This window comes from Mesorhizobium hawassense (assembly GCF_003289945.1).
GTDB lineage: Bacteria > Pseudomonadota > Alphaproteobacteria > Rhizobiales > Rhizobiaceae > Mesorhizobium > Mesorhizobium hawassense.
The window spans coordinates 1-57,671 of record NZ_QMBP01000014.1 but is presented as its reverse complement, the minus strand read 5'-3'; the positions used below and the strand labels follow the sequence as shown (position 1 = coordinate 57,671).

51 protein-coding genes (1 of these 51 running past the window's edge) are annotated in these 57,671 nt (G+C 64.3%); 28 read left to right on the top strand and 23 right to left on the bottom strand.

Features of this window, described 5'->3' with window-relative positions; translation table 11 throughout:
- The 5 genes from DPM33_RS25085 to DPM33_RS25065 form a co-directional block, all read right to left on the bottom strand.
- A protein-coding gene (locus DPM33_RS25085) for a 3-hydroxyacyl-CoA dehydrogenase NAD-binding domain-containing protein (protein ID WP_112100089.1) crosses the window boundary here: on the bottom strand, positions 1-1,565 show its 5' portion. It extends 655 nt beyond the left edge of the window; 1,565 of the gene's 2,220 nt are visible here — the first part of the coding sequence; the start codon lies at positions 1,563-1,565; the stop codon falls past the left edge of the window.
- 14 nt (positions 1,566-1,579) lie between these two features.
- The gene (locus DPM33_RS25080; RefSeq protein WP_112100088.1) at positions 1,580-2,788 is read right to left on the bottom strand and encodes an acetyl-CoA C-acetyltransferase; all 1,209 of its coding nucleotides are present in this window, start codon (positions 2,786-2,788) and stop codon (positions 1,580-1,582) included.
- Between the two features lie 33 nt (positions 2,789-2,821).
- Positions 2,822-3,994, bottom strand: coding sequence for an acyl-CoA dehydrogenase family protein (locus DPM33_RS25075; RefSeq protein ID WP_112100087.1), 1,173 nt, complete (start codon positions 3,992-3,994; stop codon positions 2,822-2,824).
- A gap of 52 nt (positions 3,995-4,046) precedes the next feature.
- Complete coding sequence (locus DPM33_RS25070; RefSeq protein ID WP_112100086.1) at positions 4,047-5,843, bottom strand: acyl-CoA dehydrogenase; 1,797 nt, start codon at positions 5,841-5,843, stop codon at positions 4,047-4,049.
- 230 nt (positions 5,844-6,073) lie between these two features.
- Complete coding sequence (locus tag DPM33_RS25065; RefSeq protein ID WP_112100085.1) at positions 6,074-6,538, bottom strand: MerR family transcriptional regulator; 465 nt, start codon at positions 6,536-6,538, stop codon at positions 6,074-6,076.
- A gap of 455 nt (positions 6,539-6,993) precedes the next feature.
- Here DPM33_RS25065 and DPM33_RS25060 point away from each other — a divergent pair, with 455 nt between their 5' ends.
- From DPM33_RS25060 to DPM33_RS25040, 4 genes are all read left to right on the top strand, one after another.
- Complete coding sequence (locus tag DPM33_RS25060; RefSeq protein WP_112100084.1) at positions 6,994-11,127, top strand: peptidoglycan-binding protein; 4,134 nt, start codon at positions 6,994-6,996, stop codon at positions 11,125-11,127.
- A gap of 192 nt (positions 11,128-11,319) precedes the next feature.
- Positions 11,320-12,243, top strand: a complete 924-nt coding sequence (locus tag DPM33_RS25055; RefSeq protein ID WP_112100083.1) for a sulfite exporter TauE/SafE family protein — start codon at positions 11,320-11,322, stop codon at positions 12,241-12,243.
- Positions 12,243-13,034 (top strand): TIGR02186 family protein, encoded by a 792-nt coding sequence (locus DPM33_RS25050; protein ID WP_112100082.1) that lies wholly within the window; start codon positions 12,243-12,245, stop codon positions 13,032-13,034. Before DPM33_RS25055 ends, DPM33_RS25050 begins: the two co-directional genes overlap by 1 nt.
- 258 nt (positions 13,035-13,292) lie before the next feature.
- Positions 13,293-14,549, top strand: coding sequence for an Hsp70 family protein (locus DPM33_RS25040; RefSeq protein WP_112100081.1), 1,257 nt, complete (start codon positions 13,293-13,295; stop codon positions 14,547-14,549).
- Positions 14,550-14,558: 9 nt separating this feature from the next.
- Here the strand turns inward: DPM33_RS25040 and DPM33_RS25035 are convergent, their stop codons facing one another.
- A complete protein-coding gene (locus DPM33_RS25035; protein WP_112100080.1) occupies positions 14,559-15,467 on the bottom strand; it encodes a LysR family transcriptional regulator in 909 nt (302 codons plus the stop codon).
- A 124-nt stretch (positions 15,468-15,591) separates the two neighbouring features.
- Between DPM33_RS25035 and DPM33_RS36375 the strand changes: the two genes are divergently transcribed.
- The 4 genes from DPM33_RS36375 to DPM33_RS25020 are packed head-to-tail and all read left to right on the top strand — an operon-like array spanning position 15,592 to position 20,353.
- Positions 15,592-15,750: a hypothetical protein gene (locus DPM33_RS36375; protein ID WP_167449204.1), complete on the top strand. Its 159-nt coding sequence runs from the start codon at positions 15,592-15,594 to the stop codon at positions 15,748-15,750.
- Positions 15,747-18,677 (top strand): molybdopterin oxidoreductase family protein, encoded by a 2,931-nt coding sequence (locus tag DPM33_RS25030; RefSeq protein WP_112100079.1) that lies wholly within the window; start codon positions 15,747-15,749, stop codon positions 18,675-18,677. Before DPM33_RS36375 ends, DPM33_RS25030 begins: the two co-directional genes overlap by 4 nt.
- Entirely contained in the window at positions 18,674-19,408 is a 735-nt protein-coding gene (locus DPM33_RS25025) for a 4Fe-4S dicluster domain-containing protein (RefSeq protein ID WP_112100078.1), read from the top strand. The genes DPM33_RS25030 and DPM33_RS25025 overlap by 4 nt, the downstream gene beginning before the upstream one ends.
- A gap of 6 nt (positions 19,409-19,414) precedes the next feature.
- Complete coding sequence (locus tag DPM33_RS25020) at positions 19,415-20,353, top strand: dimethyl sulfoxide reductase anchor subunit family protein (protein WP_112100077.1); 939 nt, start codon at positions 19,415-19,417, stop codon at positions 20,351-20,353.
- 4 nt (positions 20,354-20,357) lie between these two features.
- Here the strand turns inward: DPM33_RS25020 and pdeM are convergent, their stop codons facing one another.
- The 5 genes from pdeM to DPM33_RS24995 form a co-directional block, all read right to left on the bottom strand.
- A complete protein-coding gene (gene pdeM / locus DPM33_RS25015; protein ID WP_112100076.1) occupies positions 20,358-21,074 on the bottom strand; it encodes a ligase-associated DNA damage response endonuclease PdeM in 717 nt (238 codons plus the stop codon).
- A 19-nt stretch (positions 21,075-21,093) separates the two neighbouring features.
- The gene (locus DPM33_RS25010) at positions 21,094-23,616 is read right to left on the bottom strand and encodes a ligase-associated DNA damage response DEXH box helicase (protein ID WP_112100075.1); all 2,523 of its coding nucleotides are present in this window, start codon (positions 23,614-23,616) and stop codon (positions 21,094-21,096) included.
- 227 nt (positions 23,617-23,843) lie between these two features.
- A complete protein-coding gene (locus tag DPM33_RS25005) occupies positions 23,844-24,704 on the bottom strand; it encodes a C40 family peptidase (protein WP_167449203.1) in 861 nt (286 codons plus the stop codon).
- A gap of 48 nt (positions 24,705-24,752) precedes the next feature.
- Entirely contained in the window at positions 24,753-25,103 is a 351-nt protein-coding gene (locus DPM33_RS25000) for a MarR family winged helix-turn-helix transcriptional regulator (RefSeq protein WP_112100073.1), read from the bottom strand.
- Between the two features lie 62 nt (positions 25,104-25,165).
- Positions 25,166-26,530: a leucyl aminopeptidase family protein gene (locus DPM33_RS24995; protein WP_112100072.1), complete on the bottom strand. Its 1,365-nt coding sequence runs from the start codon at positions 26,528-26,530 to the stop codon at positions 25,166-25,168.
- 125 nt (positions 26,531-26,655) lie between these two features.
- Between DPM33_RS24995 and DPM33_RS24990 the strand changes: the two genes are divergently transcribed.
- A complete protein-coding gene (locus tag DPM33_RS24990) occupies positions 26,656-27,489 on the top strand; it encodes a tetratricopeptide repeat protein (protein ID WP_112100071.1) in 834 nt (277 codons plus the stop codon).
- A gap of 90 nt (positions 27,490-27,579) precedes the next feature.
- Here the strand turns inward: DPM33_RS24990 and DPM33_RS24985 are convergent, their stop codons facing one another.
- The 9 genes from DPM33_RS24985 to DPM33_RS24945 form a co-directional block, all read right to left on the bottom strand.
- The gene (locus tag DPM33_RS24985) at positions 27,580-28,596 is read right to left on the bottom strand and encodes a type II secretion system F family protein (protein WP_112100070.1); all 1,017 of its coding nucleotides are present in this window, start codon (positions 28,594-28,596) and stop codon (positions 27,580-27,582) included.
- Positions 28,597-28,607: 11 nt separating this feature from the next.
- Positions 28,608-29,621 carry a type II secretion system F family protein gene (locus DPM33_RS24980; protein WP_112100069.1) on the bottom strand — a complete coding sequence of 338 codons (1,014 nt, stop codon included), beginning with the start codon at positions 29,619-29,621 and terminating at the stop codon, positions 28,608-28,610.
- 131 nt (positions 29,622-29,752) lie between these two features.
- A complete protein-coding gene (locus tag DPM33_RS24975; RefSeq protein ID WP_112100068.1) occupies positions 29,753-31,252 on the bottom strand; it encodes a TadA family conjugal transfer-associated ATPase in 1,500 nt (499 codons plus the stop codon).
- 30 nt (positions 31,253-31,282) lie between these two features.
- Positions 31,283-32,566: a CpaE/TadZ family protein gene (locus tag DPM33_RS24970; RefSeq protein WP_208648450.1), complete on the bottom strand. Its 1,284-nt coding sequence runs from the start codon at positions 32,564-32,566 to the stop codon at positions 31,283-31,285.
- A gap of 45 nt (positions 32,567-32,611) precedes the next feature.
- A complete protein-coding gene (locus DPM33_RS24965; protein WP_112100066.1) occupies positions 32,612-33,343 on the bottom strand; it encodes a CpaD family pilus assembly protein in 732 nt (243 codons plus the stop codon).
- 14 nt (positions 33,344-33,357) lie between these two features.
- On the bottom strand, positions 33,358-34,908 hold the full coding sequence (locus DPM33_RS24960; RefSeq protein ID WP_112100065.1) for a type II and III secretion system protein family protein: 1,551 nt from the start codon (positions 34,906-34,908) through the stop codon (positions 33,358-33,360).
- On the bottom strand, positions 34,905-35,717 hold the full coding sequence (gene cpaB, locus DPM33_RS24955; protein ID WP_112100064.1) for a Flp pilus assembly protein CpaB: 813 nt from the start codon (positions 35,715-35,717) through the stop codon (positions 34,905-34,907). Before cpaB ends, DPM33_RS24960 begins: the two co-directional genes overlap by 4 nt.
- A 228-nt stretch (positions 35,718-35,945) precedes the next feature.
- The gene (locus DPM33_RS24950; RefSeq protein WP_112100063.1) at positions 35,946-36,464 is read right to left on the bottom strand and encodes an A24 family peptidase; all 519 of its coding nucleotides are present in this window, start codon (positions 36,462-36,464) and stop codon (positions 35,946-35,948) included.
- Positions 36,465-36,625: 161 nt separating this feature from the next.
- Positions 36,626-36,805, bottom strand: coding sequence for a Flp family type IVb pilin (locus DPM33_RS24945; RefSeq protein ID WP_095765933.1), 180 nt, complete (start codon positions 36,803-36,805; stop codon positions 36,626-36,628).
- Between the two features lie 360 nt (positions 36,806-37,165).
- Here DPM33_RS24945 and DPM33_RS24940 point away from each other — a divergent pair, with 360 nt between their 5' ends.
- The 3 genes from DPM33_RS24940 to DPM33_RS24930 all read left to right on the top strand — a co-directional run bounded on the left by DPM33_RS24940 (position 37,166) and on the right by DPM33_RS24930 (position 38,974).
- On the top strand, positions 37,166-37,588 hold the full coding sequence (locus DPM33_RS24940; protein WP_112100062.1) for a pilus assembly protein N-terminal domain-containing protein: 423 nt from the start codon (positions 37,166-37,168) through the stop codon (positions 37,586-37,588).
- 142 nt (positions 37,589-37,730) lie between these two features.
- Positions 37,731-38,324: a TadE/TadG family type IV pilus assembly protein gene (locus DPM33_RS24935; RefSeq protein WP_112100061.1), complete on the top strand. Its 594-nt coding sequence runs from the start codon at positions 37,731-37,733 to the stop codon at positions 38,322-38,324.
- 38 nt (positions 38,325-38,362) lie between these two features.
- A complete protein-coding gene (locus tag DPM33_RS24930) occupies positions 38,363-38,974 on the top strand; it encodes a TadE/TadG family type IV pilus assembly protein (RefSeq protein ID WP_112100212.1) in 612 nt (203 codons plus the stop codon).
- Between the two features lie 4 nt (positions 38,975-38,978).
- On the opposite strand, the gene DPM33_RS24925 is transcribed toward DPM33_RS24930, so the two are convergent.
- Positions 38,979-39,890 (bottom strand): phosphate/phosphite/phosphonate ABC transporter substrate-binding protein, encoded by a 912-nt coding sequence (locus tag DPM33_RS24925; RefSeq protein ID WP_245442361.1) that lies wholly within the window; start codon positions 39,888-39,890, stop codon positions 38,979-38,981.
- Between the two features lie 160 nt (positions 39,891-40,050).
- Here DPM33_RS24925 and DPM33_RS24920 point away from each other — a divergent pair, with 160 nt between their 5' ends.
- From DPM33_RS24920 to DPM33_RS24870, 11 genes are all read left to right on the top strand, one after another.
- On the top strand, positions 40,051-41,298 hold the full coding sequence (locus tag DPM33_RS24920) for a phosphopentomutase (RefSeq protein ID WP_112100059.1): 1,248 nt from the start codon (positions 40,051-40,053) through the stop codon (positions 41,296-41,298).
- A complete protein-coding gene (gene mutM / locus DPM33_RS24915) occupies positions 41,282-42,172 on the top strand; it encodes a bifunctional DNA-formamidopyrimidine glycosylase/DNA-(apurinic or apyrimidinic site) lyase (RefSeq protein WP_112100058.1) in 891 nt (296 codons plus the stop codon). The genes DPM33_RS24920 and mutM overlap by 17 nt, the downstream gene beginning before the upstream one ends.
- A gap of 44 nt (positions 42,173-42,216) precedes the next feature.
- Positions 42,217-42,990, top strand: a complete 774-nt coding sequence (locus DPM33_RS24910) for an enoyl-CoA hydratase (protein WP_112100211.1) — start codon at positions 42,217-42,219, stop codon at positions 42,988-42,990.
- Between the two features lie 225 nt (positions 42,991-43,215).
- On the top strand, positions 43,216-43,482 hold the full coding sequence (gene rpsT, locus DPM33_RS24905) for a 30S ribosomal protein S20 (protein ID WP_040985913.1): 267 nt from the start codon (positions 43,216-43,218) through the stop codon (positions 43,480-43,482).
- Between the two features lie 836 nt (positions 43,483-44,318).
- The gene (gene dnaA / locus DPM33_RS24900) at positions 44,319-45,869 is read left to right on the top strand and encodes a chromosomal replication initiator protein DnaA (protein ID WP_112100210.1); all 1,551 of its coding nucleotides are present in this window, start codon (positions 44,319-44,321) and stop codon (positions 45,867-45,869) included.
- Between the two features lie 200 nt (positions 45,870-46,069).
- The gene (gene dnaN / locus DPM33_RS24895; protein ID WP_040994017.1) at positions 46,070-47,188 is read left to right on the top strand and encodes a DNA polymerase III subunit beta; all 1,119 of its coding nucleotides are present in this window, start codon (positions 46,070-46,072) and stop codon (positions 47,186-47,188) included.
- Positions 47,189-47,326: 138 nt separating this feature from the next.
- Positions 47,327-48,487 (top strand): DNA replication/repair protein RecF, encoded by a 1,161-nt coding sequence (recF, locus tag DPM33_RS24890; RefSeq protein WP_112100057.1) that lies wholly within the window; start codon positions 47,327-47,329, stop codon positions 48,485-48,487.
- Positions 48,488-48,634: 147 nt separating this feature from the next.
- Positions 48,635-49,390, top strand: a complete 756-nt coding sequence (locus DPM33_RS24885) for a molybdopterin-synthase adenylyltransferase MoeB (RefSeq protein ID WP_112100209.1) — start codon at positions 48,635-48,637, stop codon at positions 49,388-49,390.
- A 4-nt stretch (positions 49,391-49,394) separates the two neighbouring features.
- A complete protein-coding gene (locus DPM33_RS24880; protein ID WP_112100056.1) occupies positions 49,395-49,883 on the top strand; it encodes a GNAT family N-acetyltransferase in 489 nt (162 codons plus the stop codon).
- Positions 49,880-51,133: an aconitase X gene (locus tag DPM33_RS24875; protein ID WP_112100055.1), complete on the top strand. Its 1,254-nt coding sequence runs from the start codon at positions 49,880-49,882 to the stop codon at positions 51,131-51,133. Before DPM33_RS24880 ends, DPM33_RS24875 begins: the two co-directional genes overlap by 4 nt.
- Positions 51,130-51,543, top strand: coding sequence for an aconitase X swivel domain-containing protein (locus DPM33_RS24870; protein WP_112100054.1), 414 nt, complete (start codon positions 51,130-51,132; stop codon positions 51,541-51,543). Before DPM33_RS24875 ends, DPM33_RS24870 begins: the two co-directional genes overlap by 4 nt.
- A gap of 15 nt (positions 51,544-51,558) precedes the next feature.
- On the opposite strand, the gene DPM33_RS24865 is transcribed toward DPM33_RS24870, so the two are convergent.
- A complete protein-coding gene (locus DPM33_RS24865; RefSeq protein ID WP_112100053.1) occupies positions 51,559-52,560 on the bottom strand; it encodes a 2-hydroxyacid dehydrogenase in 1,002 nt (333 codons plus the stop codon).
- A gap of 270 nt (positions 52,561-52,830) precedes the next feature.
- Between DPM33_RS24865 and DPM33_RS24860 the strand changes: the two genes are divergently transcribed.
- Positions 52,831-53,388 (top strand): SH3 domain-containing protein, encoded by a 558-nt coding sequence (locus DPM33_RS24860; protein WP_112100052.1) that lies wholly within the window; start codon positions 52,831-52,833, stop codon positions 53,386-53,388.
- Between the two features lie 115 nt (positions 53,389-53,503).
- Here the strand turns inward: DPM33_RS24860 and DPM33_RS24855 are convergent, their stop codons facing one another.
- A complete protein-coding gene (locus DPM33_RS24855; RefSeq protein WP_112100051.1) occupies positions 53,504-54,190 on the bottom strand; it encodes a TetR/AcrR family transcriptional regulator in 687 nt (228 codons plus the stop codon).
- Between the two features lie 131 nt (positions 54,191-54,321).
- On the opposite strand from DPM33_RS24855, the gene DPM33_RS24850 reads away from it, so the two are divergent.
- The 4 genes from DPM33_RS24850 to DPM33_RS24835 form a co-directional block, all read left to right on the top strand.
- Positions 54,322-55,215, top strand: a complete 894-nt coding sequence (locus tag DPM33_RS24850) for an NAD(P)/FAD-dependent oxidoreductase (protein ID WP_112100050.1) — start codon at positions 54,322-54,324, stop codon at positions 55,213-55,215.
- Positions 55,216-55,289: 74 nt separating this feature from the next.
- On the top strand, positions 55,290-56,105 hold the full coding sequence (locus DPM33_RS24845; protein WP_112100049.1) for an oxidoreductase: 816 nt from the start codon (positions 55,290-55,292) through the stop codon (positions 56,103-56,105).
- A gap of 76 nt (positions 56,106-56,181) precedes the next feature.
- Positions 56,182-57,045, top strand: coding sequence for a class I SAM-dependent methyltransferase (locus DPM33_RS24840; protein WP_112100048.1), 864 nt, complete (start codon positions 56,182-56,184; stop codon positions 57,043-57,045).
- Between the two features lie 419 nt (positions 57,046-57,464).
- Positions 57,465-57,671: leucine zipper domain-containing protein (locus tag DPM33_RS24835; RefSeq protein WP_146770280.1), on the top strand; the 207-nt coding region annotated here is incomplete at its 3' end.

Genomic DNA, 57,671 nt, shown 5'->3' with positions numbered 1-57,671 from the left:
TCCGACATGTAGCGCAGCACGCAGCGGTTGACGTAGAAGCCGCGCGTGTCGTTGACGACGATCGGCGTCTTCTTGATGGCGCGCACGAAGTCGAACGCGACGGCCAGGGCCTTGTCGCCCGTCTTCTTGCCGAGGATGATCTCGACCAGCATCATCTTATCGACCGGCGAGAAGAAGTGGATGCCGATGAAGTTCTTCGCCCGCGCCGAGTTCTTGGCCAGTGCGGTGATCGGGATCGTCGAGGTGTTGGAGGCAAAGATCGCCGACGATTTCAGCACGGCTTCGGCCTTCTCGGTGGCGTCCTTCTTGACGGCCGAATCCTCGAAGACCGCCTCGACGACCAGATCGCAGCCGGCAAGGTCGGCATAGTCGGCCGTCGGCGTGATCAGCGACAGAAGCTTGTCCTTGTCCTCGGGCTTGGCGCGGCCCTTCTTGACCTGGTCGGTCATCAGGCTGTCGGAATGCGCCTTGCCCTTCTCGGCCGACGGCAGATCGCGGTCGAGCAGCACCACCGGAATGCCGGCACGCGCGGTGACATAGGCGATGCCGGCACCCATGAAGCCGGCGCCGAGGATGCCGATCTTCTTGAACTTGGTGTCAGGCACGCCGGCCGGGCGGCGCGCGCCCTTGTTCAGTTCCTGCAGTGAGACGAACAGCGAGCGGATCATCGCCACGGCTTCCTTCGACTGCATGATCTCGGTGAAATAGCGCTGCTCGATCTTCAACGCCGTGTCGAACGGCACCAGCAGGCCTTCATAGACGCATTTGAGGATCGCGGCCGCGGCCGGATAATTGCCGTAGGTTTCGCGACGCAGGATGGCGATGGCCGGCGGCCACAGATTGGCGCCGGCGGCCGAATAGATCGGGCCGCCGGGCAGCTTGAAACCCTTCTCGTCCCAGGGCGCGACCGGTTTCAAGCCGTTCTTGATCATCGCCTTGGCGGTCTCGACGAGTTTCGACGGCTCGGCGATTTCGTGAATCAGGCCCATCTGCTTCGCCTTCTGCGGCGACAGGTTCTGGCCGGTGGTCAGCATCTGCAGCGCCTGCTGCTGGTCGGTCAGTCGCGGCACGCGTTGTGTGCCGCCGGCGCCGGGGAAGATGCCGATTTTCACTTCGGGCAGCGCCATCTTCACCTTGTCGGAATCGGCTGCGACACGGCCATGGCAGGCGAGCGACATCTCGAAGGCGCCGCCCATGCAGGTGCCGTTGATCGCCGACACCCAGGGCTTGCCACAGGTCTCGATCTTGCGGAACAGGCCGGTCATGATGCCGGCATTGTCGAACAGCGCCTTGGTCGCCTTCTCGGGGTCGTGCTCCTTTTCGACGGCGAAGGTGGCGAGCATCTTCTGCAGCAAAGTGATGTCGGCGCCGCCGGAGAAAGAGTCCTTGCCGGAGGTGATCACCGCGCCCTTGATGGCGGCGTCGGCCACCACCTGATCGACGATGGCGTTCAACTCGCGCATCGCCTCCTCGGTGAAGACGTTCATCGAGCGGTCCCGCATGTTCCAGGTGACCAGCGCGATGCCGTCGGTGTCGGCGTCGAGGGTGAAATTGGTGTAGCTCATCTCTTCTCTCCCCGTCAGACGCGTTCGATGATGGTTGCGGTGCCCATGCCGGCGCCGATGCAGAGCGTGACCAGCGCTGTGTTCAGGTCGCGGCGCTCCAGCTCGTCCAGCACCGTGCCCAGGATCATCGCGCCGGTGGCGCCGAGCGGATGGCCCATGGCGATGGCGCCGCCATTGACGTTGATCTTGTCGTGCGGGATCTCGAAGGCCTGCATGTAGCGCAACACCACCGAGGCGAAAGCCTCGTTGAGCTCGAACAAATCGATGTCCGACAGCTTCATCCTGGCGCGCTTGAGCAATTTCTCGGTGACGTCGACCGGACCGGTCAGCATCAGCACCGGCTCGGAGCCGATATTGGCGAAGGAGCGGATGCGCGCGCGCGGCTTGAGGCCCATGGTTTTCCCAGCCTTCTTGGAGCCGAGCAGCACGGCGGCGGCGCCGTCGACGATGCCGGACGAATTGCCGGCGTGATGGACGTGGTTGACCTCCTCGACCTCCGGATGCTTCTGCACGGCAACCGCGTCGAAGCCGCCCATCTCGCCCGGCATGACGAAGGACGGGTTGAGCGAGGCCAGCGACTGCATGTCGGTCGAGGGCCGCATGTGCTCGTCATGGTCGAGGATCAAGAGGCCGTTCTGGTCCTTGATCGGGATGACGGAGTTCTTGAAGCGTCCATCCGCCCAGGATTTTGCGGCGCGTTTCTGGCTCTCGACGGCATAGGCGTCGACGTCGTCGCGCGAAAACCCGTATTTGGTGGCGATCAGGTCGGCCGAAATGCCCTGCGGCACGAACCAGCCTGGCAGGCCGACGGACGGGTCCATGAACCACGCGCCGCCGGACATGCCCATGCCGACGCGCGACATCGATTCCACACCGCCGGCGATGACGATCTCGTCCGCGCCCTGCGCGATCTTGGCGGCGCCGAAGTTGATGGCGTCGAGGCCGGAGGCGCAGAAGCGCGAGATCTGCATGCCGGGCGCCTTGGTGTCGTAACCGGCCTCGAAGGCGGCGGCGCGCGGAATGACGGAGCCAGCCTCGCCGACCGGGTCGACGCAGCCGAAGATGATGTCGTCGACATTGCCGGTGTCGAGCCCGTTGCGGTCGCGCAGGGCTTCCAGCGTCTTCGCGGCCAGACGCACCGCCGGCACCTCGTGCAGCGAGCCATCCTTCTTGCCTCTGCCGCGCGGCGTGCGCACGGCGTCATAGACGTAAGCTTCGGCCATTTTCGTGCTCCTTGGCTTTGCCGGCCGTGTCGCTCAGAGAGAGCGCCCGATCAGCAATTTCATGATCTCGTTGGTGCCGCCATAGATGCGCTGGACGCGAGCGTCGCGGTACATGCGGGCGATCGGATATTCATTCATGTAGCCATAGCCGCCATGCAGTTGAAGGCATTCGTCGACGACTTTGCCCTGCAGGTCGGACAGCCAATATTTGGCCATCGAGGCGGTGACCGGGTCGAGGCCGCCATCGATGTGGCGGGCAACGCAATCATTGTAGAAAACGCGGCCGATCGTGGCCTCCGTCTTCAATTCGGCGAGCTTGAACTGGGTATTCTGGAAATCGATGACCGCCTTGCCGAAGGCCTTGCGCTCCTTGACATAGTCGATGGTGATGGCCAGCGCCCGTTCGATCATGGCGATGGCGCCGGTGCCGATCTGCAGCCGCTCCTGCGGCAATTGCTGCATCAGCTGTACGAAGCCCTTGCCTTCCTCATGGCCGAGCAGGTTGGAGGTCGGCACGCGCACGTCGTTGAAGAACAGCTCGGAGGTATCGTTCGACTTCAGCCCGATCTTGTCGAGGTTGCGGCCGCGCTCGAAACCCTCGACCTCATCGGTCTCGACGACGATCAGCGAGGTGCCCTTGGCGCCCTTGTCCGGATCGGTCTTGGTGACGACGATGATCAGATTGGCGAGCTGGCCGTTGGTGATGAAGGTTTTCGAGCCGCTGATCTTGTAGTGGTTGCCGTCCTTCTCGGCGCGGGTCTTGACGCCCTGCAGGTCGGAACCGGCGCCGGGCTCGGTCATGGCGATGGCGCCGATCAGCTCGCCGGTCGCGAGCTTGGGCAGCCACTTCTGTTTCTGCTCTTCCGAACCGTAATGCAGGATGTAAGGCGCGACGATCGAATTGTGCAGGCCGATGCCGAAGCCGTCGACGCCGACATGGCCGATCGCCTCGATGATGGCGCTCTCATGCGCGAAGGAGCCGCCCGCGCCGCCATACTTTTCCGGCATCGAGGCGCAGAGCAGGCCTGCGGCGCCCGCCTTCAGCCAGCTCTCGCGGTCGAACATCTCGTTCTTCTCGAACTCGTCGTAGCGCGGCGCGATCTCTTCGGCCATGAAGCGCGACGCCATGTCGTAGAGCATGCCGACCTCGTCCGCCGCCCAGGCGGGCTTCGGAAGACCAAGAATTTCGGCTGGATTTGTCGCCACGATTTCCTCCGCGTTCCGACAATTGTGGGCCGGCGGTGCCGGCCCGACAAACCTAGAACGCTTCCGCCGGCAGCGCCATTAGCGTGTCCGCGCCACTGGAAATGCGGGCAAGCCGCGTCGCCGTTTCCGGCATGATGCGCTCCATGAAGAAGCGCGCCGTCACCAGCTTGGTGTCATAGAATACGGTGGCGCCATTGGCGCCTTCCGCCAGCTTCGCCTGGGCGGACCTGGCCATCTGGGCCCACATATAGCCCAGCGCCACAAGACCGAAGAGATGCATGTAGTCGGTCGAGGCGGCGCCCGCATTGTCGGGCTTGGCCATGCCGTTCTGCACCAGCCACATCGTCGCCGCCTGCAGGTCGTTGAGGCCCTTCTTCAAAGCCTTGGTGAAGGGCGCCATCTTCTCGTCGGCGCGGTTCTCCTCGCAGAACTCGCCGACCTCCTTGAAGAAGGCCTGCACGGCGCGGCCGCCATTCTGCGCCAGCTTGCGGCCGACCAGGTCCAGCGCCTGGATGCCGTTGGCGCCTTCATAGATCATGGCGATGCGGGCATCGCGCACGAACTGGCTCATGCCGTGCTCTTCGACATAGCCGTGGCCGCCGAACACCTGCTGCGCCATCACCGCGTGGTCGAAACCCTTGTCGGTGAGCACGCCCTTGACCACCGGCGTCATCAGGCCGGTGTAGTCGTCGGCCGCCTGGCGGTCCTTGTCGTCGCCGGCGCGGTGGGCGACGTCCGACTTGATCGCCGTCCACAGCGCCAGCGCGCGGCCGGCCTCGTTGAAGGCCTTCATGGTCATCAGCGAGCGGCGGATGTCGGGATGGACGATGATCGGGTCGGCCTTCTTGTCCGGCGCCTTGGCGCCCGACAGCGAGCGGCCCTGCAGCCGGTCCTTGGCGTAGGAAACGGCGTTCTGATAAGCGATCTCGGAGACCGAAAGCCCCTGCAGGCCGACACCGAGGCGGGCCTCGTTCATCATCGTGAACATGGCCTTCAGGCCGCCGTTCAATTCGCCGAGCAGCATGCCCTCGGCCTCGTCGTAGTTCATGACGCAGGTCGAGTTGCCGTGGATGCCCATCTTCTCCTCGATCGAGCCGCAGGAGAGCGTGTTGCGCTCACCGGGATTGCCCGAGGCATCGAGCTTGAACTTCGGCACGATGAACAGCGAGATGCCCTTGACGCCTTCCGGCGCACCCTCGGCGCGGGCCAGAACCAGATGCACGATGTTGTCCGACATGTCGTGCTCGCCGGCGGAGATGAAGATCTTCTGGCCGGAAATCCTGTAGCTGCCGTCGCCGTTGGGCACGGCCTTGGTGCGCAGCAGGCCGAGGTCGGTGCCGCAATGCGGCTCGGTGAGGTTCATGGTGCCGGTCCAGCCGCCCTCGATGAGCTTCGGCAGCCAGGTCGCCTTCTGCTCATCGCTGCCATGGGTGACGATGGCCGCGATCGCGCCTTGCGTCAGGCCGGGATACATCATCAGCGCCATGTTGGCGGAGATCATATATTCGGAGACGGCGGTATGGACCGCGTAGGGCAGGCCCTGGCCGCCGAACTCGGCGGGCGCGGCAAGCCCCATCCAGCCGCCTTCGCGATATTGGTCGTAGGCGTCCTTGAAGCCCTTGGGTGTCGTCACCGAGCCATCGTCGTGGCGCACGCAGCCTTCCATGTCGCCGACGCGGTTCAAGGGGTGCATGACGTTTTCGGCAAGCTTGGCGCCTTCGGCGAGGATCGCCTCGAGCACATCCGGCGTCGCGTCCGAGAAGCCAGGAAGATTGGAGTAGCGCTGATAGCCCAGCACATCGTTGAGCACGAACAGCGTGTCCTGAATCGGCGCCTTGTAGGTCGTCATGGCTTCCTCCACCCTCAGTCCGCCCGGCCAGCAAATTGTCCACGTCCTGGACGGGAGGCCGGGCCCAATATCGATGCCCGATAGCAAATATTGACGTTTGCGTAAACGTCAACTTGGTCGCAGTCAAAATTTTTGTGAGCGCCCAGGCATTGTGGCGACAAAAAAGCCGCGCGGCTATAGCCACGCGGCTTTCCATTTCCGAGGATTGTCGCAGTCGACGGCGGACGTGATCAGCCGGCGGCGCTGGCCTGCGGCGCCGCCGTGCGCTCGCTGAGCATCTGACGCACGGCCGTCATCGAGTTGCTCAACTCGCCGATGGCGTCGTCGATCAGCGCCCGCTGCTTCTGCAGGCGGGCGAGCTGCTTCTCCGACTTGTCGAGCGCCAGCCGCAACTGCTTGGTGTTGGTGCCGGTCGGATCATAGAGATCCATCATCTGCTTGACGTCGCGCAGCGAGAACCCGACCTTGCGGCCGAGCAGGATCAACTTCAGCCGGGCTTTGTCACGGCGCGTATAGAGACGCGTCGAGCCGTCGCGATGCGGATTGAGCAGGCCCTTGTCTTCATAGAAGCGCAGCGTGCGCAAGGTCACGCCGTATTTCTTGGCCATCTCGCCGATACGGACGAATTCCTCGCCTGCTTCAGATGGAATGTCATTGGTATTGGCCGCGGCCTCGCCGGGCGAAACAAGTTTCATGGTCACTGGCTTTCCCCTGATGGCGTCGCGGTCGCGGACCAAGCGTCGCCTGAATGGAAGCGGGGGCGTGCTTCCAAACGTGGTTTCAACAACAAATCAATCGCAAGAGGCACGGCTTCGCACCTTTTACGTTTACGTCAATCCTATATCGACAGCCGCAGGGTGACGCAAGGGCGTTGTCGAAGCGGACCTTTATGCCGCACCCGACAGGCGGCTCACGATTTATGCGCGGCTTCTTAAGCTTGGTTAACGCCTTGTTTACCACGTTGGGCGAAATGTGCGCATGTCGGTCACCCGTGTTTATCCTGTAGCGAATTTCTCACGGTTTTTCGAAGCGCGGGTGAAAACCCGGGAAGTCCGTCTTCCTCCGCAGCAAAACCGCTCGGCCCGCTTCGTTCCCGGCAGGACTCTGGGAAACCGGCCTCCAGCCGGCCATTCTGAACACGGGCGCATCGATGAACAGCAAGCGGTCCTATCTCGATACACTCAACGCCGGCAGGCAGCGCCGGCCGCATGCCTCGCTCGAAGAACTGAACCGCTCGCTGGAAACGCTGGAGCAGCGGCTGGATCGCACGCGCGCCGACATGCCCGATCGCCCCGACCTGCGGCGGCCAGCCGCCGAACCGCGCTATCCGAGCACGCAGCCATACGGCCAGCCACGCTGGTATGAGGATCCCTATTCCGCGCAGAGACCTCAGGACCGCGCGCCGCAAAATCCGGCGCCGCAAAATCGCGCCCCGCAGAACCCGACCCCCGCCGCGCCTGCGTTCGGCCAGAGCTATCAGGCGATCGCGCGCGACATCGATCGCGTGCGCGGCCAGGAAGACAGCGTCGCCATGGTCGGCAAGATCGCCGTCGAGCTGCGCGGGTTGCGCGAGGAACTGCGCCACCAGATGACCGCCGGCCTGCAGCGCGAATTCGAAGCGTTCCGCCAGGACATCGATCGTGCCATGCAGGCCAACAGCCAGCGCGGCGCGGACGGCATGCCGGACAAGAGCAGCGCCGAGCTCGGCCTCGAATTCGAACGGCTATCGGGCGCCATCCAGACGCTCGCCGAAAAGAGCGACGACCGCAGCGTCAACCTGCTGCGGCTCGAACTGGAGCAGGTGAAGGGTGCGCTGGACACGCTGGCGCGCGAGGAAAGCGTTCAGAAGGTCGACAGCCGCTGGGACGATTTCGATCGCCGCTGGAGCGCCTTCGAGGATCGCGTCGACGCCGATCAGCGCAAGCGCGCCGAAGGCCCGAGCCTCTCGGTTCTGACCGACCGGCTCGAACAGATCAGCAGCGCCGTCAATAGCCTGCCGGAATCGCTTTCGCTGCGCTCGCTGGAAGAAAAGGTGCGCACGCTTGCCGGCGCCGTCGACCGCTTCGCCGGACAGCAGACCGCGCGCGGCGGCGAAACGCTCGCCATGATCGACGAGCGGCTGGACGAGATTTCGCGCGCCATCGTCGCCTCGACCGTGGCGGCGCAGGCCAATGCCTTCGATCCCGAGAGCTTCGGCCGGATCGAGAAGCGCATGGCCTCCCTGGCGGTGCAGATCGAAGAGGTCGCGCAGTCGCGACCGGGAGCCGAAGTGCTCGATCGCCTCAGCCTCCTCAGCAGCCGTGTGGACCAGCTGGCCGGCCGGGCCGACCTGCCCGAGCAGGCCATGGAGCGGCTCGGCAAGCAGATCGCCTTGATCACCGACAAGATGGACCGCGCGCCGGCGATGCCCGACGCCGACCAGATCTTCCATGGCCTGGAGCAGCGCTTCGACGCGCTGTCGATGCTGCTCGAGCGCCGCCAGGGCGACGCGATCGAACAGGGCAATGTCCTGTTTCGCGATCTCGAGCGGCGGTTGGACGAGGTCGCCGACAGGCTCGACCAGCGCATGCGCCAGGACGACAGCGCCGGCATAATGGAAGCGATCGACGCCCGCTTCACCGCGCTTGCGCAGCGCATCGAGACACGGCAGCCGGATCCCGCCAACGAAAAGGCTATCCGTGGCCTGGAAACCCGGCTCGAGGATATTTCCAGCCGGCTCGAGTCGTCCGCCGCTCAACGCGCCGCCGAACCGGCCAACGATGCGGCGATCCGGGGGCTGGAACGCCGCCTCGAAGACATTTCCAGCCGGCTGGAATCGTCCGCGCAGCAGGTCGCGGGCATCGATCCGGCGCTGATCCGCAGCCTCGAGGCGCAAGTCGCCGGCCTGTCGGCGCATCTCTCCAAGCCCGGCACGCCGCTGCCTGAATTCGAAGACATCAGCCCGCGCCTCAACGACATCGAGAAGTCGCTGGCCGGCACGCGCGATTCCATCCTGAGCGTGGCGCGCGAGGCGGCCGAGAGCGCCGTAAAATCGCTCGCCGACTCGACGTCAAGCACGGCCCAGACCAACGCGACCGCGGTTGCCGGCCTCGCCCAGGACCTGAAGACGCTCGAAGCACTCACCCGCCGCTCCGACGAACGCAACTCGCGGACATTCGAGGCGATCCACGACACGCTGCTCAAGATCGTCGACCGGCTGGGCTCGCTGGAATCGAGCGAGACCAGCGAAGCGGTCAGCGAACTGGTCGATCCGCAACCGGCCGGCAAGCGCGGTGGCCGCGGCGGCAAGATCGCGGTGCAGGACGCGCCCTCGATGGACATCGACCAGCCGCTGCCGCTTACCGGCGACATGGCAGATCTGGAAGGCCGCGCCGCGGCCATCATGCGCAGCGAGCCGGCCTCGGCACGGACGCCCGCCGAAGCGGCGGCCGCGGCCGCCATGGCGGCACTCGGGCCGGACGTGGTCGGCGACAAGGGCGCAACGGCCGGACGCAAGAAATCGATGTTCAGCGGCCTGACGCGCGCCTTCAAAGGCAAGAAGGATGCGGACACGCCGCAGCTTGCGGGCTCGGAGCCCGTGGCCGACGTGCCAAGCGTCGACATCGACGAGCCGCTCGACCCCAAGGCCGCCAACCGGCCCTTGGAACCCGGTTCCGGCGCGCCGGACCTCAACGCCATCATGAAGCGCGTGCGCGACGAACGCGGCGGCCAGCCGGTCAAGCGCGCGGAGAGCGATGCCGCGAAGTCCGATTTCATCGCCGCGGCCCGCCGCGCGGCCCAGGCAGCCGCGGCGGAAGCCGACACGTTGAAGCGGCAATCGACCATGACCGGCCCGGTGAAGGCGCTGAGGATCGGCGACCTGCTCAAGGCGCGGCGCAAGCCGATTCTGATGGCGGCAGCGGCGATCATGCTGGCGCTGGCCGGCCTGCAGTTGGGCAAGGCGTTCTTGTCCGATCCGGTCGAAGTGGCGAACAACCAGCCCGCCCCGCTCGTTTCGACGCAGACGGTCGACACGGCCTCGCTCAATACAGCCGCGGCGCCGCAAGCCAGCACGCCGAAGATTGATGCCGGGGCAGCACAGGCCGAAAACGCGCCTGCCCGTCCCGTCAGGCAGGCGGAGCCCGTCCAGGAGACGGCACCGGCCGCATCTGTCCCCGCAAGCCCCGAAAGTGCAGCTGTCATGCCGGCCGAACCGGCACCCGAGCCAGTGGCGCTTGCGACGGCTGCAGCACCGGCGCCGACACCGATGGCTTCCGCGACGCCATCCGAACCCGCAACCGCGACGGACACGCACGGCGATACGCAGCCGGCGGCCAAGGAACCGGTGGCGACCAAGCCGGCTGCCGAAGCCGCCGCGGCCAACGCACCCACCTCAGCCGACACGACCGGCGCGGTGCCGCCGGCGAGCAGCCAGGCGGCGGCAGCCAAATTCGACATTCCGTCCGAAATCGGTCCGGTGGCGCTGCACGATGCAGCCGCCGGCGGCGACGCCAAGGCGCTGTTCGAGATCGGCTCGCGCTATGCCGAATCGCGCGGCGTGAAGGAAGACATGAAGGCAGCCGCCAAATGGTATGAGCAGTCTGCCGAGCTCGGCTTCGCGCCGGCCGAATATCGTATCGGCAATTTCTACGAAAAAGGCATCGGCGTCGCGCGCGACGTCAAGAAGGCCAAGACCTACTACCAGCTCGCCGCCGAACAGGGCAACGCCAGCGCCATGCACAATCTGGCGGTGCTGTTCGCCATGGCGGCGGACGGCGTGACCGACAATGAATCGGCGACGCACTGGTTCCAGGAGGCCGCCGACCTCGGCGTCAAGGACAGCCAGTTCAACCTCGGCATCATGGCCGCCAAGGGTGTCGGCATGAAGCAGAACCTGGAAGAATCCTATAAGTGGTTCGCGCTGGTGGCCAAGACCGGCGACAAGGACGCGGCCGGCAAGCGCGACGAGATCGCCAATGCGCTGCGTCCCGAGCAGCTCGAGCGGGCGCGCGCCGCCACGGAACTGTGGAAGGCCAAGCCACTCAACGCGGCCACCAACTCGGCCGACGTTCCGGAATCCTGGCAGGACAGCGCGCCGCAGACCACCGCCGGCATCGACATGAAGAAGGCGGTGAAGAACATCCAGCTGATCCTCAACAAGAACGGCTATGATGCGGGCAGCGCCGACGGCGTGATGGGCGGCAAGACCAAGACCGCCATCATGGCCTTCCAGACCGACAACAAGATGAAGCCCACCGGCGAGGTCGACGCGCCGCTCGTCAAGGCGCTGCTGGCGCACAAATAACGGCAGACGCGTCGCATACGCGACGCCCTGCCATACATTTGCCTGTTAACTGATTGAGATGGTTTTTGTTTCGGCGCGGCGGCGGGGTTTGGATCCGCCGCCGCGCCGGCGCAATAAAAAATTGGCTTTTCGGTGCTTTATTGTCCGGGGACGGCATTATGCGCCGACAGGCAAACTGATCGAGACAGACGGGTGGGCATCTATCTCCCGATCGCGGAAATTTCCGTCAATGTCTTCGTGCTGCTGGCGATGGGCGCGGCGGTGGGCTTCCTGTCGGGCATGTTCGGGGTCGGCGGCGGCTTCCTGATCACGCCGCTTTTGATCTTCTACAACATCCCGCCGGCGATTGCGGTGGCCACCGGCGCCAACCAGGTCATCGCCTCGTCCTTCTCCGGCGCGCTCTCCCACTTCAAGCGCGGCACGCTCGACTTCAAGCTGGGCGGCGTGCTTCTGGCCGGGGGCATCGTCGGCTCGACGGCCGGCATCTACGTTTTTGCACTGTTGCGCCGGGTCGGCCAGCTCGATCTCTTCATCTCGCTGCTGTACGTGGTGCTGCTCGGCACTGTGGGCGGGCTGATGCTGGTCGAAAGCGTCAACGCGCTGCGCGCCAGCCGCAGCGGCGCCGCGCCGGTGCTCAAGAAATCCGGCCAGCACAACTGGATCCACCGGCTGCCGTTCAAGATGCGCTTCCGCGCCTCCAAGCTGTTCGTCAGCGTTATCCCGGTGCTTGGGCTCGGCGCGGGCATCGGCTTCCTGTCGTCGATCATGGGCGTCGGCGGCGGCTTCATCATGGTGCCGGCGCTGATCTACCTGCTCAAGGTGCCGACCAATGTCGTTATCGGCACCTCGCTGTTCCAGATCATCTTCACCTCGGCCTATACGACGCTGGTACACGCCACGACTAACCAGACGGTCGACGTGATCCTGGCGTTCCTCCTGATGGCCGGCGGCGTCGCCGGCGCGCAATACGGCGCCAAGGCCGGCCAGAAGCTGCGCGGCGAACAGTTGCGGGCGCTGCTGGCGATGCTGGTGCTGGCCGTCGCCATCCGCCTTGCCGTCGATCTCTTCGTGACGCCGCCCAATCTCTATTCGCTTACCGCCGCGGGCCTCAACTGATGGCGGCACGACGAGCATTTGCAGCCGCCGTCTCGTTATCGATGCTCTTTGCCCTTTCACCGGCAACGGCGCAGACGCCGCCTGCCGAAAGCATCCAGATCGGCCTGTCGACCGACGCCATTTCCATCACGGCGGGTTTCTCCGGCGCAGACCTGACGATCTTCGGATCGTTGGAAAATCCCGATCCGCTGGTCGCGCGTCAGGGGCGCTATGACGTGATCGTGGTGCTCGAGGGCCCGCCGCGGCCGGTGGTGGTCCGGCGCAAGGACCGGGTGCTCGGCGTCTGGATCAACCTGGACTCAGAGACGTTCGAGAACGTGCCGGTCTCCTATTCCGTCGCGACCACGCGGCCGCTGCAGGACATCGCCGAGCCCGCCAAATACAAGCAGCTCTCGCTCGGCGCCCAGAACCTCTACATGAAACCGGCTGACGAGACCGACAGCCCGGCAACCATCGAGGAATTCACCGCCGCGCTTCGCGACCGCAAGGCGGCGACCGGCCTCTACAGCGAGAATGTCGGCGGCGTGCAGTTCCTGTCGCAGAACCTGTTTCGCGCCACGGTGCGGCTGGCGCCCAACGTGCCGGTCGGCACGCACAAGGCACGCGCGTTCCTGTTCAAGAGCGGCATGTTCGTCAAGGAAAGCTCGGCCCAGCTCGAAATCCGCAAGTCCGGTTTCGAGCAGTCGATCTTCCGCGTCGCGCATGACTATTCCTTCCTCTATGGCGTGTTCGCCGTGTCGCTCGCCATGCTGACCGGCTGGCTGGGCCGCCTCATCTTCCGCAAGGATTGATGTTTCTCGGGAAAGCAGGGGCTTCCCCTTTTCCCGCTTTTGCGATAAATCGCCGCCTCCCCAACCAAAGCGCGTTTCGGCGCGCTTTGGGCTCTTTGTTTTGGTGCATGTCGTCCTCCCAAAACCGCTGCGCACTTTTGGGCGACATGCACTAGGGACAAGCGCACACATCTCAACTTCGGCAGAGCGGTCCGGCCATCCGGATGACGGCGCGCCATGCGTTGCCCTGCCGCCACGAAGCAATCATAGGAGGCTGCGATGCAATCAGCATTCGGCGGCATCGATTTCGGCACGTCCAATTCCACGGTGGGCGTAATCCGAAACGGCCGTGCCCGGCTGGTGGCGCTGGAGGGCGAACAGCCCACTTTGCCGAGCGCCGTGTTCTTCAATTTCGAGGACGGCTACACCTATTTCGGCCGTCGCGCGATCAGCGACTACACCGACAGCATCGAAGGGCGGCTTATGCGCTCGCTGAAGAGCGTGCTGGGCAGCACGCTGGCCAACGAAAAGACACGCATCAAGGCGCGCCAGATCGGCTTCATCGACATCGTCGGCATGTTCGTCGGCCATTTGAAGAAGCGGCTCGAAGAAGACGCGGGCGGCGCGGTCGAGAACGTGGTGCTCGGCAGACCCGTCCAGTTCGTCGACGACGATGCGGCCGCGGACGCAAAGGCGCAGGGCGAATTGGAAAAGGCGGCGCGCGCGCAAGGCTTCAGGCACATCGCCTTCCAGTTCGAGCCGATCGCGGCGGCGCTCGATTACGAGCAGAACGTCACCCGCGAGGAGCTGGCGCTGATCGTCGACATGGGCGGCGGCACGTCCGACTTTTCGATCGTGCGGGTCTCGCCCGAGCGTGCCCGCTCAAATGATCGCAAGGCCGATATCCTGGCCAACCGCGGCGTCCATATCGGCGGCACCGATTTCGACCGGCTGCTCAGCATCGCCCATGTCATGCCCGAGCTCGGCTATCTGACGCGGACCAAGGACCACAAGCGTAACCTGCCGGCGGCCTATTTTGTCGACCTGGCGACCTGGCAGCGCATCAACCTCGTCTACACCGCAAAGGCGATGACGGATCTGAGGCAGATCCGCTACGAGGCAGAGCGCGCCGACCTCGTCGACCGCTTCATCCATGTCGTCGAGCATCGCTACGGCCATGCGATGGCCGGCCTGGTCGAGAGAGCCAAGATCGCGCTGACCGAGCAGTCTTCGGCCGAAGTGAAGGTGTCGCTGCCAGGCGCGCGCTTCGCGGCCGAGATCACGCGGGCCGGCCTGGAGGAGACGATCAGCGGCGACATCGAACGCGTGACCGCGACGGTCAAACAGACGATCGCTGACGCCGGCATTACCGCCTCCGCCATCACCGCCGTGTTCCTCACCGGCGGCTCGACCGCTATCCCGCTGGCGAAGCGGCAGATCCTGTCGCTGGTGCCGCAGGCCGCCGTCATCGAGGGCGACATGTTCGGCTCGGTCGGCCTCGGCCTGGCGCTGGATGCGCAGCGCAAATACGCCTGACTTTTTCTCCTAATTGTCGATATTTGCCAGCGCGTCCGCCCTGCCCGTCAGATGCGCCTTCAGCGCCATCTGGGCGAGGCTTGCCTGCCGGTCGCGATGGGTGATCATGGCGAAGTCGCGCTTCGGCAATTCGACCGGCACGGCCCTGAGGCTGCCTTCCGCCAGGGAGCGCGCGACGACCAGCTCCGAGATGATGGTGGCGCCTGCTCCGGCCTCCACCGCCTGACGCACGGCCTCGTTGCTGGGCAGGACGAGAAAAATCTGCAGCTCGGCCGGCGGGACCCCCTGGTTGTGCGCGAAATCCTCCAGCGCCTCGCGCGTGCCCGAGCCGCCTTCCCTGATGATCCAGCGCAAGGCCCTGATGTCGAGGTTGCCCGCCCGCGTCATCGGGATCTCGGGATGCGAGCGCGCCACCACCAGCATCGGGTGGTCCTCGTCGACCGTGGCGCGGCGCAGGATGTCGGACTCGGTGCGGCCCTCGACCAGGCCGAAATCGGCGCGGCCGTCCAGCACATTGGTCTCGACCTGCCGCGTGTTGCCGATCGTCACGCTCAGCTTCACGGCCGGATAGGCTTCGTGGAAAGACGCCAGGCGACGCGGCAGCCAGTAGCTGGCAATGGTCTGGCTGGCGGCGATCGACAAGCTGCCGGCGACGGTCTGCGAGACATCTTCCAGCACGCCGCGGGCAGCCGTGGCGCGATCCAGAACCGCCTTCGCCTCGGGCAGGAAGCGGTGGCCGGTCTGGGCCAATTCGATGTTGCGTCCGACCCGGTTGAACAGGCGCACGCCATGCTGGCTTTCGAGCGCGCGGATGGCCGCCGAGGCGGCCGACTGCGAGATGCCGAGCCGCTCGGCGGCCTTGGTCATATGGCCGTGTTCGGCGACGGCGACGAAGATGCGCAGCTGATCGAGGGTCATGTGCTAAGTAAGAAGCAAAATCGATCGGAATTACAAGAGCTGCTTGTTAGACGCATCAATGGCTTTGTTCTAAGTTTTTGCCTCGAGTTGGAAAAAATTAGCTGCCTTGCCGCCAAGGTTTGAAATGATCGGGCGCTTCAAATCCCTGTTCGCGCATTGGAGCGGCCGGCTGAAGCGGCAGCTCTCCGGCGAACGCTATCATCCCGAGCTCCACTATATGCGCGGCCCGGGGCCCAAGACGAAGGCCAAGATGGCGAGCGGCAAGAGCGTTCGCGGATCATGAGCAACGCCGCGCCGCGCGGCGCCAATTCCGCACCCTCGCAGCGGCCACTGGTTGACAGCCGAGCACCCGACGAAGGCGACGGCGTCGAAACCTCGCCTGAAGTCTCCGACCGCATCGCCAAGACCACCTGCTATATGTGCGCTTGCCGCTGCGGCATCGACGTCCACATCAAGGACGGCAAGGTCCGCTACATCAACGGCAACAAGGACCACCCGGTGAACCGCGGGGTGATCTGCGGCAAGGGCAGCGCTGGCATCATGCAGCACTACAGCCCGGCGCGGCTCAAAAAGCCGCTGCTGAGGACAGGTCCGCGCGGCTCGGGCGAGTTCCGCGAGATCGAGTGGGACGAGGCGCTCAACATCGCCACCGAAAGGTTATCGGCGATCCGCCGCACCGACCCGAAAAAGCTCGCCTTCTTCACCGGACGCGACCAGTCGCAATCGCTGACCGGCTGGTGGGCATCTAAATTCGGCACGCCGAACTTCGCCGCGCATGGCGGCTTCTGCTCGGTCAACATGGCGGCCGGCGGGCTCTACACGATCGGCGGCTCGTTCTGGGAATTCGGCGAGCCCGACTGGGACAACACCCGATACTTCATGCTGTTCGGCGTCGCCGAGGACCATGATTCCAACCCGATCAAGATCGGCCTCGGCAAGCTCAAGGCGCGCGGCGCCAAGGTGGTTTCGATCAATCCCTGCCGCACCGGCTATAATGCCATCGCCGACGACTGGATCGGCATCAGGCCGGGCACGGACGGGCTGTTCGTGCTGGCGCTGGTCCATGAATTGCTCAAGGCCGGCCGCGTCGATCTCGACTACCTGCTGCGCTATACCAACGCGCCGGTGCTGGTCGTGCAGGAATCAGGCTCAGCCGGCGACGGGTTGTTCGTCCGCGACGCAGACGGCAACCTGCTTGCCTGGGACAGGGCTGCGAAGCAACCGGTCAACGCAGCCGACCCCGAAGCAAAGCCGGCGCTGACCGGCAGGTACGAGGTCGGCGGCCGGCGCTGCGTGCCGGTGTTCCAGCTCATAGCCGACCGCTATCTGGACGAAAACCACTCGCCGAACGCCGTGGCGGAGCGCTGCGGCGTCGACGCCGAGACGATCCGGCGCATCGCGGCGGAGCTGGCGCATGTCGCCTTCGAGCAGACGATCGAACTGCCGGTCGCCTGGACCGACTGGGCGGGCCGACGGCATGAAACGATCAAGGGCCGGCCTGTCTCGATGCATGCCATGCGCGGCATTTCGGCCCATTCCAATGGTTTTCACACCTGCCGCGCCATCCATCTGCTGCAGGTTCTGCTTGGCACTGTCGACGTTCCAGGCGGCTTCCGCTTCAAGCCGCCCTACCCGCGCCCGGCGCCGCCAGGGCCGAAGCCGGCCGGCAAGACCGTTCGGCCGATGACGCCGCTGGACGGCATGCCGCTCGGCTTCGTCTGCGGTCCGGACGATCTCCTGGTCGACGAGGACGGCCTGCCCACCCGCATCGACAAGGCCTATTCGTGGGAAGCGCCCCTGGCCGCGCACGGGCTGATGCACTCGGTCATCCGCAACGCCTGGGCCGGCGATCCTTATCCGATCGACACGCTGATGATGTACATGTCGAACATGGCGTGGAACTCCTCGATGAACACGGTCGAGACGATTGCCATGCTGACCGACAAGGACGAGGCCGGCGCCTACAAGATCCCCTTCATCATCTATTCCGACGCCCATTATTCCGAGACGGTGGCTTTCGCCGATCTGGTGCTGCCCGACACCACCTATCTCGAGCGGCATGATTGCATCAGCCTGCTCGATCGGCCGATCAGCCATGCCGACGGGCCGGGCGACGCCATCCGCCACCCGGTGCTGCAGCCGGATCGCGACGTGCGGCCGTTCCAGTCGGTGCTGATCGAGCTCGGCGCGCGGCTCGGCCTGCCTTGCTTCGTCAACGAGGACGGCTCGGCGAAATACCGCGACTATGCCGACTACATCGTCAACCACGAGCGCACACCCGGCATCGGCCCGCTTGCCGGCTGGCGTGGCAAGAATGGCGGGTCGATCGGCAGGGGCGACGTCAACCCCGATCAGTTGCAGCGCTACATCGACAATGGCGGCTTTTGGCACCACGATTTTTCCGACGACCAGCGCTATTACAAGATGGGCAACCGCGCCTATCTCGATTTCGCGGTCGAGATGGGCTTCATCGCCAAGGCCGAGCCGATCGTCTTCCAGCTCTACTCGGAGCCGATGCAGCGCTTTCGCCTTGCCGCGCGTGGTCATGGCAAGGTGCAGCCCCCGAAGGCTGAGCGCGGCCGCATCGAAGCCTATATGGATCCACTGCCGTTCTGGTACGCGCCCTTCGAGGACGACACCGTCGACCTGCAAAAATATCCGCTGCATGCGCTGACGCAGCGGCCGATGCACATGTACCACTCCTGGGGCTCGCAGAATGCCTGGCTGAGACAGATCACCAGCCAGAACCGACTGTTCGTGCATCACCAGACGGCCGTCGGGCTTGGCCTTGCCGACGATGACTGGGTGTGGATCGAAAGCATCAATGGCCGGGTGAAGGGCCAGATCAAGCTGATCGACGGCGTGAACCCCGACACGGTGTGGACCTGGAACGCCATCGGCAAGCGGCGCGGCAGCTGGGGGCTGAAGGATGATGCGGCGGAGAGCAATCGCGGCTTCCTGCTCAACCACATCATCGGCGACCAGACCGCGGCCGACGCTAGCGGCAAGCGCTATTCGAATTCCGATGCGGTCACGGGACAGGCGGCATGGTTCGATGTGCGCGTGCGCGTCGTGAAATGCGCGGCGGACGAAGCCGGCTTCACCGAGCCGCAATTCGAGCGTTTCCGGCAGCCGCCGAATTTCGAGCCTCCGCCGGATGTGCTTCGCTTCGGCGCTGCGTTTCGCATGAAAAGGGAAGCCGCCGAATGACCTGCCTTCCCGCCCGAACCGAGAAAAAACTGGGCCTCGTCATCGACCTCGATACCTGCGTCGGCTGCCAGGCCTGCGTGACCGCCTGCAAGGAGTGGAACACGGGCGGCCACATGGCGCCGCTGACCGATATCAACCCCTATGGCGCGCATGTCGACGGCGTCTGGTTCAACCGCGTGCATGCTTACGAGCACACGACGGAGCTGGGAGGCCGCACGGTGAACTTCCCGCGCTCCTGCTTGCATTGCGAGCAGCCGGCCTGCGTCACCGTCTGCCCGACCGGCGCCTCCTACAAGCGCGCCGCGGACGGCATCGTGCTAGTCGATGAGGATAAATGCATCGGCTGCAAATTGTGCAGTTGGGCCTGTCCCTACGGCGCGCGCGAGTTCGACAGCGATGTCGGCGTGATGAAGAAATGCACGCTCTGCGTCGACCGCATCTACAACGACAATCTGGCCGAGGAGGACCGCGTGCCGGCCTGCGTCGCCGCCTGCCCGACCAGCGCCCGGCATTTCGGCGATCTCGGCGATCCAGCCTCCGCGATCTCGCAACTGGTCACGGAACGCGGCGGCATCGCGCTGATGCCGGAGCTCGGCTACAAGCCGACCAACAGATACCTGCCGCCGCGCGCCCGCAGCGAACGCGCGGCAAAGGTCGACGCGCCGGCGCTGGAGCCGATCAAGGCCGAGGGCGGTTTCCTCGGCTGGATCGACCGCATGCTTTCGAACTAGCCGATCATGCACCCTGCTTTCTCGGTCGTCTTCTTCACCACCGCCACCGGCGCCGGATACGGCCTGCTGGCGCTGCTCGGCCTGCTTGGCGGGCTGGGATTCATTCCGGCCGATTTCTGGCTTGGCCTTGTCGGCATGGCCCTGGCACTCGGTTTGATCGTCGCCGGGCTGTTGTCCTCCACCGGTCACCTTGGCCGGCCGGAGCGCGCCTGGCGCGCCTTCTCGCAATGGCGCAGTTCGTGGCTGTCGCGTGAAGGCGTGGCGTCGGTCGCGACCTTCATTCCGGCAACACTGTTCGGCATCGGCTGGGTGGTTCTCGACCGAAGCGGCGGATGGGTGGCGGCCGCAGGCCTGGTGGCAGCAGCAGGGGCGATGGTGACGGTCTGCACGACCGGCATGATCTACGCCTCGCTGAAGCCAATTGCGCAGTGGCATAGCCGTTATACTTTGCCGGCTTATCTCATCTTCGCGGCGATGACGGGAAGCGTTCTCGCCAATGCCTTGTTTCAGGGGTTCAAACTGGGCTCAACGGCGGTGCTGACCTGGGCGCTGCTCGTCACGCTCGCCGGCTGGGGCTGGAAGCTTGCGACCTGGCGCTACAATGACCAACTCGAAATCCCGACAACCGCCAACACGGCGACCGGTTTGGCGGGCGGCACCGTACGGTCGATCGAATGGCCTCATACGGAAGAGAATTACCTGCTGAAGGAAATGGGCTTCCGCATCGCGCGCAAGCACAGCGCGAAGCTGCGGCGGATCACGCAGGCGCTGGCTTTCGCGGCGCCCGCTATCCTTCTAGCAATCGCGTTCTTCCTGCCATGGCCCTTGTGCGCAATTGCATCCGCGTTTGCAGCCGTTGCGCAATTCGGCGGCATGCTGGTCGAGCGTTGGCTATTCTTCGCAGAGGCGAAGCACACGGTCATGCTCTATTACGGACGAGAGTAGCGTCTCAGCCCGGCCGCAGCATCGAGCCAGAGATGGCAAAGATGCGCTCGGCGCCCAGCATATAGGCCATCAGCGTTTCCAGCCTGAACAGGCCGGCATAGGCGCGATCGAGCACGTTGAGCGAGCCGGTATAGGCGCCGAAGGCCGGCATGATCATGCGGCCGCCATCGCCGGCAAAGCAGCGGCGCCGGACTGAGCGGCCGCGCTGGACGATGCGCGCGCAGGGGTGGAGATGACCCGATATCTCGCCCTCGATCCGCATCTTCGAGGGCTCGTGCCGGAAGAGCAGCGAGCCGATGGCAAGCTCCCGCACCGTTTCCCCGGGCAGGTCGGCGGGTGCCTCGGGATCGTGGTTGCCGGCGACCCAGAACCAGTCGCGGCCAGCCATCATCGCTTCCAGCCGTTCGCGAAAACTCAGATGCATGCGCTCGGCGCCGCCGCCATCATGGAAGGAGTCGCCGAGGCTGACGACGATCCGCGGCTGGTAGTCGGCGATGACCGACTGCAGCCTGAGCAACGTGGCACCGGTGTCGTAAGGCGGGATCAGCGCGCCGCGCCTGGCGAAGGACGAGCCCTTTTCGAGATGCAGATCGGAGACGGCGAGCAGGCGCAGATCGGGGAAATAGAGAACGCCGCGCCGGTCGCAGACCGCGCGCTCGCCGGCGATGCCGACAAGGTCGGCCTCGGCGATCAGCGTTGCGCGCGACAGCGAAAAATTCATCCCCTCTTCGTCCCTGATACTACTCTACTCGACCCATCGCTTCTTCGACCAGATCGGCGGCTTCCATCAACAGCGTGTCGTTGGCGCCGCCATTGACCGATTCCTTGCCGATCTCCAGCATCACCGGCACCGCCAGCGGCGAGATCTGGTCGAGATGCTTATGCATGATTCGACCGCGCACACGCGAGAGCATCTCGCCAAGTCTGCTGACATCGAGCAATCCGGCCGAGGCGTCGGTCCGCGTTGCCTGCAGCAGGATATGATCCGGCTCATGACTGCGCAGCACATCATAGATCAGGTCGGCCGAGACCGTCACCTGGCGCCCGCTCTTTTCCTGGCCGGGGTAGCGCTTTTCGATAAGCCCGGCGATGACCGCGCAGGTGCGGAAGGTGCGCTTCAGCATCCAGCTCTCGTTCAGCCAGTCCTCCAGATCGTCGCCCAGCATGTCCTCGTCGAAAAGCTGACCGAGCGACGGCTTCCTGGCTTTGAAAAGCGCCGCCATATCGTCCAGCGCCCACACCGCCAGCGAATAGTCGGTGGCGACGAAGCCGAGCGGCCTGGCATGGGCGCGCTCCAGCCGGCGGGTCAAAAGCATGCCGAGCGTCTGGTGCGCCAGCCGGCCCTCGAAGGGATAGGCGACCATGTAATGGCGGTTGCCACGCGGGAAGGTCTCGACCAGAAGGTCGCCGCGCTTCGGCAGCACCGACTTCTCCTGCTGGATCCGCAGCCAGTCGGCCACCTGCTCGGGCAGCAGCTTCCAGCGGTCGCTGTCGGCCAGCATGCCGCGCACCTGCTCGGCGAGATAGGTCGAGAGCGGAAACTTGCCGCCGGCATAGGACGGCACGATGATGTTGGCGCCCGCGCCGTTGGAGACGACGCACTCGTTCTCGCGAATACCTTCGAAGCGCAGCACCTTGCCGGCGAAGAGGAAATTGTCGCCGGGACGCAGCGTCTCGGCGAAATACTCCTCGATCTTGCCGAGCACCGGCCCGCCGCGGCCGGCCATGCCGCGCCCCTGCCGGACATAGCGAATATTGAGCTCCGGCATTTCGACGATGGTGCCGACATTCAGCCGGTATTGCTGCGTCACGCGCGGATGCGAGACGCGCCAGAGCCCGTCCTTGTTCTGGCGGATGCGGGCATAACGCTCATAATTCTTCAGCGCGTAGCCGCCGGTGGCGACGAAGTCGACGACCCGGTCGAAGGTCTCGCGCTCCAGCGCAGTGTATGGGGCAGCACCGCGCACTTCCTCGAACAGGAGGTCGGCGTCGAACGGGCCGCCGCAGGCGACGCCCAGCACGTGCTGCGACAGCACGTCGAGTGCGCCCTTGATCAAAGGCGGCGTGTCCTGCGCGCCGAGATAATTGGCGTCGAGCGCGGCACGGCATTCCAGCACCTCGAAGCGGTTGGCCGGGATCAGGATCGCCTTCGACGGCTCGTCCATGCGGTGGTTGGCGCGGCCGATGCGCTGCGCCAGGCGGCTGGCGCCTTTCGGCGCGCCGACATGCACGACAAGGTCGACATCGCCCCAGTCGATACCGAGATCGAGCGTCGAGGTGGCAACGATAGCGCGCAGCGCATTGTCGGCCATCGCCTTCTCGACGCGGCGGCGCTGGCCGACATCGAGCGAGCCGTGATGGAGCGCGATGGGGAGCGAGTCCTCATTCGCCCGCCAGAGCTCCTGGAACAAAAGCTCCGCCTGGCTGCGCGTGTTGACGAAGAGCAGCGTCGTGCGATGCTCTTTGATCGCCTCGTAGATTTCAGGAATGGCGTAGCGGGCCGAATGGCCGGACCACGGCACGCGCTCACGCGAGTCGAGGATGGAGATGTCGGGCTTGGCGCCGCCGGCAACGGTGATCAGCCCAGCCATGTCGCCGGGTGGGTTCTGAGGAACCAGCCAGCGCCGCAATTCGTCCGGCTCGGCGACGGTTGCCGATAGACCTATGGTCTGCAGCCCGGGAACGAAGGCGCGCAGCCGCGCGAGGCCGAGCGCCAAAAGATGTCCGCGCTTGGAGGTGACGAGCGAATGCAATTCGTCGAGCACGACGTAGCGCAAATCCTCGAAGAACCGCCTAGCGTCGCTCGAGGCGATCAGGAGCGCAAGCTGCTCGGGCGTGGTGAGCAGGATGTCAGGCGGCGCCAGTTTCTGCCGCTGGCGCTTGTGCGAGGGCGTATCGCCGGTGCGGGTTTCGATGGTGAGGGGCAGGCCGATTTCCTCGACCGGCTTGCCGAGATTGCGCTCGATGTCGACGGCCAGGGCCTTGAGCGGCGAGATGTAGAGCGTGTGGATGCCGGGATGCGCCTGGCCCGGCTTGCGCTTCGGACGGTTGGCCAGCTCGGTCAGCGAAGGCAGGAAGCCGGCCAGCGTCTTGCCGGCGCCGGTCGGCGCGATCAGCAGCACCGATTGGCCGCCTTGCGCGTTCGCAAGCAGCTCGAGCTGGTGGACACGCGGCGACCAGCCTTTTTCGCCGAACCATCTGACGAATGGCTCAGGCAGCAGGACGGCGGCATTCTGTTCGGCAAGGCGCGGCTGCTCGGTCACGCGAAACAGGTAGCGCGGCGTGGGCGGATCGCCAAGAAAAATCGGAACAAAAGGGGATCAGCCTTCCTCGGCCCGTTTACGGGGAGAGGATGCCGGCAGGCAGGTGAGGGGCCGCGCCGGCTTTTGATATGATCGTTTGGTCAGACGATAGGTCGGGGCCAACCGCCAACATTCGCGCCGCCCCTCATCCGCCCTTCGAGCACCTTCTCCCCGTGAAACGGGAAAGATCAGGGCCTCCTGAACCCCGTCGGGCCGCCATAAAGATAGCCGATGCGCTCGACCGCCTCTTTCAGCCCTTCGCGCGAGACCAGCATGGTGTGGCCGTTGGCGTGGATCATGTCATCTGCGTCGGTCATGACAGCGACATGGCCTTTCCAGAAGACGAGGTCGCCGCGACGGAGACCTGAATAGTCCGCACCCAGCTCGAACGGCGTGCCGATGCTCGCCGCCTGCATGTCGGAGTCACGCAGCACGTCCTTGCCGGTCATGCGCATCGCCAACTGCACCAAGCCGGAACAGTCGATGCCGAAGCCGGAAACGCCGCCCCAGAGATAGGGTGTGCCGAGGAAACTTTCGGCGACCGTAACGTAGTCCTCGGCCAGTTCGGCGATCGGCCGCAAATGGCCGGCGATGATCGCCTGGCCGGAGGGCAGCAACGCATAATGCGTGCCGCGCGTTTCGGCGGAACGGATCACCGTAACGGTCGAGCCCATCGACAATTGCCCGCCTATAGGAAAGCGCAGATCAGCCCCGGGATAGAGGAAGGTGCGCGGCACCGAAACGATGTGTGTCGGCGCGTGCTCACGCGCCCCAATCATATTGTGCGCCACATAGCCGACATAGCCGTCACGCTCGGCCTGCACCCAGGCCCAGCCTTCCGTATCCTCGAAGACGAGCACATCGTCGCCGAACAGCGTCTGCGTGTTCACGCCCGCATCGGGGCGCGGCGCCTTGCGCAGGTCCGCGACCGACGCCGTGATTCGTGCCGGACGGCCGGCGACGAAGCGCTCGGCGGCGACCTCGCCTTTCAACCTTGCATCGGCAAGGTCGGAACGGAAAGCATGAAGGCGGGCGTCCCTGGCGGTCAAATCGATAATCCAGTCATCAGCAATGAGGGTCGGATGGCGGCAGTGCGGTCAGATCGGCAGCTCATGCGCCCTGGCGACGATACCATCGCCGAAGCGCTCGACAAAGAGCGCGCCTTCCACCGTGCGCCGGATCAGCACGTTGCGCTTGTCGAGCTCGTCGCGATGGCGCGAGACCAGCTTCAGCGCGCCCATCGTATCCAGCGCCCGGGTGATGACCGGCTTGGTGACGTTGAGCTTGGCGGCAAGGCCGCGCACGGTATGGGGCGGCGGGTCGAGATAGATGGTGAACAGGATCGCCGTCTGGCGCATGGTGAGATCCGGCGCGCCGCCGCGCACCTGCGCCAGCATCACCTGCTGCCACAGTCGCAAGGCCTGGCTCGGGCGCATCGAGATCGACATGCGCGAAGCATGCCGGCAAATTGTTTCGGTTCCGTTTCAGTGACGGACCGCCCGCCGATTGCTCAGGCAAATCGCTGCGCAATTACCCGCTCCAGCGCGCGAATGCCCTGCGCCTCGCCGCCGGTCGGGCCGTAAGGGCGATCAGAGGGATTCCAGGCGAAGATGTCGAAATGCGCCCAGCCCGGCGTCTTCTCGACGAAACGCTTGAGGAAAAGCGCGGCGGTGATCGATCCGGCAAAACCGTCGGTGGTGACGTTGTTGATGTCGGCGATCTTGGAGGAAAGCTTCGCATCATAGGGGCGCCACAGAGGCATGCGCCACAGCGGATCCTCGACTGCCACGGACGCGGCGGCGAGGTCGGCGGCGAGCGTTTCATCGGCGGTGTAGAACGGCGGCAGATCAGGCCCCAGCGCGACGCGGGCGGCACCGGTCAGCGTCGCCATGTCGATCAGCAGAGCGGGCTGCTCTTCATCGGCCAGCGCCAGCGCGTCGGCCAGGATCAGCCTGCCTTCGGCGTCGGTGTTGCCGATCTCGACCGTAATGCCCTTGCGGCTCCTCAGCACATCGCCGGGCCGGAAGGCGTTGCCGGCGATCGAATTCTCGACGGCGGGGATGAGCACGCGCAGCCTGACATTCAGTTTCGCCGCCATGATCATGGAGGCGAGACCCAGCACGTTGGCTGCGCCGCCCATGTCCTTCTTCATCAAGAGCATGCCCGAGGACGGCTTGATGTCGAGGCCGCCAGTGTCGAAGCAGACACCCTTGCCGACCAGCGTCACCTTCGGCGCGTCGCTCGGTCCCCAACTCATGTCGATTAGCCGCGGCGCGTCGGTGGAGGCACGGCCGACGGCGTGGATCATCGGGAAGTTCCGCGCCAGGAGATCATCGCCATGGATCACGGAGATATCGGCGCCATGCGCGGCGGCCAGTTGCCGGGCGGCTTCCTCCAGTTCGACCGGCCCCAGGTCGCTGGTCGGCGTGTTGACGAGGTCGCGCGTCAAGAACACGCCGTCGGCGATGCGGCGGACATGCGCGGCGTCGGCGCCTTCCGGCAGCGCAAAGCGCAGAGCCTTGCCGGGCTTCTTGCCGTAGCGGGTGAAGACATAGCCCCCGAGGACCAGCGCGAGCGCGGCCAGATCGGGCTGGCGTAAATCCGATGCGAAATGCCAGTCGCCTTCCGGCAGCGCCCTTGCGAGCGCGCCGAGGGCTAAAGCGCTTTCGCCGTCGCCGGTGCCGAACAGCGCGCCGGCAAGGCCACCGCCCTCGGCCGGCAAGACGAGCGTGCGCCCCGCCTCGCCAGAAAAACCGTTGGCCCTTGCCCAGGCGATGGCGGGCGGCGGCAGCGCCGCGACTTCAAGGGTGTCCTTTGCCACCAGATAGACCGGCAGGGCGGCTTGCGGCTTCTGTTCGACGAGTTCGACGGGCATGCGATGATCTCCAGCCGAACATGACGAGTCGGCGCTTCTTAACGGTCCGTTAGGGTTAACAGAATATTTCTGCGGGAGGGAAGACGGCCAGGCAATGGCCGCACAGGAATGGAGACCGGGCGCAGATGCGTACCACAGCCTTGAACCTTGCAGCCAAGCGCCTGATCACCACCGCCCTCATGGCGGCACTGGCGGCCAGCGTGGCGGGCTGCGGCAGCACCAGCAAATTCACCACCGGCTCCATCTCGCGTTCCGACAGCAAGCCGCTGGAAACGATGTCGGCCGACGACTTGCACACCGCAACCTCCAGGCTCGGCCAATCCTACGCCCGCAATCCGAACGACAAGCGGCTGGCGATAAATTTCGCGGCGGCGCTGCAGATGGACGGCGATGCCGACCAGTCACTGGCCGTGATGCGCAAGCTGGCGATCGCCTATCCCAAGGATCGGGACGTGCTTGCAGCCTATGGCAAGGCGCTTGCCGCCAACGGCCAGTTCGAGCCGGCGCTCGACGCCGTTCGCCGCGCTCAGACGCCCGAATATCCCGACTGGAAGCTGGTGTCGGCGGAAGCCGCCATTCTCGACCAGCTGGGACAGAAGGACGAGGCACGGCAGGACTACCGCAAGGCGCTGGAACTCAAGCCGAACGAGCCTTCGGTACTGTCCAATCTCGGCATGTCCTACGTGCTCGAAGGCGACCTGCGCACGGCCGAAACCTATATGCGCTCGGCCGCGCAACAGCCTGGCGCCGACAGCCGCGTGCGACAGAACCTGGCGCTGGTGGTGGGCCTGCAGGGCCGCTTCGACGAGGCCGAGAAGATCGCCTCGCAGGAACTGTCGCCCGAGCAGGCGCAGGCCAACGTCGCCTATCTGCGCCAGATGCTTGCCCAGCAGAACGCCTGGAACCAGTTGAAGGATCAGGACAAGAACAAAGACAAGGCGAAAGTCGCCACGAACTGACCGCGCGGCGCCGCCAAGCGCCCACTGCTGCTGAAATGAAAAAGCCGCGCGAACCCCGCGCGGCTTTTTCGATTGGGCGAACCGATTTGCCTATTGGCTCGAGGAACTGTGCTGGTCGCCGAAGATACCGCGCTGGCTGACCTGGATGCCGGCCGGGCCCAGAATGATGGCGAACAGAACCGGCAGGAAGAACAGGATCATCGGCACGGTGAGCTTCGGCGGCAGTGCCGCCGCCTTCTTTTCGGCCGCATTCATGCGCATGTCGCGGCTTTCCGAGGCGAGCACGCGCAGCGCGTGCGCCACCGGCGTGCCGTAGCGTTCGGCCTGGACCAGGGCCTGGGAGACCGACTTCACCGATTCCAGGCCGGTGCGGCTTGCCAGGTTTTCATAGGCGACCTTGCGATCCTGCAGATAGGACAGCTCGGCATTGGTGAGCACGAATTCCTCGGCAAGCGGCACCGACTGCGCGCCGATTTCATCGGCGACCCTCCGCAAGGCCGCTTCCACCGACATGCCGGATTCCACGCAGATCAGCATCAGGTCGAGCGCGTCCGGCCAGGCCAGCTGGATCGACTGCTTGCGCTTGGCCGCGCGGTTATTGACGTAGAGGATCGGCGCGTAGAAGCCGCCATAGGCGACGACCACGCAGACGAACAGCTTGATGAAGGCCGGCTGCTGCGGCAGGCCGCCGAGCACGAACAGGTAGATGGCCGCCAGGGCAAATCCGACGAATGGCAGGACGAGGCGGAAGAAGAGGAAGCGCGTCAGCGGGTTCTGGCCGCGAAAGCCCGCCACCTTGAGCTTCTGGATCGTGCTTTCGTCGGCAAGCGCGCGCCTGAGATCCAGCCGGTCGACGATGTTGCGCATGCCGATCGACTGTTCCTCGCGCAGGCCCTTGCGGCGGCGGTCGGCCTCGTTGGCCAGACGCGCACGCTGCTCTGCACGCAGTTTGTCCCGCTCTAGCGCCACGCTCTTCATGCGCGACTTGAGCGACGTGCCGCCGAACGCCGGCATCAGCGTGAAGACCGTCGCGAACACGGCGATGGCGACCAGCATCGCGATCAGGAAGGAAGGGTCGGTGAGTGTCTTGATGACCTGTTCTGTCACTGGACCTGCCCCTACACTTCGAAGTTCATCATCTTGCGCATCACCAGGATGCCGATCGACATCCAGACACCCGCACAGCCCAGGATCAGGTGCCCGACATTGGTGGTGAACAGCGGCATGATATAGTTCGGACTCGACAGATAGACGAGGAAGGCGACGACGAATGGCAAGGCGCCGATGATGACGGCGGATGCCTTGGCCTCCATCGACAGCGCCTGGACCTTGGCCTTCATCTTCTTGCGGTCGCGCAGAACGCGCGAAAGGTTGCCCAGCGCCTCCGACAGGTTGCCGCCGGCCTGCGACTGGATCTGGATGACGATGCCGAAGAAGCCGGCCTCGGTGCACGGCATCGTCTCGGACATGCGCATGGCGGCGTCGGGCACCGACAGGCCCATCTGCTGGGAATCGACGATACGGCGGAATTCGGCGCGGACCGGTTCGGGCGATTCGTTGGCGATCAGGCGGATCGCGTCGTTTAGCGGCAGGCCGGACTTCACCGCGCGCACGATGATGTCGAGCGCGTTCGGAAACTCCTCCAGGAAGGCCTTGACGCGACGCGTGCGGCGAAACGACACGAACCAGCGCGGCAGGCCGAGGCCACCCGCCAGCAATGCGCCTGGCAAAGCCCACAAAGGCGCATTGATGAAAAAGAGAAGGGCCGTCAGGACGAAGCCGCAGACGGCGGAATAGATATAAAAACGCTCGATCGAAACCTTCATGCCGGCCTGGCGGATCTGGACCTTCAGCGGCGGTTTCTTGACGTTGAGATCATTGGCCTTCTGCTTCTCATCGAGCTGCTTGAGCGAGTCCTGCACACTCTTGCGCCGCTTGACCGCTTCCGCCGCGCGGTCGCGCGTGGCTTTCACCACGGACCGGTCGGTTTCAGCCGTCTTGATGGTCTGAAGCCGCTTGTCGGCCTGCTTCTCGTTGTCGATACGCGTGAACAGGAAAGCATAGGCCACCGCGCCGGCGCTTAAGCCAGCCAGCACGACGAACGCCAGTACGGTGGTGTCAAATCCGAACATCGACCGGGGTCCCTAGGGCATTTCGCCGTTCCGAAAAAACGGCGAACCGCCCTATCTCTTTGTTTTGACGCAATTGCGCGCGGAAAACCGCTTCACACGTTTCCTGGACTAGCTTCCAACCTCCAGATGCATCAGTCAGCGCGTTTCTCCATGGCCTCGAGCGCATTGGCGAGGCGCTGCTCCTCGCCATAATAGCGAGCACGGTCCCAGAAATGCGGGCGGCCGATGCCCGTCGACACATGCTCGCCGACCAGCCGGCCGGCCGCGTCCTCGCCCTTGATGTTATAGAGGACAAGATCCTGGGTGATGATGACGTCGCCTTCCATTCCGATCACCTCGGTGATGTGGGTGATACGGCGCGAACCGTCGCGAAGGCGCGCCGCCTGGATGATCACGTCGATCGAGCCGACGACGATCTCGCGCACCGTGCGCTGCGGCAGCGAATAGCCGCCCATCGCGATCATCGATTCGATACGGTTGAGGCACTCGCGCGGGCTGTTCGAGTGGATCGTTCCCATCGAGCCGTCGTGGCCTGTGTTCATCGCCTGCAAAAGGTCGAACACTTCCGGTCCGCGCACCTCGCCTACGATGATCCGCTCCGGACGCATGCGCAGGCAGTTCTTGACCAGGTCGCGCATGGTCACCTCGCCCTCGCCCTCGAGATTGGGCGGCCGGGTTTCGAGACGGACCACATGCGGCTGCTGCAGCTGCAGTTCCGCCGAATCCTCGCAGGTGATGACCCGCTCCTCGCGGTCGATATAGTTGGTCAGGCAGTTGAGCAGCGTGGTCTTGCCGGAGCCCGTGCCGCCCGAGATGACGATGTTGCAGCGAACACGGCCGATGATCTTGAGGACTTCCGCGCCTTGCGGCGAAATGGCGCCGAACTTGACCAGCTGGTCCAGCGTCAGCTTGTCCTTCTTGAACTTGCGGATGGTGAGCGCGGTGCCGTCGATGGCAAGCGGCGGCGCGATGACATTGACGCGCGAGCCATCGGGAAGACGCGCATCGCAGATCGGGCTAGATTCATCAACGCGGCGGCCGACCTGGCTGACGATGCGCTGGCAGATGTTGAGCAGTTGCTGGTTGTCGCGGAAACGGACGCCGGTCTGTTCGACCCTGCCGTTGACTTCGATGTAGACGTTCTTGGAGCCGTTGACCATGATGTCGGCGATGTCGTCGCGGGCAAGCAAGGGCTCCAGCGGTCCATAGCCCAGAACGTCATTGCAGATGTCTTCGAGCAGCTCTTCCTGCTCGGAGATCGACATCGCGAAGTTCTTGATCGCGATGATGTCGTTGACGATGTCGCGGATTTCCTCGCGCGCGCTCTCGGGATCGAGCTTGGCGAGCTGCGACAGGTCGATCGTGTCGATGAGCGCGGAAAAAACCTGGCTTTTGGTGTCGTAGTAGCTCTCCGAGCGCTCGCGCTGGACCCTTCTCGGCGGCTCGGGCGCCATCGGCGGCGCCTCGACGGGGCGGCGGGTCGGTGGCGCGGCTGGCGTGCTGGATGCCGGCGCGGCGGGACGCTCGGCCGTCATCGTTCCCGTTGGAGCGGGAGCAGCGGGAGCGGATGCCGGCGGACGGAATTCGGGCGCTGCCCGGTTGCCGTCGTCTGTGCCTCTCTTACCAAACATGATCGACTACCCGATGCCGCTCAATCAGCGTCACTTCTTGTTGCGCGAGAGCTTGCCGAGGATCGAGCCCAGGCCTGCCTTCTTCTTTGCCTTGATTTCGCTGCGCCCGGTCAGCACATGCGCTATTTCATTGATGGTGGCGACGACCGGGTTCTTGGCGTCCATTTCGCTCAGCATGCGGCCGTTGTTGGCGGCATTGCCGAACAGCAGCGGTTCGAAGTTGATCACCGCCATCGGGGTGATGCCAAGCGGCTCGGCGAAATCGGCAGCCGCGATCTCCGGCCGCTTCGGCACCCCCGCCTGGTTGATGATCAGCTTCGGCGGCGGATCGTTCGGACGCAGCCGCTTCAGCATGTCCACCATGTTCTTGGTGTTGCGAAGATTTGCGAGCTCGGGCGTGGCGGTGATGACGATCTCGTCGGCCTTGATCAGCGTGCTCTTCGTCCACCCGCTCCAGATATGCGGCATATCGAGCACAAGCAGAGGCGCGCTGCGCTGCGCCGTCTCGATAACCTGCGAGAAGGCCTCGGCGTCGAAATCATAGACGCGCTCGAGCGTGGAAGGGGCAGCGAGCAGCGACAGATGTTCGGCGCATTGCGCGAGCAGGCGATCGAGATAGACCTCGTCGACCCGCTCAGGCGAAAACACGGCTTCGGCGATGCCTTGCGCCGGGTCCTGGTCGAAATTGATGTTGGCCGTGCCGAAGGCGAGATCGAGATCGGCGATGACGACTTCGGATTTGAACAGCGACGACATCGCCCAGGCGACATTGTGGGCGATGGTCGAGGAGCCGACGCCGCCCTTGGCGCCGATGAAGGCGATCGAACGGCCGATCGGCTCCGATTCCGGATCGACGAATATCGACGACACGACGCTGACGATGTCTGTCATCGAGACCGGCGCGATGACATATTCGGAAATGCCCGAACGGATCAGCTCGCGGTACAGCCCGACATCATTGTAGTGGCCGATGACCACGACCTTGGAGGACGGATCGCAATATTCCGCGAGCTGGCCGAGTTGTTCGAGCAGTTGCTGCGGTTCGCTGCGCGATTCCAGCAGGATCAGGTTCGGCGTCGGCGCGGATTGATAGAACTCGATCGCGGTCGGGACGCCGCCCATGTGGACCTTGAGGTGGGCCTTGGCCATGCGGCGATCCTCGCCAGCACGCTCCACGGGGTTGGCGACGCCTTCGGTCTCGCAGAAGGCCTGGATCGAAATGCGCGGCACCGGACGCAGCGCCTGCATGGCGGCGATGTCCTGCTGCGAAAGATCGCCGGTCTCCGCGGGCGTGTCGTAGGCAAGATTGCTCATCGTCATGCTCTTTCCGTGACTGCTCTCTTCGTCGTCCGGCGCGGCTTAGTAAGTCACTTCCGAATTACCCAGGAATTCGTTCGAAATGCCTCTCGAGCGATAGAGATCGATTACCGCGCCCCGGTTTTCGGCATCGATATCGGACTGCTTGCGCGGCCCGAGCAGATCGTTGGGGTTGGCCACCTGGGCTGCGAGATTGTTCTGATAGGAGCAGCCGAAGTCGGCATAGTGCTTGTTCTCCGAGGTCTCCGCCAGGTCTTCGGGCCAACGCCCGCATTTGTCGGTCTGGGCCCTCACAGCAACGAACGCAACACGCACCGGTGCGGACGCTTCCGGAACATCCGACTGATAGGATGTCATGACGATGCGGTTGCGCTTGATGCCGTCGGCAACGGCGACCCGCGCGAAGTCGCGCCCCGCCACCAGTGCTGCCACCTCATTGGCCGAGCCGCGCGGGATTGCGATGGTCAGCGACGGGGCGGCTCCCTTGTCGTAGCCATCGAGGAAGCCAAGCAGCGTGTCGCGCTGGGCACCTGTCATGCCGCGATCACCGGCGCCGACCGGCAGGTCGATCTTCTGGTTCTTCTCGGCAATGACGATCGGATGGGTCGTGCGGTAATCGTCCGGAACCGATCCGACCGTGATGCTGTCGCGATTGGCGCATCCGGCGAGCGAAGCGGCAAGGGCGATCGCCAGTGCCGGGACCACCTGCCGGCGGATCCTTGTGATACCGGATGCTGTCCGGACCGTCATGATCTTCGATGCTGACTTGGACATATCCGCATTCCCACTCATTTGTAGATGAAACCGACGACGCCGTGATAGCGACCCGGCGGCCTGTCGGTCTGCATGGTGCCGTAGACGCGGTTGACGCGGCCAAGGAACATGGCAGCGCCGTCGCTGGCCGCGTTGAAGTTGTCATCCGGCTTGGCCAGGTCGTTGCGCGCCACCGGCCGCGACAGATATGGCGTGATGATGATGACGAGTTCGCTCTCGTTGCGGACGAAATCGCGACTACGGAACAGCGTGCCGAGCACCGGTATCTTGGCCAGACCCGGCAATCCGGCGACCGCTTGACGCACGTCGTCGCGAACCAGGCCGGCGATCATCATGGAACCGCCGGACGGCAGTTCGACAGTGGTGTCGGCAAGTCTCTTGCGGATCGACAAGAATGTGGTGCCTGGCAATGTCACGGCGCCATTGCCGCCACCTGCAGCGGTTGACGAACCTTCAGTGGTCGGCTCCGAAACGGCCGTTCTGACCTTGAGACTGATGCGGCCGGCCGACAGCACGACGGGCTGGAACTCCAGGCCAATGCCATATTCGATCTTCTGGTTGGTGTAGGTGGTCTGACCCGTCTGGTTGTCGGTCGAGACGTTGCTCGAGCGATCGGTAACGAGGTTGTACTCGCCGCCCACCTTGAACGTCGCCTTTTCGCCAGAGACGGCGGTGAGGGTCGGTTCGGCGAGCGTCTTCATGACGCCGCTCTGCTCCATTGCATTGATGTAGGCCTGAATGCCGTTGCCGAGACCGTCACCCAAAAGCAGCCCGGATGTCGACGAAAGCGGCTTGCCCAATCCATAGGCCGGAGAACTGGCTGTACCATAGGAAATCCCATTGGCGCTGCCGTTGCCCACCATATTGACGCCGAGCTGCTTCATCACCGAGCGGCTGACCTCGGCGACGGTCACCTTGAGCGTCACCTGATCGTCGCCGATGATCTGCAACAGGTTGACGATCTTCGAGACCCTGCGTTCCTGGTCGGGGTTGTTGATGTCGACGCCGCCATTGACGGAGCCGCCGGCGGCGGTTTGCGAATATTGGCCCGTCGTCGCTTCACCGCCGGACACGAAGATCGTTGCCAGATCGACGGCGCGTTTGGCATCGAGCGGCGTGTCGACCATGCCTGTCAGGACGACGTTGTCGTTCAGCAGCTCGACCTTGATTTGCGAGGACGGGATGAAACGCTTCAGATAATCCTCCAGCCCGGCGACGTCGCGCTCGACGGCGAGATCGAGGCTGACGATCTGCTCGCCATTGGGGCCGAAAACGAAGATGTTGGTCTCGCCGACCGCCTTGCCGAACAAATAGATCCGCCGCGCCGTGCGGGTCACGGCATCGGCAACCGCCGGGTTGGCGACAAGGATGTCGTAAGCGTCGCTCGGGAGGTCGATGACGACGGACTTGTTGAGGCCGAGCTTGACGCGCTGCGTGGCAACGGAAGCCGATACGCCGGCGCTTGCGGCTTTGGCTTCGCCCAGTCCCGGAGCGTTGGTGCCGAGCAGGAACAGGCCGATCGCGCCGGCCGCCAGGAAGGGGAGCAGTTTACCGTTCAGCCTCATTTCCTTGCTCCCACCTCGGAAACCTCACCCGACTTGATCAGTCGCACCGTTCCGCGCCGGCCATTGCCGTTGACCAGATAGTCGGCCTCGTCCGTAATCTTTTCATGGATGTCGGTGATCGGGCGCAGCGCCAGCGTCAGGCGGTCCGCCATCTGCTGCGCCACGGTGATGATCTCGGCCTGCTGCGGCGTCAGCTCCAGCGTCGCGGTCTGGCCGACCCTGGTCTTCTTGCCTTCCTCGTCTTCCTGGATGGTCTGGTCGATGGCCAGCACGCGGATGTTCTTGAGGATCGTCTCGGTGTTGAAGCCGCTGCCGCCATTGCCGGTGTCGGCTCGGCGGGTCATGATGACGTCGACGAAGTCGTTGGGCAGGATGAAGCCGCCGGCGGACGTATCGGCCGATATCGCGGTCGCTACGGCGCGCATTCCGGAAGGCAGGATCGACGACATGAAGCTCTGCCCCTCGCCGACCAGCTTCGAGCGGCGCAAGGGCTCGCCCGTATACATAGCCACGCGCGCAACGGAGCCCTTGAGCTTTTCGACCGCGTCCGGTTCGGCGGCGCGGGTGATGAAATTGGCATTGACGCCGTCCGCCGGCCATTCTTCCCAACTGATGTTGGTGCCGAGCTGGCTGCCCATCGGCACGTCGCCGGAAAGCACCAGCACGTCCTGCAGCGCGATGGCCGGCTGCGTGGGCGCATTGACGACGACCTGGGGCGGCGGCGCAACGACCATGTTCTTCGCGACATAACCCGCGCCACCCGCCGCGACCGCAGCCACGCTGAGAATAATCAATCGGGATGCTGGCATTCGTCCGAAACCCTTCGCCTCGTGGCAAACCACCTCGCCAGGCCGGACTTTGCAGCCGCAATCGTCAAAACAAGGTTAATGCAATGCTTACGATCGTGATTAATTTAAGGTTTACTCAAATTAGATCGAACGGCCCGGCCGTTAACAAAAAAGGCGGCTAGGCCGCCTTCGGATCCAACAAAAAGGCGGCTATACCGCCCGGGATCGCCGACATCGATGTCGTCAAGCCTAGGTCGTGAGCCTCTGCAGCGCCCAGACCATCAGCGGCGAATCCGGGAAAGTAATCAGTCCGCCGGCGCCAAGCGCGACGGCATAGGGGACGCCCACGCTCTCGTCGGCGAAATTGCGCAGAAATCGGCTGTGGCCGGTATACGTGGCCAGCGGCGATTTCCGGTAAGCAATGATTGCGACCGTCAACAGGCCTCCGATGAAAGCCGACGTCACCAGATAACCGATCAGGTTGATGTTGAGGCCCATCCATAGAGCGGTCGCGGCCAGAAGCTTCGCGTCGCCGCCGCCCATGCCGCCGAGCGCGAAAAGGCCGAACGTCACCGCAAGCACCAGAGCGCCCGCGGCAAAGTGCCAGCCAAAGGTTGCCCAGTCCATCCCGGTGAGCGGCGCGACAAGCGCGAAGGTCGCCACCAAGAGCACGGGAACGCGGTTGGCGATCGTCATCGACAAGGTGTCCGAGACCGCAGCAAACAGCATGCAGAAAGGAAAGACGACGAAGATCACGGCTTCAAGCATGGATGCGGCGTGCCTGTGGCAGGTTTTCCAGCGATATCCTAGGCGCGCTGGATTAACGATCGATGAGGCCGGACGAGCAAAATCGGCCGACCGCAATGAAAAAGGGCCGCCGAATGGCGGCCCTTTTTCTTACTGTCGAAAAGGCGCGATACCGCGGCCTATTACGGAGCCGTGGCGCCGTTGAGGGTGGCGGCGATGTTCGCGAACTTGGCGTTCAGCGCGCCGCCGAGCTGGGTAGCGCCGACCATGATGGCGAGCGCGATGAGAGCGGCGATCAGACCGTATTCGATAGCGGTCGCGCCGGATTCGTCCTTCACAAAACGTGCAATGAGATTAGACATTCGAGAGCTCCTACTCCACGTGTTACAGCACTTCCGTCAACTTCTCTTTGCGGGTTGATCGGATGCTGCAAATCTAGGGAGAAGCCCTTTCAATCGGCTTAATAAACAGCCTTACCGATTCCTTTCCCGTGGTGAACGCGTTGTGTGGTTAACCGCCGCCTAAGCATTGTCGGCCAGCCTGTGACCCCAGCAAAACGGCGCAAACCGGCGGCTCCCGCAATATTGCTAAAACTGCGGGTAGCATCGATGCATGACGCATGGGTCAAGCCGATCCTTCATCATCGACAGACCCTGTTTAACCGTTGGTTCACCAATCTCGTTCATGTTCCGTTGAAGAATCTGCCCGCCGGGAGCGCTTCAATGACCTTGCCGAGATCGCTGTTTTCTGCCGCCGCGCTGCTGGCAACTGCCGCCTTGGTCATGCCGGCCAGCGCCGGCGCGGGCATAGAAGTCACCATGAACCAGGCAAAGATCGTAAAATTGTCGCGCGGGGCCGACACGGTCGTCATCGGCAATCCGGCGATCGCCGATGCCTCGGTTCAGGATGCCTCGACCATCGTCCTCACCGGCAAGGGCTTTGGCGTCACCAATCTCGTCGTGCTCGACTCCGACGGCAGCCCGATCATCGATGAACAGGTGACCGTGGTGCGGCAAGCTGCGTCCTCCGTGCGCATCTACAGGCGCTCCGAGGTCCAAACCATGTCCTGCACGCCCTATTGCGAGAGCGCGTTCAAGAGCGAGGCCGAGAAGGCCTCCGAATCTGAAATGAGCGCCGGGCACTGAGCCCCAGCGAGGGCGGAACCCGCAGGCGTTAAAGACAGCTTAAGGCTTGCCCGACGAATTTAACGATCATCCAAACCGGAACTCAATGGGTTTTCGCTAACCTCGCCGCCGGTACCGAAATGGGGATCGGCAGGAACATAAAATGACCAAGGATGCCACATCCGGCAACGGCACGGACCGCAAGGCGCGTGCCAAACCCCGCCCCGGCTTCTTCAGTGACAGGCGCGGCAGCACGGCGATGGAATTCGCGATGCTGGCCATTCCGTTCGCCCTTCTCGTCTTCGCCATCCTCGAGAGCTGCATTTCGTTCGCCGGCCAGGAGGTGATGGCCAACGTCACCGACGACGTCGCCCGCCAGTTGCGGACCGGACAGTTGCAGAAGACGAACGTCACCGAAGCTTCCATCAAGCAGCTGATCTGCAGCAGGCTCGAGATCATGGTGGCTCAGGGCTGCCCGGGACTGCTGGTGGACCTGCGCGAATATCCGACCTTCGCCGACGCCGCCACGGCCGGCTTCAAGATCGTGAACGGCGACATCGTGCTGGTGCAAGGCACCAACTCGATGACCTTCACGGTTTCGCCGGGGTTGGCGGAGTCGATCAACATGTTGCGGGTGTTCTACAAATGGCCCGTGATGACCGATTTCCTCGCCAAGTCGATGGCCAATCTGAAGGATGGCAACACGCTGCATTTTGCATCCGTGACCTGGCAGAACGAACCATTCGACGACAATTGAGACTGGCCGACGGCCAAGGCCGCGGCGTGGAGGACGATATGCATAGTGCGGGGGCACTCCGGGGGATTTCGGCGAAGGTGGAGCGGTTTTGCCGCGACCGCCGCGGCGTCGCGGCGATCGAGTTCGCCTTTATCGTGCCGGTGCTGCTGATCATGTATTTCATCACGATGGAAGCCTCGCAGGCCATCGAGACCAGCAAGAAGGTGAGCCGCATCGGCAGCATGGTGGCCGATCTCGTCACGCAACAGCAGACGGTCGTGAAGGCGAACCTCGATGCGATCATGCAGATCGGCACGTCGACGCTGCAGCCCTATAACCGCTCCACGCCGTCGATCATCATCACTGCCATCCAGATCACTGACGAGGCAACGCCGAAAGTACAGGTGGCATGGTCACGCAAGGTGGTGGGCACCACCTACAGCGCCGACGCGGCCGTGGGCAGCATCGCCACGGTGCCGGCGACGTTGAAAATCCGCAACACCTTCCTCGTGCGCGTGGAAAGCGACCTCGGCTATAAACCGATCATCACCTGGTCCGCCAGCAATTCGCAGACGCTCGGGCTGACCTCCGCTTTCAGCAACATATCGATGAGCGAAACCTATTACCTGCGGCCCCGCCGGAGCCCGACGATCCCCTGCAGCGACTGCTGACAGCTTATTCCTTTCCGGCAGTTTCCCGTTCCACGATCGCCAGAGCCATCGCATAGTCCTTCGGCGCGGCCGGCACGAAGCCACCGGAATGCGTCGATTCCAGCAGGTCGTACACGTCAGGCGTCTGGGACTTGAGATTGGTCAGGAAAACCGTCAGCCGGCGCTTTGCCTCCGGATCGAGATCGCTGCGGACGGCGTGCGGGCCGTAGCGCAACAGGCCCGAAGTCCATAACACCCGAAGCGACGCGCCTGGGATGCCGGCAGCCTCCAGCCGCGCGACCGTGCCGTCGGTATGGGTGGGCTGGCCGTTGGCATCGGCCGGCTCCCAACCGAACAGGCCGTCCGCTTCGCCGCCGCTCAGCATCCTCTCGGCCGCCGTGGCCGAAACGGCGCGCGCCAGGAAGGGCGAATCCTGCGTGATCTTGACGCCTTCGGCCGACAACGCCGCCAGCGGCAGCAGCGCGCCGCCGACATTTCCGGCCGGCGCCATCGCGATCCGGCGCGAAGCGATTGCCGCAAGGTCGGGGAGCCTGCCGTCGCGCGTCACCAGGACGGAACGGATGCCGACGGCACCGTCGGCGTCGACGGGCGCGACCAGCGGCTCGACGCAGCCGCAGCGCTCCGAGGCCGTGGCATAGGCGAGCGCCGAATAGACCGCGTATTGCACGCGCCCGCTCGCCTGCGCCTCGATCAGCGCCGCATAGTCGCGGGCAACGACGAATTCGACCTTCATGGCGAGCGCATTGGCATAGGCGTCCGTCAGGCGGGCGAGGCCGGGAATCGTGTTGCCACCGCCCGGCTCGGCGACGATACCGATGCGGAACGTGCCGATATCGTCACGCCAGTCGGCGCGAGCGGGCCAAGAGGCCGCGCCGAACGCCGCGAGAGCGACCGCGCATACCTTCGCGACCTGCACTGCCGCGGTTTTGCCGCGCCTCGCCATACTTGCCTTGCCCCCCGCCGGATCCGCGTCTCGCCGCAACTATGGCGCGAAGCGGTTGCGGTTTGGTTTCCGAATTGCCAACACCCCCGACGAACCTTATGTCTGGCAGCCAACACTGACAACAATGATACCCATGGCGCGCGCTTTCCTGTTCGTTCTCGATTCTTTCGGCATCGGTGGCGCGGCCGACGCCGAACGCTATGGCGATGCCGGCGCCGACACGTTCGGACATATTTTTCAGGCCTGCGCCGATGGTCGCGCCGATCGGCAAGATTTGCGCAAAGGGCCGCTTGCCGTGCCCAACATGATGTCGCTCGGGCTTGGCCGGGCAGCGCAAACCGCAACCGGAGTGAGAGCAAGCATCGATACACCGTTGATCGCCTCAGCCTTCCATGGCGCCGCCCAGGAAGTGTCGAGCGGCAAGGACACGCCCTCCGGCCATTGGGAGATCGCCGGCCTGCCGGTGCGCTTCGACTGGGGCTATTTCCCCGACACGGTACCTGCCTTTCCGGCCGAGCTGACCGACGCGATCATCCGCGAGGGCAAGGTGCCGGGGATCCTCGGCAATTGCCATGCACCGGGGACCGAGATCATCGAGCGCTTCGGCGAGGAGCACATCCGCACCGGTAGGCCGATCTGTTACACTTCGGTGGACTCCGTGTTGCAGATCGCCGCGCATGAAACGCATTTCGGCCTCGACAGGCTTTACGCGCTCTGCCTGACGGTGCGCCGGCTGGTCGACCCCTTGAAGATCGGGCGGGTGATCGCGCGTCCCTTCGTGGGTGAGACACTCGCCACGTTCCAGCGCACCCACAACCGCCGCGACTATGCGGTGCCGCCGCCGGAGCAGACCCTGCTCGACCGGCTGACCGGCCGCGGCAGCAAGGTCATCGCCGTCGGCAAGATCGGCGACATCTTCGCCCATCGCGGCATCTCCGAGGTGCGCAAGGCCGGCGGCAACATGGCGATGTTCGACAAGGCGCTCGGCGCCATGGACGACGCCGGCGAAGGCGACCTGGTCTTCGCCAATTTCGTCGATTTCGACACCGAGTTCGGCCACCGGCGCGACGTCGCCGGCTATGCGGCCGCGCTCGAGGCTTTCGATCGGCGGCTGCCAGAGGCGCTGTCGCGGCTCAGACCCGGCGATCTTCTCATCCTCACCGCCGATCACGGCAATGACCCGACCTGGCGCGGCACAGACCACACCCGCGAGCGCATTCCGGTGATCGGCCTAGGCCCGGGGCTGAAGGGCGGCGACCTCGGGCTGCGGCCAAGCTTCGCCGATATCGGCGAGACCGTCGCGGATCACCTCGGCCTGGCGCCTGGCCGTCATGGCACTTCCTTCCTTCCAACGATAGGCGGCCATGCCAGAACTGCCTGAAGTCGAAACCGTCCGGCGCGGACTGCAGCCGGTGTTGGAAGGGGCGCGGCTCGTCAAGGTCGAGACGCGCAGGCCCGACCTTCGCTTTCCTTTTCCCGCGCGCTTTTCGCAGCGGCTTACCGGCAAGACCGTGACGGCACTTGGCCGGCGCGCGAAATACCTGACGATGCATATCGAAAACGGTCCGATACTGATCTGTCATCTCGGTATGTCGGGATCGTTCAGAGTCGAGGCCGCAGGCAGCAGCGACACGCCCGGCACCTTCCATCACGAACGTTCGAAAAGTGCCGCGCACGACCATGTCGTGTTCGACGTCGTCTCGGAAAAAGGTGAGCCATCGCGCGTCATCTTCAACGACCCGCGCCGCTTCGGCTTCATGCTGTTTGCCGAAGGAGCGCCGGACACCCACCCAATGCTGGCGGGGCTCGGCATCGAGCCAACCGGCAATGCGCTTGACGGCCCCCTGCTCGCCTCGCTGCTGAAGGATCGCCGATCGCCGCTCAAGGCGGCGCTACTCGACCAGCGGCTGATCGCCGGGCTCGGCAATATATATGTGGCGGAAGCCTTGTGGCGCGCTGGCCTGTCGCCGCTGCGCGAAGCCGGCACCCTTGGCGGTTCGGGCAAGAAGGCGAAGGAGCAAAGCGAGCGCCTTGCCGAGGCGATCCGCTCGGTGATCGCCGATGCGATCGCCGCCGGAGGCTCGTCGCTTCGCGACTATGTCCAGGCCGACGGATCGCTCGGCTATTTCCAGCATTCCTTCGCGGTCTATGATCGCGAAGGGGAGCCATGCCCGAAGCCGGACTGCCGCGGCCATATCGAACGCATCGTGCAAAGCGGCCGCTCGACCTTCTATTGCCGGACCTGTCAGCGGTGAGCTAGACCGGTCTCGCCCAAGAGAAGCGAGGAGACATGAACGCCATGACCTATGAAACCATTCTCGTGGAGACACGCGGCAAGGTCGGGCTGATCACGCTCAACCGGCCGAAGGCGCTCAACGCGCTGAATTCGCAAGTGATGGCGGAAGTCGTGGCGGCGGTGAACGCTTTCAATGCCGATGCCGGCATCGGCGCGATGGTGCTTACCGGTTCGGAAAGAGCTTTCGCCGCCGGCGCCGATATCAAGGAAATGCAGGCGATCGCCTTCGTAGACGCCTACACACAGGACTTCTTCGTCGGCTGGGAGGAACTCACCCGCGCGCGCAAGCCCATCATCGCGGCGGTCGCGGGCTATGCGCTCGGCGGCGGCTGTGAGCTGGCCATGATGTGCGACTTCATCATCGCCGGCGACAACGCAAAATTCGGCCAGCCCGAAATCACGCTCGGCGTCATGCCTGGCATGGGCGGATCGCAGCGACTAACCCGCTTCGTCGGCAAGTCGAAGGCGATGGACATGTGCCTGACCGGGCGGATGATGGACGCTGCCGAAGCCGAGCGCTGCGGACTGGTCTCGCGGGTGGTGCCGGTGGCCGAGCTGCTCGAGGAAGCGCTGAAGGCGGCGGCGAAGATCGCCGAGTTCTCACTGCCTTCGGTCATGATGACCAAGGAGGCCGTCAACCGCGCCTACGAGACGACGCTCGCCGAGGGGCTGCGCTTCGAGCGCCGCCTGTTCCATTCGCTGTTCGCGCTCGACGACCAGAAAGAAGGCATGGCCGCCTTCGTCGAGAAGCGGAAGCCCAATTTCACCAATCGCTGAGTGCGTCGCGCGGAGGTGAATTTCTCTTGATGCGTGTCACTTGCCCGAAGCCGCTTGCACTTTTGCGGCGACACGCATCGGGCTTCCAAAAAGACCGCAAAGCGGCGTTGACGCGCCGGAAAAGCTGAACTATAAGCCGCACCAACCGAGGCGGCCCGTGGCTGCCCGTTTGTTTTTTGCGCCCCGCGACATCGCTGGCGTTCACCAGATCAGAAGAGAGGCATCATGGCCAATACTTCCTCGGCCAAAAAGGCTACGCGCAAGATCGCCCGCCGCGCCGCGGTCAACAAGAACCGCCGCTCGCGCGTGCGCACCTATGTCCGCAAGGTCGAAGAGGCGCTGGCCGCCGGCGACAAGGCCGCGGCGGTCGAAGCCTTCAAGGCCGCGGAGCCGGAATTGATGCGCGCCGCCACCAAGGGGGTCGTCCACAAGAACACGGCTTCCCGCAAGGTTTCGCGGCTGGCGCAGCGGGTCAAGACGCTGTCGGCCTGACCGACTCCCTCTTTCACTCCATCGATACTGAACCCGGCCGTACAGGCCGGGTTTTTTCGTTTGCCGGCAAGTACTTAAAAAGTTTGCTCGCAAGCTGCACTTGTGACGCGATTCCAATGCCGCTAATGTTTTGCCGGCATATACAGCGCCGCTTATATCTGCGCGCCTCCGCTGCGGCAGTTGCCCAAATTCCCCTGTCAGAAAATCTTCATCTTTTTCAAAGGCTTACAAGCGGTCATCCACAGCTTGTTCAACTCATTGCCGGGCCGCGGGGGAGAAGTAGCTGTCAAGAGAATTATTTCAAAATATTTCGTTTCGGGCGGCCTTTTTCATATTCGCCGGAAAAGGGTTTGAATCACAATGGCTTTGTCAAAACGTGCCGCAGCGGCAGCCGATTTCAAACCCAACTCGGTAACCAGATTCGTTAAAAATCCGTTAGACGCGGCCTTGCCCTATCCACAGCGATTTCGGTAATGTCCATCCATCGAAGGGACGGGCTCTTGGCCCCTGACCCAGCCTGAATCGGCCAGCAAAAAATGGCAGAATTCATGACGTGGAGCAATTCCGCGTATGGCTTGGTTTGTCTCTTCGGTGCGGGTAGGGGACTGGCGTAATTGTACATGGCAGTCGAGGTCGCGCCGGCGGTTTTGCCGGACGGTATCGTATTGTCTTGATGTGCTCAGCAAGCCGGCTTGGCAGAGCCGGCAACGGTTCCTTGCGCGAAGTTGTTTGCCATCACCGGCGGCGGCGGTGGCAAACAACAATGAGGTCGCCGGATCAAGAGTGCAGGAGGCGCACTCCCGGTGGAACGAGGTACGAGAGCGAAGGACTTGATGATGCAGAGCGGCATTGAAAGGGAGATAGCGGGCGAACTCCCATTTCCAGCAACTTTTGCCGGAGGGGACGGCGTGGCGGCATCCAACGACGCGGAACAGAAGTTCGAACGGGTCAAGACCCAGCTGAAGGCGCGTCTCGGGGCCGAGGTTTATTCGAGCTGGTTCGGTCGCATGAAGGTCGCGGAGGCCTCCCGCGGCATTGTCCGCATCTCCGTACCCACAGCCTTCCTGCGGTCCTGGATCAACGGCCATTATCTCGAGCTCATCGCCGAGCTGTGGCGGCATGAGGATCCGGAGGTCCTCAAGATCGAGATCGTCGTGCGCACCGCGACGCGCCAGGGGCGCAACCCTGTCGAGCCGGAAATCGCGCCGGCGCGCAAGATGATGACCAAACAGACGCACACCGCGCTCGCCAACGGCACCGCGAGCACCGGACGGGTGGAACAGCGGGCGCCGGCGCCCCGCCAGGGCGCTTCCGCGGAACCGGAGTTCCGCCACAATGTGCTGGGGTCGCCACTGGACCCGCGCTACACCTTCGCTTCCTTCATCGAAGGACCGTCCAACAGGGTGGCCTTCGCGGCGGCGAAGGCCGTAGCGGAATCGCAGTCGAGCGCGGTGCGTTTCAACCCGCTTTTCCTGCATGCGACCGTCGGGCTCGGCAAGACGCACCTCCTGCAGGCGATCGCGGCGGAATCGCTGCGGCACAATCCGAAGTCGCGCGTCGTCTATCTGACGGCGGAGTACTTCATGTGGCGCTTCGCCACCGCGATCCGCGACAACAATGCGCTGACGCTGAAGGAGCAACTGCGCGACATCGATCTCCTGATCATCGACGACATGCAGTTCCTGCAGGGCAAGTCGATCCAGCACGAGTTCTGCCATTTGATCAACATGCTGCTCGACAGCGCCAAGCAGGTCGTGGTCGCGGCCGACCGGCCGCCGTCGGAACTGGAATCGCTGGAGCCACGCGTGCGTTCGCGCCTCAATGGCGGCGTGGCGCTGGAAATGTCGGCGCCGGATTTCGCCATGCGGCTCGGCATGCTGAAGCTGCGCCGCGCCACCGCCAAGACCGATGACACCTCGCTCGACATCTCGGACGAGATCCTGGACCATGTCGCGCGCACGGTGACCGGCAGTGGCCGCGAGCTCGAAGGCGCCTTCAACCAGCTTCTGTTCCGCCAGTCCTTCGAACCGCAGATCACCATCGACCGCATCGACGAGATCCTCGGCCACATCTACCGCTCGGGCGAGCCGAAGCGGGTGCGCATCGAAGACATCCAGCGCATCGTGGCGCGGCACTACAATGTGTCGAAGACAGAACTTCTGTCCAACCGTCGCACGCGCACCATCGTCAAGCCGCGGCAGGTGGCGATGTACCTGTCGAAGGTGATGACGCCGCGCTCGCTGCCGGAGATCGGACGGCGCTTCGGCGGCCGCGACCACACGACCGTACTGCATGCGGTGCGCAAGATCGAGGACCTTTCGGGCGGCGACAACACGCTGGCGCAGGAACTCGAGCTGCTGAGAAGGCTGATCAACGACCAGGCCTGAGCGGGCGCCAAAATAGCCGGCGACGAGCTTCGTCGGCTTTATCCCCAGAAAGCCCGCGCAACCGGCCGGAACCGGTGGCGCGGGCTTGCGTTTGCGGGCTTTTTACTGTCAGTTTACGGAGATTCTGAAGCCTTTCAGAGCTTTCGCGGGATGCCGCTCCCTGGTAACCCGCTCATTCATTGAAGCGAGCCTGTTTCGTCATGCGTGTTATCCTGGAACGGTCAAATCTCCTGAAGTCCCTCAACCACGTCCACCGCGTGGTCGAGCGGCGCAACACCATTCCGATCCTGTCCAACGTGCTGCTCAGCGCCGAGGGCGCCAGCCTCGAGATGAAGGCTACCGACCTAGACCTCGAAGTGACGGAGGCGACGCCGGCCAAGGTCGAACGCGGCGGCGCGACGACGGTGCCGGCGCATCTGCTCTACGACATCGTGCGCAAGCTTTCCGACGGCGCCGAGGTGATGCTCAAGACGGACGAAGACGGCAATGCGATGACCGTCACCTCCGGCCGCTCGAGCTTTCGCCTGCAGTGTCTGCCGCAATCCGACTTCCCGGAGCTTTCGGCCGGTTCGTTCTCGCATATCTTCCGGCTGGAATCGGCGGCGCTCAAGGGGCTGATCGACAAGACCCAATTCGCCATCTCCACCGAGGAGACGCGCTATTATCTCAACGGCATCTTCCTGCACACCCATGAGGTTGGCGGCAAATTGAAGCTGCGCTCGGTAGCGACCGACGGACACCGCCTGGCGCGCGCCGAGATCGACGCGCCGGCAGGCTCCGAAGGCATGCCGGGCATCATCATTCCGCGCAAGACCGTGAGCGAGCTGCAGAAGCTGGTCGACGATCCGGATGTGGCGGTAACCACGGAACTGTCGGACACCAAGATCCGCTTCACCATCGGCAGCGTCGTTTTGACCTCGAAGCTGATCGACGGCACCTTCCCCGACTATCAGCGCGTCATTCCGACCGGCAACGACAAGAAGCTGATCATAGATCGCCAGAGTTTTGCCGCGGCGGTCGACCGCGTGTCGACCATCTCCTCCGAACGCGGCCGGGCCGTGAAGTTGTCCATCAATGACGGCCAGCTCACTTTGGCCGTCAACAACCCGGATTCGGGCAGCGCCACCGAGGAACTGGCGGCGGACTATTCGTCGGACCCGATCGAGATCGGCTTCAACGCCAAATACCTGCTCGACGTCGCGGCCCAACTCACCGGTTCGGAAGCCAAGTTCATGCTGGCCGATGCCGGCTCGCCGACGCTGATCCACGATATGGCCGACGAGACCGCGCTCTACGTGCTGATGCCGATGCGGGTCTAGGTCTCTTTGTCGACGCAATTCCGGACGGAAAACCGCCGTGCACTTTTCCCGGAATTGCGCTTTTGCCTGTCGCAATTCCGGACGGAAAACCGCCGTGCACTTTTCCCGGAATTGCTCTAGCGAGCCTGATGTGTCGCCGTGACCGCGGATGCGAAACAGCTTCGACAGCAAAGCTACCTGAGTAAGTTAACGCTTACGAACTTCCGCAATTACGCGGCGCTGTCGCTCGACCTTGCGCCCGGCGCGGTGGTGCTGTCGGGTGACAATGGCGCCGGCAAGACCAATCTCCTGGAAGCGATCTCGTTCCTGACGCCGGGCCGGGGCTTGCGCCGCGCGCCCTACGCGGATGTGGCGCGCGAGGGCGGCGACGGCGGCTTCGCCTTGCATGCGCGCATCGACGGACCCGAGGGACAGGTCGAGATCGGGACCGGCATCTCCGGCGGCGATGCCGCAGGAGAAGGCGGCAGGAAGGTGCGGATCAACGGCGCGCCGGCGCGATCGGCCGAGGATATGCTCGAATGGCTGCGGATCGTCTGGCTGACGCCGGCCATGGACGGGCTGTTTCCCGGACCAGCGGCCGACCGGCGCCGCTTCCTCGACCGGCTGGTGCTGGCGATCGACCCAGGCCACGGCCAGCGCGCGCTCGACTACGAGAAAGCCATGCGCGGCCGTAACCGACTGCTTACGGAAGGCTCTCGCGACGGCGCCTGGTTCGACGCGATCGAGACGCAGATGGCCGAGACCGGGGTGGCGATCGCGGCGGCCCGGGCCGAGCTGGTGCGGTTGCTTGCCGCCATGATCGATAGATTGCCAGGCAGCGGGCCGTTTCCGCAGGCCGACATCAGCCTCGCCGGCGATCTGGAGAGCGAGGTCGCCATTGCAGCGGCTGTCGACGTCGAAGAACGCTTCCGCCGCTCGCTTGCCAACGGCCGCGAGCGCGACCGCGCCGCCGGCCGCACGCTGGACGGCCCGCATCGCTCCGATCTCGTGGTGCGGCACCGGCCGAAGTCGATGCCGGCTGAACTGTGCTCGACCGGGGAGCAGAAGGCGCTGCTGGTCGGCATCGTGCTGTCGCATGCCAGGCTGACCGGCGAGATGTCGGGCCTGACGCCGATCCTGCTCTTGGACGAGATCGCCGCGCATCTCGACGCGGGCCGGCGCGCGGCTTTGTTCTCCATCCTCGAGGAACTGAACTGCCAGGCGTTCATGACCGGCACGGATGCGGCCCTGTTTTCCAGTCTAGCCGGGCGGGCGCAGTTTCTGACGGTCGATCATGGCAGCGTTGGAACGACCAGCTGACTTTTGGAGAGCCCCGCGCTTAATCCGCGGGACAAGGCTTCGCCTTGCCCGTACTCGCGCTGCGGGACAAAGCCGCGCCTTGCTGCATGACAAGGCTGCGCCTTGCATGTGCATGACAAGCCCCTGCGCCGGCGATATGGTTCGGCCATGACCAGTGCCGCCCTGACCGACGAAGAGCTCGAACGCTATGCCCGCCACATCGTGCTGCCAGAGATCGGCGGCCCGGGCCAGCAGAAGCTGAAACGGGCACGGGTGCTGGTTATCGGCGCCGGCGGGCTCGGCGCGCCGGTGCTGGAATATCTTGCCGCCGCCGGCGTCGGCACGCTCGGCATCGTCGACGACGACACGGTTTCGCTGTCCAACCTGCAGCGGCAGGTGATCCATGGCGGCGACACGATCGGCATGGCCAAGACCGACAGCGCCGCGGCGGCGATCATGCGCATCAACCCCAACGTCACGGTGGAATCGCATCGCCTGAGGCTGACGGACGAGAACGCCCCTGCCCTCGTCGCCCGCTACGATGTCGTCGTCGACGGCTCCGACAATTTCGAGACGCGCTATGCGGCCGCCGATGCCTGCGCCAGTGAGAGAAAGCCGCTCGTCACCGCCGCCGTCGGCCGCTTCGACGGTTCGATAACGGTGCTGAAGCCGTTCGAGACAGGCGCCGACGGCAAGCGCAACCCCGGCTATCGCGACCTGTTCCCGGAAGCGCCGCCCGAAGGGCTGGTGCCGTCCTGCGCCGTTGCCGGAATCGTCGGCGCGCTGACTGGCGTGATCGGCACGCTCGAGGCTATGGAAGCGATCAAGCTGATCACCGGCATTGGCGAGCCCTTGATCGGCCGGCTGCTGCTCTATGATGGGCTCACGGCCCGCTTCGACACCATCCGTTACAAGGCCGTCTGAGCGCATGGACCAGACCGTCGGCATCTCCATCGTCGGCCTTCCTCCTGATTTCGGCCAATGGGACGATTTGCTCGCGCTGATCCGGCGCGCCTTCGCTTATATGGACGGCGTCATCGACCCGCCGTCATCGGCGCATCTTTTGACCGCCGACGGCCTTGGCGAGAAGGCGAAGCGGGAGACCGGGTTTCTGGCGATCGAGAACGGCCGCGTCGTCGGCTGCATCTTCGCGCTGGAGCGAGCGCGGGATTTCTATGTCGGCAAGCTCTCGGTCGAGCCGGAGTTGCAGGGTAAAGGCATCGGCACCCTGCTGATGCGGGCGGTCGAGGATCTTGCCGGCGAGCGCGGCAAGGATGCGATCGAGCTTCAGACCCGCATCGAACTGACCGCAAACCATGCAGCCTTCGCCCGGCTGGGCTTTCGCGAGACCGAGCGCACGGCGCATGCAGGCTATGACCGGCCGACCTCAATCACCATGCGCAAGGTGCTGTCTTGAGCCTCGCACTCAGCCCGCAGGAACAGGCGATCGCCGCCGGCCAGGACGGTGCAGGCATGGCGATGCGCATCGTGGCCGAAAGCGCCCGCCTGCTCGGCGCGCCACGGCTCATCCCGATCGCCTCCACCCATATCGACGGTGCGCTTTACCACGGCGATTCCGGCACGTTGTTCGCCGAGAGGCTGGTCGAAGGCGGCGCCAAGGTCGTGGTGCGCTCGACGCTCAATGTCGGGGCGCTCGACCTGATGGGCTGCTCGCGCATCCGCCTGGAAGAGCCGCAGCGCGGCATGGCGCGGCGGATGATGGAGGCCTATCGCAAGCTCGGCTGCGAGCAGAGCTGGACCTGCGCCCCCTATCAGGCCGGACACAGGCCGGCACAGGGCAGCGACGTGGCCTGGGGCGAGTCCAACGCGGTCGTCTTCTGCAATTCGGTGCTGGGCGCCCGCACCAACCGCTATGGCGATTTTCTCGACATTGCCTGCGCCATCACTGGCCGCGCGCCGGATTACGGCCTGCATCGGCCTGACAACCGCCGCGCGCGGCTCGTGTTCGACGTTTCCAACCTGTCGCCGTCCTTCCTTGCCTCGGAAATCGCCTGGCCCGTTCTGGGCAGCCTCTATGGCCGCGAGGTGGGCTATGCGATCGGTGTCGTCACTGGTGTCGCCGGCCATCCCGGCGAGGACGCGTTGAAAGCCTTCGGCGCGGCCGCAGCATCGTCCGGCGCGGTCGGCCTGTTTCACATTGCCGGCGTGACACCCGAGGCCCCTGACGTCGAAACCATTCTGGCCGAGCCGGAACCGGAGGCCGTCATCCGCGTGACGCCTCAGATGGCGGCGAAGGCGCGCGCCGGCCTGTCGACTGCCGCCTCCGCCAAAACCATAGACGCGGTGGCGATCGGCAGCCCGCATTTGTCGTCTGTCGAATTCGACAGCCTGGAGCGGCTGATCGCCGGACGCAGACTTGCAGTGCCGATCTACGCCTGCACCGGCCGCCACGCTCTTGCCCTGCTGGAGCGGGACGGTGGTCGAAAGAGGCTCGAAGCCCGCGGCGTCGTCATCGTCACCGATACCTGCGTGGTGGTGACGCCGATCATGCCGGACCTCGGCAACGGCGTTCTGATGACCAATTCGGGCAAGTTCGCGCATTACGCGCCGGGCAACACCGGCTATTCGGTGCTTTACGCCTCGCTTGCCGATTGCGTCGAAAGCGCGGTCCTTGGCAGGCCGGTCTTTACGGAGATCCCGGCATGAGCGCTCCAGCCGAAATCCTGGTGCCCGGCAAGGCGGGCGAAGGCGAGGCGCTGGTGCTTACGGCGCCGATCAGCTTCTGGGGCGGCGTCGACCCCAGGACCGGCCGCATCGCCGACGTTCGCCACCCGCAGCATGGCGAGATCATCGCCGGCAAAGTGCTGTTCCTGCCGGGCACGATCGGCTCCTCATCGGCTTCGGCGGTGCTGATGGAGCTCGTGCACAACGGCCGAGCGCCTGCCGCCCTGGTGATGCACGAGCCGGACGCCATTCTGCTGCTCGGTTTGATCGTCGCCCGGGAGATGGGTTGGGAAACGCCGATGGCGGTGCGGCTCGAACGTGGCGCGTTCGAGACCTATCGTGGATCCGCCGTAAGGGTCGCCATGGACGGCGCCGTCACCACCGGCATCTGACAGTGGCTGACCTTTTCAGGTCCTGAGCGGCAGGACGCGGTCCGGCGGGCGGTGGCCGTCGAAGAAGGCGCGGATGTTGATGATCACCTTCTCGCCCATGTCGATGCGGCCCTCGAGCGTGGCCGAGCCCATATGCGGCAAAAGCACCACCTTGCCCTTGGCGGCAAGCTTCAACAGCTTGGCGTTCAGCGCCGGCTCGTGCTCGTAGACGTCGAGACCGGCGCCGGCGATCTTGCCGTCGTGGATGAGCTTGATCAGCGATTCCTCGTCGATGATGTCGCCGCGCGCGGTGTTGACGATGTAGGCCGAGGGCTGCATCAGCGCCAGGCGGCGGCCGGATAGCAGGTGGAACGTCGCCGGCGTCGACGGGCAGTTGACCGAGATGATGTCCATGCGGGCGAGCATCTGGTCGAGGCTTTCCCAATAGGTCGCCTCCAGCTCCTCCTCGACCGCCGGCAGCACGCGGTGCCTGTTGTGATAATGGATCGACAGGCCGAAGGCCTTTGCCCGCCTGGCGACGGCCGTGCCGATGCGGCCCATGCCGACGATGCCCAGGCGTTTGCCCCAGATGCGCCGGCCGAGCATCCAGGTCGGCGACCAGCCGGCCCATTTCTTCTCGCCGGTCAGCACATTGGCGCCTTCGGCCAGACGCCGCGGCACGGCGAGCATCAGCGCCATGGTCATGTCGGCGGTGTCTTCGGTCAGCACATTCGGCGTGTTGGTGACGGTGATGCCCTTCTTGGCCGCTGCCGCGACGTCGATCTTGTCGACGCCATTGCCGAAATTCGCGATCAGCTTGAGGTTCTCGCCGGCCTGGGCGATCAGCGCGGCATCGATATGGTCGGTGATGGTCGGAACCAGCACGTCGGCTTCCTTGACCGCCGCGACCAGCTCCGGCTGCGTCATCGGCCGGTCCTCGACGTTCAGCCGCGCGTCGAACAATTCGCGCATGCGGGTCTCGACCGGATCGGGCAGCTTGCGCGTGATGACGACGAGGGGCCGTTTTTTGCCTGCCATTTTATCCCCGAAGCTTCCTCGATCAGGATGACGTTTGGTCGAATCGTCTTCCTGATCCTACTCTTTGTTGGAGCATGATCTTTTCCGAAAACCGGTTCCCACTTTTCGGGATCATGCTCTCGAAACCGATCTCGTTGAGACCTCTTTAACCAAGACCGGCGAAACTTGTAACCAGTCGCGGCATCAGCCCACTCCTGTAACAAGCGGTGTCGCCGAAGACAAAGAAAAAGGGGCGCTCATCCGGACGGACCGGCGCCGAAAGGAACGAAAGTGTCTGGTTTCGCGTCGCTTCGCCTGGCCCTCAGCGCGACCATTGTTGGCGCACTCCTTTGCGCGCCGCAGGCATTCGCGCAGAGCGCGGCCGCGCCGGCGCAGACGATAACGCTCGGCCCGAGCGGCCTGCCACTGCCGCGATTCGTCAGCCTGAAGCCGGCCCGCGTCAATTCACGCGTCGGCCCTGGCGCCAATTATTCGGTCAACTGGATGTACATGAAGGCCGGCCTGCCGATGGAAATCATCCAGGAATTCGACACCTGGCGGCGCGTGCGCGATGCCGATGGGTCGGAAGGCTGGATCAACCAGTCGCTACTGTCCGGACGCCGCACCGCGATCGTCGCGCCCTGGCAGCGCGGCAAGGGCGGGCAGGTCAACCTGCTCAACGAGCCCGACAAGGACGCCGGTGTCGTCGCCATCATCGAGCCGGGCGTGATCGGCTCGATCAAGAAATGCGACGGCCAATGGTGCGAGATGACCTTCGACGGCCATACCGGCTGGATGGCCCAGTCGCAGGTGTGGGGCGCATACCCCGGCGAGAAGTTCAAGAACTGAGGCGTGGACTCACTAAGGCGCAGCCATATCCTGATTGACGCGAGTTCGCCGACACCTCAATTTTCCTGATCTGCTAGCCTGCCTTGACCTGCTGGCCTACTCGGTCACGCACGATTCAAATTTTGCCTTTTGACCTGGAGGCAGGCGAATATCCTCCCGCGTGGTCGTTGCCACCGTGCGCGGCGATAAACATGGCGACGGCCGACCGACAATAGGATTCGATTTCGTTGTCGTCCTCTGCTCTGGCCTCATCGAAGCGTGCGATAATCAGAAGATCGGAGCCTTTGAAAAGCGCGGCAAACAAGCGGGCGGACTGGAGAGGATCGGGCACATTCAGAACCGCCTTCGCGTGCAACTGACGCAACAGGGCCTCGATTTGGGCGATGATATGGGCGGGACCGGCTTCGTAATGAAGCTTGCTCAACGACTTTTGACTCGTCATGTCGGCCATGACCATGGCTTCGACATTGCGGACATCCGGGCGCAACAGCGTGCGAAGCAGTGATGACCCCACCGCCATGAGCTGATCTTGGGCCGAACCCTCGACGCCTTCAAAAAGGGCCTGTGGTATTAATTGCTGGCAGCGGGCAGCAAACGCCGCGCCAAACAGCGCCTCTTTGTTCTCGAAGTGCCGATAGATGCTGAGCTTGGATATCTTCGCCCGCTGGGCGACCTTGTCCAATGTCGTCGCTTGAAAACCCAGTTCCGCAAAAAGTTCGCCCGCCGTGTCGACGATCCTTTGTCCAAGCGCCTCGTTGGCGGGCCGGCCGCGCCGGGCCTGGGTGTTTTTCCCGGTTACCACAATTCCAGTCCTTGACGGTATCCTAATTATTGAATTACGATACCACACAGTTCCTAAAATGTGCAAGCCAATGGATAGGCTTCAACCGGACCCAGCCGCGCCCCTCCATCAACAACACGGAGCCCATCACCATGGATGACGTCATCATTATCGGCGGCAGCTTTGCCGGACTCGCCGCCGCCCTGCAGCTAGGCCGTGCCCGCCGCAAGGTCACCGTTCTCGATACAGGCCTGCCGCGCAATCGCTTCGCCGGCCGCTCGCATGGTCTGCTCGGCCACGATCACAAGCCGCCGCTCGACATCCTGGCCGAGGCGCGGCGGCAGTTGGCGCGTTATCCAGCGATCAGGCTGGTCAATGCCCGGGCCGACAGCGTCTCCGGCGGCATCGATGATTTCTCCGTCCTCACTGGCGATGGCGAAAGCCTAAAGGCGCGCCGGCTGATCCTAAGCTATGGCATTACCGACCAGATGCCTGATGTGCCGGGCTTTGCCGAAGGCTGGGGCACGTCCATCGTGCCCTGTCCCTATTGCGACGGCTTTGAAGTCGCCGGCCAGCATTGGGGCCTCGTCTGGTCCGGCCCGCAGTCGCAAAATCAGGTCAGGCTGTTCCACGATTGGACCGACAGGTTGACGGTCTTCTCCGATGGTCACGACATTCCACCCGATATCCGAGCCGATCTGGAGCGTCGCAACACACCTATCGTTGACGGCCGGATCGCCGAAATCGCCCATCACGGGGACCATAGTGCCACCGTCAGGCTCAATACCGGCCCCGATGTGGCTGTCGACATCCTGTTCGCGCATCCGCGCAACAAGCCGTCCGCAAGCTTGCATGAATCACTGGGCCTCGCCACGCTCGATACACCTCTCGGCATCGTCCTCAAGGTCGACGAGCGCCGTGAAACCAGCATGGCCGGCGTCTATGCCGCCGGGGACCTCACCAACCCCCTCATACCCTCGGTCACCACGGCATCATGGCAAGGCGCGATGGCGGGCATCTTCGCCCAGCAGTCGATGCTGACTTGAGAGCAGAGTTTCTCCGGTCCCAATTGGCCAACCCAGCGGCGGCGCTCCAATCTAAAGCAAGGGAAGTGGGCCTCATGAATAAGACCAGTCCTGGCGTCGCCCTGGTGACCGGCGCATCCTCCGGCATCGGTCTTGCCACCGCCAAAGCCTTGCGGAATGCGGGCTTTCGAGTGTTCGGAACCAGCCGCCGCGCCGCAGCGAAGAGATCCGACGGTTTTACTATGCTGGCCTGTGACGTTACCGACGATGAGTCCGTGGCGAAACTGGTCGAGCGGGTCCTTGCCGAAGCAGGCCGCATCGACCTGCTCGTCAACAATGCCGGCATGGGCCTGCTCGGCGCCGCGGAGGAGTCTTCGACGGTTCAGGCGCAGGCACTGTTCGACGTGAACGTCTTCGGCGTCTTTCGCGTGACCAATGCGGTATTGCCGACAATGCGACGCCAAGGAAAGGGCAGAATTGTTAATCTGAGCTCGGTGCAGGGGTTCATCCCGGGTCCCTTTTTCGCGCTTTATTCATCGACCAAACATGCCGTTGAAGGCTATTCCGAATCGCTCGACCATGAACTGCGCCCGTTCGGAATTCGCGTGTCGTTGGTCGAGCCCGCCTACACCCGCACGTCCTTCGAAGAGAACCTCGCGAAGCCGGACCAGTTCCTGGCCATTTATGACATGGCGCGCGCAGCCATGAATGGAGCGGTACGGAAGGAGATGGAGAAAGGCGATGCGCCCGAAGTAGTAGCCCAGACCGTGTTGGCGGCTGCGACCGATCCGGCTCCGAAGAGGCGCTATACGGCCGGGAAAACGGCGCGTCAGATCAGCTTTCTGCGCCGTTTCGTCGCCGCTTCCGCATTCGACAAGAGCCTACGAAAGCGGTTCGGGCTGCCGGTCTGATGCAAGGATCAACCGGCGTTCGTTTCGCAGCCGGAGGGAGAGCCTAGTTAAGAGCGCCTCACGACAAGGATATGTCATGGCACAGTACGATGCCGATCGGGTCGCCGATTGGAATGACCAAAGCGGGGAACGCTGGGTCGCCCACCAGGCCCGGCTCGACGCCATGCTAGCGGTGTTCGGCCAAGCCGCGATCGAAGCCGCCGCGCCTGCGACGAGCGAGCGCGTGCTGGACGTCGGCTGCGGCGCGGGCGCGTCGAGTTTGGCACTGGCCGCCCTCGTTGGCCGGCTTGGCCAAGTGCTGGGCGTGGACATATCCGAACCGTTGATCGACCGGGCGCGCGCCCTTGCGCCACAGGATACGCCGGCCCTGTTCCGAGTGGCCGACGCCAGCAGCGCCGAGTTGCCCGAGGGCGCCTTCGACATCCTGTTCTCGCGTTTCGGGGTGATGTTCTTCGACGATCCGACGCGGGCGTTCGCCCATATCCGCCGCGCCCTCCAGCCGGGCGGGCGGGTCGCTTTCGTCTGCTGGCGCGGCGTGGCCGAGAACGATTGGATGCGCCTGCCGATGGGCGCACTTAAAGGCATCGTTCCGCCGACCGCGCCGCCCGAACCCGAAGCACCCGGCCCGTTCTCGTTCGGCGACCGGGGCCGGGTGGCGCGCATCCTGACGGCGGCGGGCTTCACCAATATCGCTATCTCGCCCTTCGATGCTTCCGTCCCGTTTGGCGAGGGAGCGACGCGGGACGCGGCGATCGACGACGCGGTGGAGATGACGCTCGAGGTCGGCCCGCTGGCGCGTACGCTCGCTGATCAGCCCGACGACATACGCGCCCGCGCCTCGGCCGCGGTTCGTGCCGCCTTCGCGGACCGTCCCGGCCAGCGGTTCGTGATGATCGACGGTGCGGCGTGGATCGTCACCGCGCGCAATCCGGCAAGCTGACAGGGATTAACGGCGGAGACACCCGCTCGGTGGATGGGGCGTCTTTGGCCCGTCAGCGGGAGGAGCCTGCGCCGATCGATATTTGGTGAATAATGCGGGATATGGCTTGCACGGGGACTTTCTTGGAAACCTACCTATTCGGCCGTGACATGGCCGCGCGGAGGTGAGAATACCCACGATATTCGATGCGCCAGAAAGCGGCCTGTATCGATAATCCAGTCTGGTCCGGACTGGCCCATCGCGACATATTGCGCTGCCGCAGGAACTCGGCCGCGCTGCGGCGGCAAAGCGGACATGGCGTGCGTCGCGCGGGGTTTATGGAGCACGCGGCCTAGGTGTGAGCTTTCAGGAGGTTGTCCATTCGGACCGGACCGAGGAGACTGGAGTTACCAGGCTTCAGCGCTCGTCGGAGGATCCGAATGAACATCCACAAGAATGCCCGTCTCACGCCGCTGCGTCGAGAGGAGATGGCGCTGGCGGTGATAGAAGGCGGTTTTTCCAAAGCCCATGCGGCGCGAACGTATGGTGTGTCGGCCAAGATCGTGGCGCGTTGGGTCGAGCGCTACAAGGCCGAAGGCAGCAAAGGCATGGCCGACCGCTCGTCGCGGCCCACCGTCATGCCGGGC

What these genes read in the sequence shown, in the direction of transcription:
- DPM33_RS25080 (WP_112100088.1), bottom strand. Translation starts at nt 2,788, where the DNA reads ATGGCCGAAGCTTACGTCTATGACGCCGTGCGCACGCCGCGCGGCAGA.
- DPM33_RS25070 (WP_112100086.1), bottom strand. Translation starts at nt 5,843, where the DNA reads ATGACGACCTACAAGGCGCCGATTCAGGACACGCTGTTCGTGCTCAAC.
- DPM33_RS25065 (WP_112100085.1), bottom strand. Translation starts at nt 6,538, where the DNA reads ATGAAACTTGTTTCGCCCGGCGAGGCCGCGGCCAATACCAATGACATT.
- DPM33_RS25060 (WP_112100084.1), top strand. Translation starts at nt 6,994, where the DNA reads ATGAACAGCAAGCGGTCCTATCTCGATACACTCAACGCCGGCAGGCAG.
- DPM33_RS25050 (WP_112100082.1), top strand. Translation starts at nt 12,243, where the DNA reads ATGGCGGCACGACGAGCATTTGCAGCCGCCGTCTCGTTATCGATGCTC.
- DPM33_RS25040 (WP_112100081.1), top strand. Translation starts at nt 13,293, where the DNA reads ATGCAATCAGCATTCGGCGGCATCGATTTCGGCACGTCCAATTCCACG.
- DPM33_RS25035 (WP_112100080.1), bottom strand. Translation starts at nt 15,467, where the DNA reads ATGACCCTCGATCAGCTGCGCATCTTCGTCGCCGTCGCCGAACACGGC.
- DPM33_RS36375 (WP_167449204.1), top strand. Translation starts at nt 15,592, where the DNA reads ATGATCGGGCGCTTCAAATCCCTGTTCGCGCATTGGAGCGGCCGGCTG.
- DPM33_RS25030 (WP_112100079.1), top strand. Translation starts at nt 15,747, where the DNA reads ATGAGCAACGCCGCGCCGCGCGGCGCCAATTCCGCACCCTCGCAGCGG.
- DPM33_RS25025 (WP_112100078.1), top strand. Translation starts at nt 18,674, where the DNA reads ATGACCTGCCTTCCCGCCCGAACCGAGAAAAAACTGGGCCTCGTCATC.
- DPM33_RS25020 (WP_112100077.1), top strand. Translation starts at nt 19,415, where the DNA reads ATGCACCCTGCTTTCTCGGTCGTCTTCTTCACCACCGCCACCGGCGCC.
- pdeM (WP_112100076.1), bottom strand. Translation starts at nt 21,074, where the DNA reads ATGAATTTTTCGCTGTCGCGCGCAACGCTGATCGCCGAGGCCGACCTT.
- DPM33_RS25000 (WP_112100073.1), bottom strand. Translation starts at nt 25,103, where the DNA reads ATGTCGATCTCGATGCGCCCGAGCCAGGCCTTGCGACTGTGGCAGCAG.
- DPM33_RS24995 (WP_112100072.1), bottom strand. Translation starts at nt 26,530, where the DNA reads ATGCCCGTCGAACTCGTCGAACAGAAGCCGCAAGCCGCCCTGCCGGTC.
- DPM33_RS24990 (WP_112100071.1), top strand. Translation starts at nt 26,656, where the DNA reads ATGCGTACCACAGCCTTGAACCTTGCAGCCAAGCGCCTGATCACCACC.
- DPM33_RS24980 (WP_112100069.1), bottom strand. Translation starts at nt 29,621, where the DNA reads ATGTTCGGATTTGACACCACCGTACTGGCGTTCGTCGTGCTGGCTGGC.
- DPM33_RS24975 (WP_112100068.1), bottom strand. Translation starts at nt 31,252, where the DNA reads ATGTTTGGTAAGAGAGGCACAGACGACGGCAACCGGGCAGCGCCCGAA.
- DPM33_RS24970 (WP_208648450.1), bottom strand. Translation starts at nt 32,566, where the DNA reads ATGAGCAATCTTGCCTACGACACGCCCGCGGAGACCGGCGATCTTTCG.
- DPM33_RS24965 (WP_112100066.1), bottom strand. Translation starts at nt 33,343, where the DNA reads ATGTCCAAGTCAGCATCGAAGATCATGACGGTCCGGACAGCATCCGGT.
- DPM33_RS24960 (WP_112100065.1), bottom strand. Translation starts at nt 34,908, where the DNA reads ATGAGGCTGAACGGTAAACTGCTCCCCTTCCTGGCGGCCGGCGCGATC.
- cpaB (WP_112100064.1), bottom strand. Translation starts at nt 35,717, where the DNA reads ATGCCAGCATCCCGATTGATTATTCTCAGCGTGGCTGCGGTCGCGGCG.
- DPM33_RS24950 (WP_112100063.1), bottom strand. Translation starts at nt 36,464, where the DNA reads ATGCTTGAAGCCGTGATCTTCGTCGTCTTTCCTTTCTGCATGCTGTTT.
- DPM33_RS24945 (WP_095765933.1), bottom strand. Translation starts at nt 36,805, where the DNA reads ATGTCTAATCTCATTGCACGTTTTGTGAAGGACGAATCCGGCGCGACC.
- DPM33_RS24940 (WP_112100062.1), top strand. Translation starts at nt 37,166, where the DNA reads ATGACCTTGCCGAGATCGCTGTTTTCTGCCGCCGCGCTGCTGGCAACT.
- DPM33_RS24935 (WP_112100061.1), top strand. Translation starts at nt 37,731, where the DNA reads ATGACCAAGGATGCCACATCCGGCAACGGCACGGACCGCAAGGCGCGT.
- DPM33_RS24930 (WP_112100212.1), top strand. Translation starts at nt 38,363, where the DNA reads ATGCATAGTGCGGGGGCACTCCGGGGGATTTCGGCGAAGGTGGAGCGG.
- DPM33_RS24920 (WP_112100059.1), top strand. Translation starts at nt 40,051, where the DNA reads ATGGCGCGCGCTTTCCTGTTCGTTCTCGATTCTTTCGGCATCGGTGGC.
- mutM (WP_112100058.1), top strand. Translation starts at nt 41,282, where the DNA reads ATGCCAGAACTGCCTGAAGTCGAAACCGTCCGGCGCGGACTGCAGCCG.
- DPM33_RS24910 (WP_112100211.1), top strand. Translation starts at nt 42,217, where the DNA reads ATGACCTATGAAACCATTCTCGTGGAGACACGCGGCAAGGTCGGGCTG.
- rpsT (WP_040985913.1), top strand. Translation starts at nt 43,216, where the DNA reads ATGGCCAATACTTCCTCGGCCAAAAAGGCTACGCGCAAGATCGCCCGC.
- dnaA (WP_112100210.1), top strand. Translation starts at nt 44,319, where the DNA reads ATGCAGAGCGGCATTGAAAGGGAGATAGCGGGCGAACTCCCATTTCCA.
- dnaN (WP_040994017.1), top strand. Translation starts at nt 46,070, where the DNA reads ATGCGTGTTATCCTGGAACGGTCAAATCTCCTGAAGTCCCTCAACCAC.
- DPM33_RS24885 (WP_112100209.1), top strand. Translation starts at nt 48,635, where the DNA reads ATGACCAGTGCCGCCCTGACCGACGAAGAGCTCGAACGCTATGCCCGC.
- DPM33_RS24880 (WP_112100056.1), top strand. Translation starts at nt 49,395, where the DNA reads ATGGACCAGACCGTCGGCATCTCCATCGTCGGCCTTCCTCCTGATTTC.
- DPM33_RS24870 (WP_112100054.1), top strand. Translation starts at nt 51,130, where the DNA reads ATGAGCGCTCCAGCCGAAATCCTGGTGCCCGGCAAGGCGGGCGAAGGC.
- DPM33_RS24865 (WP_112100053.1), bottom strand. Translation starts at nt 52,560, where the DNA reads ATGGCAGGCAAAAAACGGCCCCTCGTCGTCATCACGCGCAAGCTGCCC.
- DPM33_RS24850 (WP_112100050.1), top strand. Translation starts at nt 54,322, where the DNA reads ATGGATGACGTCATCATTATCGGCGGCAGCTTTGCCGGACTCGCCGCC.
- DPM33_RS24845 (WP_112100049.1), top strand. Translation starts at nt 55,290, where the DNA reads ATGAATAAGACCAGTCCTGGCGTCGCCCTGGTGACCGGCGCATCCTCC.
- DPM33_RS24840 (WP_112100048.1), top strand. Translation starts at nt 56,182, where the DNA reads ATGGCACAGTACGATGCCGATCGGGTCGCCGATTGGAATGACCAAAGC.